Source organism: Accumulibacter sp. (assembly GCF_023806565.1).
Lineage (GTDB): Bacteria > Pseudomonadota > Gammaproteobacteria > Burkholderiales > Rhodocyclaceae > Accumulibacter.
The window spans coordinates 14,876-67,887 of the sequence record NZ_JAMTDV010000125.1; the positions used below are offsets into that span (position 1 = coordinate 14,876).

51 protein-coding genes and 2 tRNA genes are annotated in these 53,012 nt (G+C 64.9%); 22 read left to right on the forward strand and 31 right to left on the reverse strand.

Annotated features, from left to right (window positions below; genetic code table 11):
- Both NFV80_RS14595 and dtd read left to right on the forward strand, forming a co-directional pair.
- Positions 1-977, forward strand: a 977-nt coding sequence (locus NFV80_RS14595; protein ID WP_295329227.1) for a cation diffusion facilitator family transporter, incomplete at its 5' end; no start/stop codon positions are given.
- Positions 974-1,426, forward strand: a complete 453-nt coding sequence (gene dtd, locus NFV80_RS14600; RefSeq protein WP_295329229.1) for a D-aminoacyl-tRNA deacylase — start codon at positions 974-976, stop codon at positions 1,424-1,426. The genes NFV80_RS14595 and dtd, both read left to right, overlap by 4 nt.
- Positions 1,427-1,626: 200 nt before the next feature.
- Here the strand turns inward: dtd and NFV80_RS14605 are convergent.
- From NFV80_RS14605 to NFV80_RS14635, 7 genes are all read right to left on the reverse strand, one after another.
- Positions 1,627-1,702: transfer RNA gene (locus NFV80_RS14605), tRNA-Glu, on the reverse strand.
- 23 nt (positions 1,703-1,725) lie between these two features.
- Positions 1,726-1,801: transfer RNA gene (locus NFV80_RS14610), tRNA-Ala, on the reverse strand.
- 97 nt (positions 1,802-1,898) lie between these two features.
- A complete protein-coding gene (gene gltX, locus NFV80_RS14615; protein WP_295324346.1) occupies positions 1,899-3,317 on the reverse strand; it encodes a glutamate--tRNA ligase in 1,419 nt (472 codons plus the stop codon).
- A 94-nt stretch (positions 3,318-3,411) separates the two neighbouring features.
- On the reverse strand, positions 3,412-4,560 hold the full coding sequence (locus NFV80_RS14620; RefSeq protein ID WP_295324349.1) for a HupE/UreJ family protein: 1,149 nt from the start codon (positions 4,558-4,560) through the stop codon (positions 3,412-3,414).
- Entirely contained in the window at positions 4,557-5,738 is a 1,182-nt protein-coding gene (locus NFV80_RS14625; RefSeq protein ID WP_295324352.1) for a hypothetical protein, read from the reverse strand. The genes NFV80_RS14620 and NFV80_RS14625 overlap by 4 nt, the downstream gene beginning before the upstream one ends.
- Before the next feature lie 73 nt (positions 5,739-5,811).
- Positions 5,812-7,437: a DUF4331 domain-containing protein gene (locus NFV80_RS14630; protein WP_295324354.1), complete on the reverse strand. Its 1,626-nt coding sequence runs from the start codon at positions 7,435-7,437 to the stop codon at positions 5,812-5,814.
- Between the two features lie 2 nt (positions 7,438-7,439).
- Positions 7,440-8,207: a hypothetical protein gene (locus NFV80_RS14635; protein ID WP_295324357.1), complete on the reverse strand. Its 768-nt coding sequence runs from the start codon at positions 8,205-8,207 to the stop codon at positions 7,440-7,442.
- 357 nt (positions 8,208-8,564) lie between these two features.
- Between NFV80_RS14635 and NFV80_RS14640 the strand changes: the two genes are divergently transcribed.
- Entirely contained in the window at positions 8,565-9,104 is a 540-nt protein-coding gene (locus NFV80_RS14640) for a hypothetical protein (protein ID WP_296759144.1), read from the forward strand.
- A gap of 90 nt (positions 9,105-9,194) precedes the next feature.
- Here NFV80_RS14640 and NFV80_RS14645 read toward each other — a convergent pair whose 3' ends face one another.
- On the reverse strand, positions 9,195-9,983 hold the full coding sequence (locus NFV80_RS14645; protein WP_295324362.1) for a type II secretion system protein: 789 nt from the start codon (positions 9,981-9,983) through the stop codon (positions 9,195-9,197).
- 508 nt (positions 9,984-10,491) lie between these two features.
- On the opposite strand from NFV80_RS14645, the gene NFV80_RS14650 reads away from it, so the two are divergent.
- Positions 10,492-10,974 carry a phosphate-starvation-inducible PsiE family protein gene (locus NFV80_RS14650; RefSeq protein WP_295324365.1) on the forward strand — a complete coding sequence of 161 codons (483 nt, stop codon included), beginning with the start codon at positions 10,492-10,494 and terminating at the stop codon, positions 10,972-10,974.
- 149 nt (positions 10,975-11,123) lie between these two features.
- Here the strand turns inward: NFV80_RS14650 and NFV80_RS14655 are convergent, their stop codons facing one another.
- From NFV80_RS14655 to NFV80_RS14705, 11 genes are all read right to left on the reverse strand, one after another.
- Complete coding sequence (locus NFV80_RS14655) at positions 11,124-11,846, reverse strand: SDR family oxidoreductase (RefSeq protein ID WP_295324368.1); 723 nt, start codon at positions 11,844-11,846, stop codon at positions 11,124-11,126.
- Positions 11,847-11,856: 10 nt separating this feature from the next.
- A complete protein-coding gene (locus NFV80_RS14660) occupies positions 11,857-12,288 on the reverse strand; it encodes a thioesterase family protein (protein WP_295324459.1) in 432 nt (143 codons plus the stop codon).
- 22 nt (positions 12,289-12,310) lie between these two features.
- Positions 12,311-12,910 carry a TetR/AcrR family transcriptional regulator gene (locus NFV80_RS14665; protein ID WP_295324370.1) on the reverse strand — a complete coding sequence of 200 codons (600 nt, stop codon included), beginning with the start codon at positions 12,908-12,910 and terminating at the stop codon, positions 12,311-12,313.
- A 119-nt stretch (positions 12,911-13,029) separates the two neighbouring features.
- Positions 13,030-13,401, reverse strand: a complete 372-nt coding sequence (locus NFV80_RS14670) for a cytochrome c (RefSeq protein WP_295324373.1) — start codon at positions 13,399-13,401, stop codon at positions 13,030-13,032.
- A 221-nt stretch (positions 13,402-13,622) separates the two neighbouring features.
- Complete coding sequence (hybE, locus tag NFV80_RS14675; protein ID WP_295324376.1) at positions 13,623-14,186, reverse strand: [NiFe]-hydrogenase assembly chaperone HybE; 564 nt, start codon at positions 14,184-14,186, stop codon at positions 13,623-13,625.
- The gene (locus tag NFV80_RS14680; protein ID WP_366143437.1) at positions 14,183-14,509 is read right to left on the reverse strand and encodes a HypC/HybG/HupF family hydrogenase formation chaperone; all 327 of its coding nucleotides are present in this window, start codon (positions 14,507-14,509) and stop codon (positions 14,183-14,185) included. The genes hybE and NFV80_RS14680 overlap by 4 nt, the downstream gene beginning before the upstream one ends.
- Positions 14,478-14,963: a HyaD/HybD family hydrogenase maturation endopeptidase gene (locus tag NFV80_RS14685; RefSeq protein WP_295324381.1), complete on the reverse strand. Its 486-nt coding sequence runs from the start codon at positions 14,961-14,963 to the stop codon at positions 14,478-14,480. Before NFV80_RS14685 ends, NFV80_RS14680 begins: the two co-directional genes overlap by 32 nt.
- A 55-nt stretch (positions 14,964-15,018) precedes the next feature.
- Positions 15,019-16,722, reverse strand: coding sequence for a nickel-dependent hydrogenase large subunit (locus tag NFV80_RS14690; RefSeq protein WP_295324383.1), 1,704 nt, complete (start codon positions 16,720-16,722; stop codon positions 15,019-15,021).
- 21 nt (positions 16,723-16,743) lie between these two features.
- On the reverse strand, positions 16,744-17,919 hold the full coding sequence (gene hybB, locus NFV80_RS14695; RefSeq protein ID WP_295324386.1) for a Ni/Fe-hydrogenase cytochrome b subunit: 1,176 nt from the start codon (positions 17,917-17,919) through the stop codon (positions 16,744-16,746).
- Between the two features lies 1 nt (position 17,920).
- On the reverse strand, positions 17,921-18,925 hold the full coding sequence (gene hybA / locus NFV80_RS14700; RefSeq protein WP_295324388.1) for a hydrogenase 2 operon protein HybA: 1,005 nt from the start codon (positions 18,923-18,925) through the stop codon (positions 17,921-17,923).
- 3 nt (positions 18,926-18,928) lie between these two features.
- On the reverse strand, positions 18,929-20,092 hold the full coding sequence (locus NFV80_RS14705) for a hydrogenase small subunit (protein ID WP_295324391.1): 1,164 nt from the start codon (positions 20,090-20,092) through the stop codon (positions 18,929-18,931).
- Between the two features lie 177 nt (positions 20,093-20,269).
- Here NFV80_RS14705 and NFV80_RS14710 point away from each other — a divergent pair, with 177 nt between their 5' ends.
- From NFV80_RS14710 to NFV80_RS14770, 14 genes are all read left to right on the forward strand, one after another.
- Positions 20,270-21,445, forward strand: a complete 1,176-nt coding sequence (locus NFV80_RS14710; protein ID WP_295324393.1) for a nickel-dependent hydrogenase large subunit — start codon at positions 20,270-20,272, stop codon at positions 21,443-21,445.
- Positions 21,438-21,779: a hydrogenase maturation nickel metallochaperone HypA gene (gene hypA, locus NFV80_RS14715; protein WP_295324396.1), complete on the forward strand. Its 342-nt coding sequence runs from the start codon at positions 21,438-21,440 to the stop codon at positions 21,777-21,779. Before NFV80_RS14710 ends, hypA begins: the two co-directional genes overlap by 8 nt.
- 199 nt (positions 21,780-21,978) lie before the next feature.
- The gene (hypB, locus tag NFV80_RS14720; protein WP_295324398.1) at positions 21,979-23,034 is read left to right on the forward strand and encodes a hydrogenase nickel incorporation protein HypB; all 1,056 of its coding nucleotides are present in this window, start codon (positions 21,979-21,981) and stop codon (positions 23,032-23,034) included.
- Positions 23,035-23,044: 10 nt separating this feature from the next.
- Positions 23,045-25,405, forward strand: a complete 2,361-nt coding sequence (gene hypF, locus NFV80_RS14725) for a carbamoyltransferase HypF (RefSeq protein WP_295324401.1) — start codon at positions 23,045-23,047, stop codon at positions 25,403-25,405.
- Positions 25,396-25,632, forward strand: coding sequence for a HypC/HybG/HupF family hydrogenase formation chaperone (locus tag NFV80_RS14730; protein ID WP_295324404.1), 237 nt, complete (start codon positions 25,396-25,398; stop codon positions 25,630-25,632). The genes hypF and NFV80_RS14730 overlap by 10 nt, the downstream gene beginning before the upstream one ends.
- Complete coding sequence (hypD, locus tag NFV80_RS14735; RefSeq protein WP_295324406.1) at positions 25,629-26,771, forward strand: hydrogenase formation protein HypD; 1,143 nt, start codon at positions 25,629-25,631, stop codon at positions 26,769-26,771. Before NFV80_RS14730 ends, hypD begins: the two co-directional genes overlap by 4 nt.
- Positions 26,771-27,823, forward strand: coding sequence for a hydrogenase expression/formation protein HypE (gene hypE / locus NFV80_RS14740; RefSeq protein ID WP_295324409.1), 1,053 nt, complete (start codon positions 26,771-26,773; stop codon positions 27,821-27,823). Before hypD ends, hypE begins: the two co-directional genes overlap by 1 nt.
- Before the next feature lie 116 nt (positions 27,824-27,939).
- The gene (locus NFV80_RS14745; protein ID WP_296759154.1) at positions 27,940-29,673 is read left to right on the forward strand and encodes a hydrogenase maturation protein; all 1,734 of its coding nucleotides are present in this window, start codon (positions 27,940-27,942) and stop codon (positions 29,671-29,673) included.
- The gene (locus tag NFV80_RS14750) at positions 29,673-31,115 is read left to right on the forward strand and encodes a sigma-54 dependent transcriptional regulator (protein ID WP_295324411.1); all 1,443 of its coding nucleotides are present in this window, start codon (positions 29,673-29,675) and stop codon (positions 31,113-31,115) included. The genes NFV80_RS14745 and NFV80_RS14750 overlap by 1 nt, the downstream gene beginning before the upstream one ends.
- Before the next feature lie 410 nt (positions 31,116-31,525).
- Positions 31,526-33,220 (forward strand): LysR family transcriptional regulator, encoded by a 1,695-nt coding sequence (locus NFV80_RS14755; protein WP_295324414.1) that lies wholly within the window; start codon positions 31,526-31,528, stop codon positions 33,218-33,220.
- 135 nt (positions 33,221-33,355) lie between these two features.
- Positions 33,356-33,892, forward strand: coding sequence for an SPFH domain-containing protein (locus NFV80_RS14760; protein ID WP_366143438.1), 537 nt, complete (start codon positions 33,356-33,358; stop codon positions 33,890-33,892).
- 49 nt (positions 33,893-33,941) lie between these two features.
- Entirely contained in the window at positions 33,942-34,142 is a 201-nt protein-coding gene (locus NFV80_RS17485) for a hypothetical protein (RefSeq protein ID WP_366143439.1), read from the forward strand.
- 357 nt (positions 34,143-34,499) lie between these two features.
- Positions 34,500-35,132, forward strand: coding sequence for a DJ-1/PfpI family protein (locus NFV80_RS14765; protein WP_295324420.1), 633 nt, complete (start codon positions 34,500-34,502; stop codon positions 35,130-35,132).
- A gap of 683 nt (positions 35,133-35,815) precedes the next feature.
- Positions 35,816-38,290 (forward strand): SIR2 family protein, encoded by a 2,475-nt coding sequence (locus tag NFV80_RS14770; RefSeq protein ID WP_295324423.1) that lies wholly within the window; start codon positions 35,816-35,818, stop codon positions 38,288-38,290.
- A gap of 91 nt (positions 38,291-38,381) precedes the next feature.
- Here the strand turns inward: NFV80_RS14770 and NFV80_RS14775 are convergent, their stop codons facing one another.
- From NFV80_RS14775 to NFV80_RS14820, 10 genes are all read right to left on the reverse strand, one after another.
- Positions 38,382-38,837 carry a group II intron maturase-specific domain-containing protein gene (locus NFV80_RS14775; protein ID WP_295324425.1) on the reverse strand — a complete coding sequence of 152 codons (456 nt, stop codon included), beginning with the start codon at positions 38,835-38,837 and terminating at the stop codon, positions 38,382-38,384.
- A 157-nt stretch (positions 38,838-38,994) separates the two neighbouring features.
- Complete coding sequence (locus NFV80_RS14780) at positions 38,995-39,210, reverse strand: hypothetical protein (RefSeq protein ID WP_295324428.1); 216 nt, start codon at positions 39,208-39,210, stop codon at positions 38,995-38,997.
- Between the two features lie 169 nt (positions 39,211-39,379).
- On the reverse strand, positions 39,380-40,177 hold the full coding sequence (locus NFV80_RS14785; RefSeq protein ID WP_295324430.1) for a peptidyl-prolyl cis-trans isomerase: 798 nt from the start codon (positions 40,175-40,177) through the stop codon (positions 39,380-39,382).
- Positions 40,178-40,222: 45 nt separating this feature from the next.
- Complete coding sequence (locus NFV80_RS14790; protein ID WP_295324433.1) at positions 40,223-40,492, reverse strand: BolA family protein; 270 nt, start codon at positions 40,490-40,492, stop codon at positions 40,223-40,225.
- Between the two features lie 44 nt (positions 40,493-40,536).
- Positions 40,537-40,839, reverse strand: coding sequence for a YciI family protein (locus NFV80_RS14795; RefSeq protein WP_295324462.1), 303 nt, complete (start codon positions 40,837-40,839; stop codon positions 40,537-40,539).
- A complete protein-coding gene (locus tag NFV80_RS14800; RefSeq protein ID WP_295324436.1) occupies positions 40,839-41,372 on the reverse strand; it encodes a septation protein A in 534 nt (177 codons plus the stop codon). Before NFV80_RS14800 ends, NFV80_RS14795 begins: the two co-directional genes overlap by 1 nt.
- A gap of 264 nt (positions 41,373-41,636) precedes the next feature.
- Complete coding sequence (locus NFV80_RS14805; RefSeq protein ID WP_295324438.1) at positions 41,637-41,993, reverse strand: MTH938/NDUFAF3 family protein; 357 nt, start codon at positions 41,991-41,993, stop codon at positions 41,637-41,639.
- A 256-nt stretch (positions 41,994-42,249) separates the two neighbouring features.
- A complete protein-coding gene (locus NFV80_RS14810) occupies positions 42,250-42,756 on the reverse strand; it encodes a GtrA family protein (protein ID WP_296759160.1) in 507 nt (168 codons plus the stop codon).
- Positions 42,753-43,985 carry a glycosyltransferase family 9 protein gene (locus NFV80_RS14815; protein WP_296759163.1) on the reverse strand — a complete coding sequence of 411 codons (1,233 nt, stop codon included), beginning with the start codon at positions 43,983-43,985 and terminating at the stop codon, positions 42,753-42,755. The genes NFV80_RS14810 and NFV80_RS14815 overlap by 4 nt, the downstream gene beginning before the upstream one ends.
- On the reverse strand, positions 43,982-45,895 hold the full coding sequence (locus tag NFV80_RS14820) for a glycosyltransferase family 39 protein (protein WP_295324446.1): 1,914 nt from the start codon (positions 45,893-45,895) through the stop codon (positions 43,982-43,984). Before NFV80_RS14820 ends, NFV80_RS14815 begins: the two co-directional genes overlap by 4 nt.
- A 586-nt stretch (positions 45,896-46,481) precedes the next feature.
- Here NFV80_RS14820 and NFV80_RS14825 point away from each other — a divergent pair.
- Together NFV80_RS14825 and aroG are read left to right on the forward strand one after the other, a co-directional pair.
- Entirely contained in the window at positions 46,482-47,624 is a 1,143-nt protein-coding gene (locus tag NFV80_RS14825) for a two-component system response regulator (protein WP_295324448.1), read from the forward strand.
- A 55-nt stretch (positions 47,625-47,679) separates the two neighbouring features.
- Positions 47,680-48,759, forward strand: coding sequence for a 3-deoxy-7-phosphoheptulonate synthase AroG (gene aroG, locus NFV80_RS14830; RefSeq protein ID WP_295324451.1), 1,080 nt, complete (start codon positions 47,680-47,682; stop codon positions 48,757-48,759).
- Positions 48,760-48,814: 55 nt separating this feature from the next.
- Here the strand turns inward: aroG and rpmG are convergent, their stop codons facing one another.
- Together rpmG and rpmB are read right to left on the reverse strand one after the other, a co-directional pair.
- Complete coding sequence (gene rpmG / locus NFV80_RS14835; protein WP_015767232.1) at positions 48,815-48,970, reverse strand: 50S ribosomal protein L33; 156 nt, start codon at positions 48,968-48,970, stop codon at positions 48,815-48,817.
- 14 nt (positions 48,971-48,984) lie between these two features.
- On the reverse strand, positions 48,985-49,218 hold the full coding sequence (rpmB, locus tag NFV80_RS14840; protein WP_287460652.1) for a 50S ribosomal protein L28: 234 nt from the start codon (positions 49,216-49,218) through the stop codon (positions 48,985-48,987).
- Between the two features lie 254 nt (positions 49,219-49,472).
- Between rpmB and NFV80_RS14845 the strand changes: the two genes are divergently transcribed.
- Together NFV80_RS14845 and NFV80_RS14850 are read left to right on the forward strand one after the other, a co-directional pair.
- Positions 49,473-52,181 carry a cation-transporting P-type ATPase gene (locus NFV80_RS14845; RefSeq protein ID WP_295324455.1) on the forward strand — a complete coding sequence of 903 codons (2,709 nt, stop codon included), beginning with the start codon at positions 49,473-49,475 and terminating at the stop codon, positions 52,179-52,181.
- Positions 52,182-52,324: 143 nt separating this feature from the next.
- On the forward strand, positions 52,325-52,690 hold the full coding sequence (locus tag NFV80_RS14850) for an amine oxidase (RefSeq protein ID WP_295324458.1): 366 nt from the start codon (positions 52,325-52,327) through the stop codon (positions 52,688-52,690).
- The last annotated feature ends 322 nt before the right edge of the window (positions 52,691-53,012 follow it).

Genomic DNA, 53,012 nt, shown 5'->3' on the forward strand with positions numbered 1-53,012 from the left:
ACGAGCACGACGAGCACGACGAGCACGACGAGCACGACGAGCACGACGAGCACGATCACCACGATCACGCCGGGCACGCACACCATCACCATGCGGACGCCGGTCCGCGCCTGCTTTGGTCCCTGTTGCTGACTCTCGGCTTCGCCGGCGTCGAGGCGGCGGCCGGTTTCTGGTCCGGTTCGCTGGCACTGCTCGGCGACGCCGGGCACATGGTTACCGACAGCGCTTCGCTCGGACTGGCCGCGTTCGCCGCCTGGCTGTCGCAACGGCCGCCGACGCAGCGTCACACCTACGGCTATGGGCGCGTCGAGACGCTGGCGGCGCTGTTCAACGTGCTGTTCATGGTCGTCGTCGTCGTTGGCATCTCGGTCGCCGCGGTCGGCCGAATCCTGGAACCGGCGGCAGTGAACGGCGAGGCGGTCACGCTGGTCGCGGCGCTCGGCCTGCTGCTCAACATCGCCGTTGCCTGGCTGCTGATGGGCGGCGAGCAGACGCTGAATACCCGAGGCGCCCTGCTCCATGTCCTTGGCGATCTGCTCGGGTCGGTGGCTGCGCTGGTTTCCGGCGCGGTGGTGATGTGGACCGGCTGGACCACCGTCGACCCGCTGCTCTCGATGCTGATCTGCGCGCTGATGCTCGCATCGAGCCTGCGCCTGCTGCGCGAAGTCCTGCAGGCACTGATGGAGGGAGTTCCGCGCAGCCTGTCGACCGAACAGATCGGACGCGTGCTGGCCGGCGTTGCCGGCGTTGCCTCGGTGCACGACCTGCACATCTGGACGCTCTCGTCGAAACGCGTGGCGCTTTCGGCGCATCTGATCGTCGAATCCCTCGAACAGTGGCCGGGCGTGCTCGCCGCCAGCCGGCACACCCTCGCCGATCTCGGCATCACGCACGTGACGCTGCAGCCGGAGCCGCTGACGCAGCCGGTGCGCTGGTTGTCGCCAGCCGACAGGATCGGGCAGCAATCGCCGCGATGAGGGTGGTCGTGCAGCGCGTTGCCGCAGCGCGGGTCGAAGTCGGCGGCGAAGTGGTCGGTGCGATCGGAGCGGGTCTGCTGGTGCTCGCCGGTTTCGAAGCGAGCGACACCGACAGCGACCTCGCCTGGATGTCCGCCAAGCTGGTGAGGCTGCGCATCTTCGCCGATGCCGCCGGCGCGATGAACGACAGCATCCTCGAGGTCGGCGGCGAGATCCTCGCGGTCAGCCAGTTCACGCTCTTCGCGTCGACACGGAAGGGCAATCGGCCGTCGTGGAGCCGTGCGGCACGACCCGAAATCGCGCAACCACTTTTCCAGCGCTTCGTCGATCATCTCGAACGCGCACTTGGCCGACCCGTGCCAACGGGAGTCTTCGGCGCCGACATGCAACTGCACCTGGTGAACGACGGCCCGGTGACGATCAGCATCGATTCGCGCCAGCCGGAATGAATTACCGGAAAGTGGCGCCCGTGCCGGAAGGTGGCGCCCGGTCTTCGCAGAATCCTAGCGGCACCCGCCGCACACGCGGCCACAGGGGGCGCGACATCGGGAGAAATTGATCGGCCCGCGAATCGAAGGGAGTCGCTGCGATCCGCTTTTCCGCCCGGACGGCGTCAGTCGCCAGGTTTCCCGGCGAAGCGGCGGAAATCTGGCGTCCCCACGGGGATTCGAACCCCGGTACCTACCGTGAAAGGGTAGTGTCCTGGGCCTCTAGACGATGGGGACCCGGAAAATCTCTTTCGAAATGCTGGTGGAGGTACGCGGGATCGAACCGCGGACCTCTTGCATGCCATGCAAGCGCTCTCCCAGCTGAGCTATACCCCCGCCCGAAAGAAGCGGCGATTATAGGGAGTGAGCCCGCAACTGTAAAGCGCCGTGCGCCACCGAGCGGTGATCCGCGCCGGGGGTGCGACGAGGACAGCTACGAAGTGCCGGCCGCAGAGAGAGCGGCGTCGCGGCCCGCGGCGAGACGCCGGAGCACCGTCGCGCGCGGTAGCAGGGCGACCACGGCGTCGACCGACGGCGTCTGCTCCAGGCCCGTCAGCAGCACGCGTAGCGGCATCGCCAGCCGGGGCATCTTCAGGCCATGGCGGGTGACGCAATCCTTGATCAGCCCACCGATCGCGGCGGCTTCCCAGGCGACTTCCGGCAAGCGGTCGATGAACTCGCCGAGCACCGGCAGTGCTTCCGCCGTCAGATGCTTCGCCAGCAGTTCGGCCTTCGGATGCAGGTCGATATAGAACACTTCCGCCATGTCGGCGAGTTCGTTGAGGTTGCCTGCCCGCTCCTTGTAAAGATCGACGATCGCAGTAAGCGACGGTATGGTGCCGACGTTCACGCCACGCGCCTGCAGCCGCGGGCGCACCAGCTCGGCCAGCCGTGCTGTCCCGGCGCGCTTCAGGTAATGGGCATTGAGCCAGTTCAGCTTGTCGGTATTGAACTGTGCAGCCGACGCCGTGATGTGATCGAGGTCGAACCACTCGCAGAACTGCTGCAGCGAAAAGATTTCGTCGTCGCCGTGCGACCAGCCGAGGCGCGCGAGATAGTTGAGCACCGCTTCCGGCAGGTAGCCCTGTTCGTCGTACTGCATGACGCTGACCGCTCCGTGCCGCTTCGAGAGCTTCTGCCCGTCGTCGCCGAGGATCATCGACAGGTGCGCATAGAGCGGCACCTCGGCGCCGAGCGCCTGCAGGATGTTGATCTGGCGTGGCGTGTTGTTGACGTGGTCGTCACCGCGAATGACATGGGTGATGCCCATGTCCCAATCATCGACGACGACGCAGAAATTGTAGGTCGGCGCGCCGTCGGCGCGCGCAATCACCAGGTCGTCGAGCTCCGCATTGGCGATTTCGATCCGTCCCTTGACGAGATCGTCCCAGGCCACGACGCCGGCAGTCGGATTGCGGAAACGGACTACCGGCGCTCGTCCGGCCGGCGGCGGCGGCAAGGTCTTGCCCGGCTCCGGCCGCCAGCGGCCGTCGTAGCGCGGCTTGGCGCCGGCGGCACGCTGCTCCTCGCGCAAGTGGTCGAGTTCCTCGGGTGTCATGTAGCAATGGTATGCGCTGCCGGCGGCAAGCATCTGCTCGATCACCGCCCGGTAACGATCCATCCGCTGCGTCTGGTAGAACGGGCCCTCGTCGTGCTCCAGACCCAGCCACTGCATGCCGCCGAGAATCGCCTGCACCGCTTCCGGGGTTGAGCGAACGAGGTCGGTGTCCTCGATGCGGAGCAGGAATCTGCCGGCGTGGCGACGCGCGTACGCCCACGAGAAAAGGGCGGTACGCGCACCGCCGATATGCAGGAAGCCGGTGGGCGATGGAGCAAAGCGGGTGCGGATCATGGCGTCGGTCGCAGTCGGGAAAAGCGCCTATTCTAGTGGAAGCAACCGCCGGCAGCCGAACCCGGTCGGCGGCGATGATCCGCTTCACCCCGTTTCAGAGGGTCAGTTTCAGATCGAAGGCGCGCTCGACGAGCCAGACGCTGGCCAGCGCGATCACCAGCAGCGACCCGCCGGCCAGCGCTCCCTGCCGGTAGATCCACTGTCGGCGCAGCAGCCAGGCGAGCGGCAGGAATGCGGCGACGACGGCGAGCTGACCGACTTCGACGCCGACGTTGAAGGCGACGAGCGCAAGCAGCAGGGCATCGTGCGGCAGACCGAGGTCGGCGAGCACGCTGGCAAAGCCGAAGCCGTGGATCAGCCCGAAGGCGAAGGCAAACAGCCAGCGGCTGCCGCCGGCGACGACGAACAGGTTGTTCAGTGCAGCGAGAATCACGGACGCGGCGATCGCCGATTCGACCCATCGTGACGGTAACTGGACGACGTCGAGCGCCGCCAGCGACAGGGTGATCGAATGCGCCAGCGTGAAGGCGGTGACCACCTTGACCACGTCCCGGAACGCGTCGCCAAAGCGCTCGGCGCCCACCCAGGCGCGGTCGACACGGATCAGCACCGCAGGCAGGAGCAGCGACAGCAGGAAGAGCAGGTGGTCGAAGCCCAGCCAGATGTGCCAGACACCGTGCGCCGTGTAGTCGAGAAACTGTCGCATGCCGCCCGTCTCGGACGCGATGAATTGTTGCACCGGCAAGGTGTTGCTGAAAATCGCGGTGCGCGTCTGCCCGCCGCTCTCGAGGCGGAGCAGCCCCCGATGTTGCGGATCGAGATCGAAGAACAGCCGGTAGTTCACCCGCAGGACATCGCTGGTGCTGCCGCAGGCAGCCGCAAGGCGGAGCACGGCGTACGCGCCGTCACTGTGGTCATCGACCAGATGTTCGACGACGCGCAACGGGCAATCCCTGCCGCCGGCAGACACTGCGAGCCGGGCCAGCGCATAGGCGGCGATGTCGGCGTGGTGCGCACGCAACTCGCCCCAGGTGATGACACCATCCTGGTTATCATCTAGCCCGAGCGCGTAGTCCAGGTCGCGCAGGGCGATGTCCCACTGACCATCGAGTCCGGCTTCGCTCCACTGCAGCGTGAGATAGCTGTCGCTGGGCTTGTGCGCGCTCGCCGCCGGCGCGGCCAGCACGAGGCAGAGCAGCAGGAGTCCGTGTGTCAGGCGGCGGAGAAGTGCGAAATTGCTCATGGCAGCTCCTTGGGCAGCAGGCGCCCGATCACGACATCTTCGCTGCGCGACCGGGACAGCCATCGGCGCACGTCGGCGAGGCTTGCCGCGTCACCGGCGGCCAGCGACGCCTGCAGCAACAGGCGCAGGTCCGGCACTTCCTTCTGCACCGACCAGTTCTCCCGCGCCAGAGCCAATGCCTGCGGGTGATCGCCGAGCAAATCGAGCGTGAAGCGCGCTTCCTCGCGCAGATGGGCGCGGTCACCGCGCAGACGGCTGGCGGCGAAACGTGCACGCAGTTGCTCGATCTCGCCGCCAGCCAGCGGGGAATCGAGCGCCCGCAGCGCGAGCGCGTGACGCAGCAGCAGCGCATCGGTACGCTGCTGCGCTTCGAGCAGTCGCACCACTTCTGCCGGTCGCTGCTGGTCGAGCAGCCAGTCCGCGTAGGCCGTCAGCAGATAATGGTCTTCGCGATCGATCGCCAGCGCCGCGCGGAAATGCGCTTCGGCGGCATCGTTCATGCCGGCGCGCGCAGCCATCTCGGCGAGCATCGACAACACCCAGGCCTTGACCTCGGGTCTCGCGTCGGGCTGCCGGGCTAGCAAGGCAGCCAATGCCGCGTAACTCTCGCGCAACTGGCCGTTGCTGCCGGCGAGGCCGTAGGCGCAAGCCGCCCACACCACCTCCGAAGCGAGACGCCGCAACACCGCACATTCACTCGCCGCCGCCGTGTAGTCGCCCTGCACCTGCAGGATCGTCGCCCGCGACAGACGTGCCTGCCCGTCGCGTGGATTGCGCCGGATCAGTTCGTCGAGATCGGCCAGCGCGGCGGCGAAATCGTGGCTGCGCTGGCGCAGGGTCGCCCGCACCAGGAGAACTTCGGAAGGTGGCTCGGGCTGCTCCCACCAGTTCGCCAGCGCCGCCTGCGCGTAGCCGGTGAAGCGCGGATCGCCGCGCACGCGGCCAAGCTCGGTATAGCGACGCGCGAGCTGTACGGCGAGATCGAGCCGTCCGGGCTGGCTGGCGAGTTCCTGGCGCAGGATGCGCACTTCACGGGCGACGGGATCGCTCGGTGCGAGCGGCAGACGTTCGAGAATCTGATCGTCGGACTTCGGCAGGTAGGGCAAGGCCGACGCTCCGGTCGGCAGCAGCGACAGCGTAGCGGCCATTACCAGCCAGGGCAGGCACAAGTAATTCACGGGACATCCTCGCAGGCGAGAGAGAGAGGGCGAGCGGATGCCGGCTGGGGAATCCGCTCGTTGCCGTTGCCGATCAGTTGGTCGGGCAGGTCACCGACACGAAGGGAGAAGTCGGCGCCACGCAGCCAAGGTGTCCGGGGCCCTGATGGCGGCTGTCGCGGCCGCTGTTGGCGAAGGCGACGTACGGGAAGGTTTCCTGGTAGGGCACATCGTTGGTGTTCACGCCGTCGCCCAGGCGATTGTTCGGGAAGACGTTGAACTGCGGCCGGAGCACCCCGGCAACGACGCGCATGGCGATGTCGGTGACGTCGTCGGAGACGCGGCGGCCGTTCGGAAAGCCCGCCGGATCACCCGCGAGAACGCCCAGCCGTTTGCGACTGGCCTGCGCCGTCGGCGGCACACCGGTGTTCAGGCGAAGCAGATCGGCAACCGGTCCGGCCTGCGCCGGCGTGCAGCCGGGGCAGATCGGCGGCGCATAGGTGACCAGCGGCAGCAGGTCGTTGCGCGGTGGCGGCGGGATGGTGACGGCGCCGCCATAGGCCGCATTGATCACCCGCGCCAGCAGCGGGTCGAGCAGGTAGCCGGCAAACTGGCTGTCGTTCTTCGGCTCGGACATGCTGAACTTGTCCTTGTCGCCGGTCCCGATCAGCAACTCGTTGATCAGCGGATTGCCCATGCGCTGGATCTGCACGAAATTGGTCGACAGCGACGGCTTGCCGCCCGGAGCCGTCGGCTGTACCTTGATGCGTGGCCGCGAGGTGCTGGCATAGGTGCCGATCACCGCTTTCGCGTCGGTCGCCGGGTGCCGTGCACCGTCGCTGGTCAGCATGGTGATCGGCAGTTCGATGGCGATACTGTTGACGTTGTACCCGGCAACCGCGTCGGACGCGAAGTTGGCGTTATCGACCGCATCCTGCGCGTCGGTCAAGACCGCCGGCACGCCACTGCCGAAGGCGCCGGTGCGAAAGTTCAGCGTGTCGAAAGCGGCGCCGAGGTCGATGTAGAAGGGATCGTCGACGGTACCGGCGAATACCTTGATGCCGCTGCCAAGATCGTAGATGCCCTGGCGGGCGAGTCCCGGGTAATCCGGCATGGTGCGCGGGCCAACGTTGGCGGGAACCGCGTAGAGCTTCTGACTGCCGCTGCTGAACACCGTCTGCCAACTGCCACCGCTCTTTTTCTGGATGGTCACGGTGTAGCTCTGGCGCAGGCTGAGACCGGCGGAACCGGGCCCGTCGAGAGTGGCGATCGCCGGCGGCAGCAGCGCCGTCCCGGGCGCTACCGGCGCCGGCGAATTCGCTGGCGTAGCCACCCCGGACCCCACGCCGACGAAACCGGTAAACACGCCGGGCGCGCGGATCTCGGTCTGGAAGCGGAATACCACCTTGACATCCTCATCGCCGTCAAAGTTGTTATCCACCTTCATTTCGTACAGGACCTCGGGATCGAAGGGGTGATAGTTCGGCCCGTTTGCAGGCTCGAGCAGCGGGTCAACGTTGAGGATCATCGTCACCTTGCCGGGATCGTCATAACTGACGAAGGCGAACCAGTCGGTGATGTCGGCCTTGTGGTCGAATGCGGTCAAGGGTGCCTCGCGGTGATTGGCGGCAAACGCGCCGGATCCGGGCAAGACGAGGCATGAAGCCGCCAGCACCAGGGCGGCAAGGGAACTTTGGAGCGATGCGGCAGAGAGTTTCATGTTCATTCTCCGGTATTGGCTTGAGTCGACTGGGGGAAGCGAGAGGCTGCAACGGGCAGCGTCTTGCTGGATACGCGCGGGGCTCCACGGCGGATGCGCTGCCCGCCGAGCAGAGCCAGCGCGAACGGGAAGAGAGCACCGACACCCGGTTCGGGAATGGCCAGTGGCAGCGACGGATTGCTTGCCGATGCGAGCCGAATGATCGGCGCTCCCGGCGCGTAGTCCACGATCAGCAAGGCATCCTGAACCGGCACCGGGTCACTGGCAAAGTCGAGATCGCTATCGACCAGAGTGAAGTTGCTCGCCGGGTCGAGCAGCGACAGCGCCAGCCGGTCGGGAGCTCCGAATCCCGAGAAGTTGCCGGTGAAGCTCAGGTCGAGGGTCAGGCGGTCGCCCAGCGTCAGGTACTGCAGGAACTGACCGAAACCGCCGGCGTCATCGACCGTGAACGGCGGCCCTCCGCTGCAGCCGACGACACAGACGCTGTTGCCGAGAGGAACGTCGGCGACGATCGACGAAATGGTGATGGAATTGTTCGGCAGACCATCGCCGTCGATCAGCGAAAAATCGAGCACCGCGGGCGTGCCAGCGAGCGACGTCGTATCGAGATTGATGACGACGGCCGATGCCTCCTGCGGCGCGCCGCCGAGACAGAGGACGCCAAACAGCGTGGCGATGGCGGAAACGAGCCGGCAGCGCGCGCGTCGCAGGACCGCGGCGTGACGCTGGTCGACGGCGTTCTGCCTGCACTGGGTTTTCAAACGAATCATGGTGATACCTCCTCACAGGATGAACACTTCCCGGTTCGCCGCACAGTTCGTGCGTCACTGCCCCGGGTTCCCTTGCAGGCACAAGGAAGCGAAGTCAGCTCCCTTGCCGGCTATTACGCAGAAGCGCTGCCATTGGATGCAGGAACGTCTGTACGCCTATGAGAGTGCGAGGCGGACCGGATGCGGGGCCTCGTACTGATGCGGAAAGTCGGTCGGAACGCTCGTACAAGTCCTGGCCTGACAGCAGGCAGGCTTGTTTTTGCGAGCAAATCTTGCATAATGAATCGACCCGGCGTTTTCCCATTCTTGTGCGGCAGAGAAACGGGCGTCTCACCGCTTTCTTGGAAGGAGTCGAGAGTGAAACCAATAATCCGAACAACGATGACGACTGTCTTGCTCGCGTGCGCGGGCAGTGGCTTTGCGGCGGCTGGTGGTGTCAAGGGCCCGGTGTGCATCCCGGTGGATGGAACGGTGACGTCCATCCCGGATCTCTCCAGTTGCGGGGGAAATGGGTGTTCCCGCTTCTTTATCGAGGGGAAAGGCAAGGCGAAGTTCAAGGGAGTTTCCGACGTCACCTCCGTCCAAGTCTCCGACGTCAGTCAGACCGAGCTCACTACACCGCTGGCCTTTGTGGGTACACGCACCAACGTCAGCGTGTTGACCGCGAACAGCACTCTGACCGGCAAGCTGGTCACTGGTCGCAGCGGCACGCTGTACACGGAGGACACTATCACGGTCACTCCCATCGACGGACAACGGCAGCTAGTGGCGGAGATGCTCAAGATCACTGCTGGCACGGACGATTTTGACGGCGCGTCGGGAGTCATCGCCGTCGCCGGAGAAGAGATCGGAGGCGCCGCGTTCTACACCGGACAGATTTGCGTCACCGCGAAGTAGAACCGCCTGCCCCGGCGCATCGATGGCTTTCCGGCTGTCGTCGCTGGGAAGGCTAGCGGATTCCGACGCGGCTACGCGGGCAGTTGAAGCTCACGGCAACGACTGCCCCGCACCAGCGACCGGCGCCGGATTTTGCGCGGGAAACAGCGAGGAATCCGGTAGCATCGAAGGGAGCGGCGCCTGCGCCGGTGTGCTGCCGCGTGCTCCCGGTACCGCCCCCGCCGCTACCGGTACCGCCCCTCCCATTACCGGTACTGTTCCCGCGGCGGCCGGAATGACAGTGGCCACCGACGGCACGACGGCGAAGACCCATTCCGAATAGCGCGACTTCTCTTCGAACATACGATTCTCGGTTTCAAACTCGGCGATCTTGATCGGTGGCGCGTTCGAGAGGCTGTGGATCCCCATGATCCCGCCACCAGGCGCCAGATCCAGACCCCATTCGTTCTTGCCGGTGATCGGGTCCGGGTAAAGCTGCCGCAGATGTCGGCGAACGCCGGGATAGCGAGGGTCCTTGAGCAGATCGCCGAGCGCGGCGGGATAGCGGCGGTCGCCGGCCGGGCTGCTGTTCAGGTAACTGGCAATCGCCCGGCGGTACGCGTCACCGACCTCGAGCAGTCGCTGTTCTGCTTCCCGTCGCTGCGCGATGCTGCCGAGCGTCAGCGTCGCGCTGGTTGCCAGGGCGAGTACCGCGACCAGAATCATCAGCCCGAGGTAAGTGAAGCCCGTCTGCCTTGCGCCAGCACGAAACCCGAGCTCGTCCCAACGGCCAGCGGCATCGCCAAAGCCTGGACCGTGCCGGACGAGGGCAAGCGGATACGTGTCACCCCTTGGCCGCGCCGCCAACCCCATGTCGTCTCGTTCGCGTCCTGCGTCCATGTTTCCCTCCCTGGCGATTCCGGGCACCAGATTATCCGACTTTCCGCAACACCGGGTGGCCCGCGACGAAAACCGGTACAATTCACCTCCCGTCGTAGGGGACCGGCACCGCTCGAAAATCGTTCACCGTGGTCCGCGTCGAAGCGATCATTGGGACCTCCGCACTGCGTAAGACGATGACCCATGATCGGGCTAAAGAAATGGCCCGTCATCGCGGCCTGGCTGCCGCCGACGGCACGCGAAACCATTTCGCCGACCCCCGCCTGGCAACGGGGCAACAACGAAAATGCCAACGGCCTGATTCGAGAGGATCTGCCCCAAAGGCTCCAACCTATCCGTGGGCAGCCCGGCAAGGCCGGGCGACCACGGCACCAGCCTGTAGCCAAATCAGGAAACTTGTTCCGTCTGCGAGGCGTGCCGTCCGGAGCAGCACGAGCAGCGAAGGCGGGGCCACCATCCCCGGAGCCAAGGAGCACACGAGAGACATGTCCAGAGATTGGAACAGACGATGAATGAGCCGCACCCCGACCGGGATTCCCACTTCGACCACGATGCCGAATACCACTTTGTCCGCCGCTTGCACGCCATCATTCGCTATGCCGCGCGAGTTCTGGCAGTGCTCATGGTGCTGGTGATCTGGTGGGGTGTCGCCGACGTGATTTACGTCCTCTACACGCGGGCCAGGAGCCACCCGTTCCTGCTTCTCGACATCAGCGACATTCTCGCCACTTTCGGCGCCTTCATGGCAGTACTCATCGCCATCGAGGTCTTCGTGAATATCGTCAGCTATCTTCGTGACGAGGGCCTGCAACTCGACATCGTACTGGCGACCGCCTACATGGCCGTGCTGCGGAAGATCATCATTCTCGACTACAAGGAAATCAGTGCAGACTACGTGTACGCGACTGCCGCCCTCGCCGTCGCCCTCGCCGTTGGCTATTGGCTGACCCGTGCCGCGCATCGGCACACTCCCGTACCACCCATCCGTTGACGCAAAACGCAAGAAAGCGGGGAACAGCGGTCCGGATCAAATATTCGACGATAACTGCTGGCATCCTGCCGGCCGAGCGCAACGATGCCGGCGGGGAGCACCAGCACACCGGCAATCGACGGTGAGCGCCAATGCTTGCAGTCAGAGCATCACGGCCAGCCGCCTGTGAAGTCGATCACTTGTCCGGTAACGAATTGCGATTTTCCGGAAGCCATGAATCCGATCAATTCACCGATTTCCTCTGGCCTGCCCAACCTGCCCATGGGCACTTTGCCGGCGATTTCCGCCCTGCCCGCCGGATCGTCGATGAACCGAGCACGCGGATAGTAGGCTTCACTGTACAGGTAGTTGGGCGCCACGACATTGACCTGAATGCCGTCCGGTGCTGCCTCCCGGGCCAGCGATTGGGCAAATGCGGTCGTCGCCGCCCGGATCGTCGTCGCCACGGAGAAACCCGCCTCGGGCTGACGATAGCGAGCCGAGGTCACGAATACAAAGCGCCCCAGCTTCGCCGCTTTCATGCCGGGCAACAGTCGCTGCGTGAGTTCGATCGGAAAGAGAAGCAGGACGTCGACCGACTGTCGAAACATTTCGAGCGGGATCTGCTCGATCGGCACTGGCGTGTTGGGGTGTACGTCGTTGTGAATCACCGTTTCGATGGCGACTCCGAGCGCGCTCAGTTCGGCCACGAGCCCTTGCGGCGTCTGGGCGCGCAGGGCCACCGCGCCGGCATGGCTTGCTTCGTACTCCTCGGCTGCGCTCGTTTCGGCAAACGAGATGTCGTGGCAATAGACCGTGCCACGGTCACGCAGCAAGACAGGGATGCAACCCGGACCGGTGTATTGGCAGACATGCGTCATCAACAGGCTCACGGAAGTTTCCTCAGGCGGCACGAGGCATGAGCCGGACAAGTGTCTGCCTTGCCGAATCAGTCAATGGGTGAGAGCGACGACTTCCTTCGTCCATCTGCACGATGACGGTCCGGGCGGTCGCCACGCAGCAATCACCCTGGAACAGCCCCTGTTCGAGGGTCAGCGAGCTCTTTCCCACGGCGGATACGCGAGTGCCGATATCGATTTGCCCGGGCCAGGTGATTTCGCCGTGGAAGTCCAGATGCAGGCTGGCGATGACGAAGGCGCAACCCGCCGCCGACAACGAGGAATCAGGCGCATAGAGCAGCTCCACCCGGCCCGTCTCCAGCATTGTCGAGAAGACGGCATTGTTGATGTGCCCCTGCCGATCGGTATCGGCATAGCGAAGCTTTTCGTAGGTCTGCAGCGGATAGTTGGCAAGAAATGTTTCGATGGATGGCATGGCTTCGCTGGTCAATCTCCATTCAGTCTTGTTTGGTAACGGAGGCGATCCGACCCGCCGCATCACCGCAGGCGCGAAGGATTCGTGCTGAAAGCTCCTTGTCGGCAACTGCTCTGGACAAGGAGATGCCGCCCACGCACAGGGCCATCAGGGCAATCGCATCGTCCAGCCGGAGGTCGGTGGGCACCTGCTCCTCCTGCGCGCCGTTGCAGATGCCGTGCAAGGACTTGAGCAATTCCTCATCGAATGCTCGCCGGATAAGCTCGTCGCCGCGTCCGGCTTCCGTCGCCAGAGCAGCCAGGGCGCAGCCCTCCGCGGGACGATCACGATGGATCTGCGTCAGGTAGCGATGCGCCAGTCGTCGCAGACGTTGCTTCCACGTTTCGTCCTTTCGCTCGCCAACCCAACGCTCCCTGTTTTCGAGCAGGGCGTGTCGCAAAGCGGCGGCAGACAACTCGGACTTGTTCGCGAAATGCGCGTAGAAGGCACCATGCGTCAGCCCGGCATCCTTCATTACGTCCGAAATGCCGGCGCCGGCAAGGCCCTCGACGCGCAGACGCGTCCCTGCGGCCTGCAGTATTCGGTTCCGGGATTCAGCCTTCAGTTCAGCGCGAGTGGCCATGAGTTCACATGTTACCTATCATGCGGCGATTATTTCGCATGATCGTCATCATGTCAACTGCCGCACTGCTCGCGCCTTGCCGCCCTTTGCCTTCGCTCGCGGTGGCGGCCACTCGTCGACTACTCCAGCTTCTCCAGATGCCCCAGCGCGATCGCGCCGTCCGCGCGGCCCTTGAGGTAGGCGTAAAGGTTGTCGATGTTCTGGTCGACCTGCTTGATTCCCGCGAAGCGCGGCATCCCTCTGTCCTGTCGTCCATTCAGGACGGTAATCCTGAACTGCTCCTTGCTCAGGCGCTGCAGCCGGTCGACCAGAGGAATGGCCCCGTCCTGTTCCTCGCCATGGCATCGGGCACAGCCCATCGCGCGCCAAGTGCGCCAGCCCTCCAGCGTCCCGGCATCGACCCTGCGGCCGTCCTTGACGACATAGGGTGCATCCTTGTCGCCGGCGCCGGGCGTATGCATCGTGCCGGACAGCAGCAGGACGGCAAGCAAGTGCCTCTTCATTGCACGGCGGAGGTCAGGTGCGCAAGCAGGCCGGCCGCACTCAGACGCTGACGGGCGATACCGGCTGGAGTCGGCGCCAGCCGCTGTTGGCGCAACGGCTTGCGGGTATCGACGCGCCGGCTGACCTTCGCTCTGCAAAGGCTATCGAAGACCGATCGCCAGCGTCTGCTGCACGGAAACGGCGAGCCCCCTCGCGGTGGTGGCGCCGCTCAGTGACGCGTGCTCGGAAAGCGACCAAACAGGAAATCACGCCTGCTGCGATCTCTTGATTCGTCACGCGACTCCTTCGTGGCCGGGGCATCGATCTTCTCGGCCGTATCCGGGTCGACGAGCAAGGCCAGCGCCGCCTTGGCGATGCTCCGCGCCTCGTCCTGCGACGCGAAGCCCGCCATGGGAGAGAAGAGCGAGAAATAGTGATACTCGCCCACGCCCTCCTCCGTGCTGCCGAAAACCTCGTACGTCCCTGATGGCAACGACTGCCAGCGCTTGGCGCCGAGCAACATGTGCGTCCAGTGGGCGCCGCGCGCCGGCAGCAGCATGACGTTCATCGACCACGGCGTGACGAGAACGCCCAGCCAGCCATCGTCGGTGCGTCGAAAGCCGACTGCCTCCACCCGCAGCGCGTGGTTGCAGAGCGGCACATCCTGCATGCGATGCAGGTGGATGTTGCCAAACGCGCGCTCGAGAGTCGGGCCAGGGTCATCCTGAAACCCGAAATCGTCTGCCCGGACCGACGGCCCCTGGTGACGGAGAAAACGACCGGCCGTGGTCATGCGCCACGTCCCGTAGTGGCGCCGCCAAGCCTTTGCTCGCTGGCCGCCTCCGCTTCGATTGTTGTCAGGAACTGCTCCATGACGGACAGTACGTCGAGCGCGCGGTCACGGTCGATACGCTCGATGGCATGGCGTCCGGAACGAACCAGCACATAATCGCCCACCGCGATTGGCTCGCCCATGAGTGCGACGCTCACTTCGCGCTCGATGCCGAAACACTCGACGGTGACAGTCATGCCACACAACCGGGTCACCCGGGACGGAATCGCGACGCACACCCTGCCCGCTCCGTCAGGCTGCCGCGCGCAGCACCGGACGCACACCCTGCGCCTCGAGCTCGCGCACGACGCGCGCGACGATGGTCGGCACGATGGCCGCGACTCGCGGCGAGAGTTGCATCGCAAGATCGAGCGATCCCGGCTGCACGCCGATCAACAGGAGATTGGCCGGGCTCTCGTCCGTGAGCTTGAGTGCTGCCAGGACGTCGCACAGGCCAAGCTGGTGCGGCGACAGCTTGGCCGTGAAGAAGGCCGGGACGTCGTCGTCGCGCAGCTCGAGCAGAGTCGCCGGTGGCAGGTCCGCCTGCACCGCATCGACGACGATCACGTGGTCTGCTCGGGCGAGATCGTCCAGCATCTCCATACCCGAACAGCCACCGTCGATCACCGCGACTTCCGGCGGCAGGCGGTAGCGGCGTGCAAGTTCGTCCACCACCATTACCCCCACGCCTTCATCCGACAGGAGGATGTTCCCGATCCCGAGCACGACGATGCGCATCGACGCCGCGTCTCCCCTTGCGTGTGCTTGAATCGCCAACGAACCGCCAGTTGCCCTAGCGAACACTGACGCGCATGATCTCGCGGCGTCGCGGATCGACCATGTGGATCGCGCAGGCGAGGCACGGATCGAACGAGTGCACGGTGCGCAGCACTTCCAGGGGGCGCTCCGGATCCGCGATGGGCGTGCCCACCAGCGACGCCTCGTACGGTCCGGGCGCGTCCTTTTCGTTGCGCGGGGCCGCATTCCACGTCGTCGGCACCACGGCCTGATAGTTCTTGATCTTGCCATCGGCTATCACGACCCAGTGCGACAGGAGGCCGCGCGGCGCTTCGTGGATGCCGAATCCCTGCTGCTCGCCTTTCGGGAACACCGGCTTGTGGAAGGTCTTGAGATCGCCCCGGGCAAGGTTTTCCATCAGCATCGTCCACTGCGCGTCGAGGACATCCACATTGACCGCGCACATCACGGCCCGCGCCGCGTGGCGACCGATGGTCGAGTGCAGTGCGCTGGCGGGCACTTCGATCTTGCCGACCGTGGACACGATCTCGACGACGCGTTTCAGGTGCTTCGTGATCGGCTCGTGCTTGGCCGCCACGGCACACATCACCCGCGCCAAGGGACCGACTTGCGCCGGCTCGCCGGCGAAGGTGGGCGACTTCACCCACGAGTACTTGCCGTTCTCCTGCCAATCGGTGTAATCGGGAACCGTCTCGCCCTGGTAAGGATGCAAGGCGCCGCTGCCGCCCTTGTACCAGGAGTGCTTCACCGACTCTGCAACGTTGTCGCGCAGCAGCGCATCGCCGAACTGCGTGATCGGCTGGAAGCTGTCGAGGTTGCCAGCCTTGATGTAGCCACCTGGCGTCACGAACTGCGTCCCTCTGGGGTCCAGCGGAAAGTCCGGGGCGGCAAGATAGTTGGTAACTCCCGCACCGTATTTGGTCCAGTCTGGATAGAACGCGCCGATGGCACCGACATCGACCAGGTAGACGTTCTGAACGAAATCCCGGAGTTCGTCGATGTCGCTCTTGACGGCCAGTAGGCGCTCGATCGACAGTACGGATTGGCTGTCTACCGCAATCGGATTGGAAACGCCGCCCACCGCGACATTCTGGATGTGAGGTGTTTTCGAACCCAGAATGGCGACAATCTTGTTCGCCTTGCGCTGAACCTCCAGTGCCTGCAGGTAATGCGCGACGGCCAGCAGGTTCACCTCGGGTGGCAGCTTCATCGCCGGGTGGCCCCAGTAGCCGTTGGTGAAAATCCCCAACTGCCCGGTATTGACGAACCCCGCGAGCTTCTCCTTCACCTTGCGCATCTCGTACTTGCCGTTTCCCCGCCAGGTGGACAGACTCTCGGCCAGCGCCGCCGTCATGTCGGGGTCGGCCTGGAGCGCCGAAACGACGTCCACCCAGTCGAGCGCCGAAAGATGGTAGAAGTGCACGATCTCGTCATGGACTGCATGCGCGGCAATGACCATGTTCCGGATGTACTGCGCGTTGACCGGTATCTCCATGTTGAGCGCGTTTTCGACCGCGCGTACCGACGCGATCGCATGTACGGTCGTGCACACACCGCAGAATCGCTGCGTGATCGCCCACGCGTCGCGCGGGTCGTGACCGAGGAGGATGACTTCGATTCCGCGCCACATCTGGCCCGAAGCCCAGGCTTTCCTGACGCTGCCGCCGCCCACCTCGCAGTCGATGCGAAGATGCCCCTCGATACGAGTGATCGGATCGATAGTGATACGTTTCGACATTTCCTTGGTCTCCAAGTCGCACTAGCTCGCCGGAGCCGAATTCGGCGAAGGCTCTGGCGCGGGCAGCACGGGCAGCAGGCGCACAACGATGACGAAAGCGAGTATTTCCATGGCGATGAAGCCGAGAGACACCATCACTTCGGGCAGGGACGGGAAATAGTTCCACCCGTCGCCCGTGTCATAGGCGGTGTAGTAGCAGTTGATGCGGTAGATGATCCCCTGCAAGGCCATCGCGACCGCCGCGAGAAAAAGCTTCTGCGGACTGCCGCGCCAAGCTGGCGTCCACAGCAGGAAGAGCGGAATCGCCACCAGGATGTTCTCGATCCAGAACATGAGCGAACGGGCGCCCGGTACGAAGGCCGGATCGAGCGCCCCGCGCCAGACCAGATCAGCGAAACGTGCGATCAGCCAGGCGATCAGGAACCACTTCAGCACGAGACCGATGCTGCCGAGAATTTTCCTCTCCAGTGGTCGCCGGAAGCCCACCGAAGTCACGGACGCTTCGAAGATGACCATCGAGTAGCCCATGGCAAGACACGAAATCAGGAACAGCAGCGGCAGCAGCGGCGTCTGCCAGAGTGGATTGATCTGCGGACCGAAGATCACCAGCATCGAGCCGAGCGAACTCTGGTGCATCACCGGCAGCAGCACCCCGAGGCCGATGAAGACGTACAGCCATTTCTCGAATTTCCTCCGCAGGCCCTGCATTCCGAGTTTGTCCATGACCGTCGGCGTGAACTCGATCCACATCACCAGTATGTACGCGGTCATGCACACCGCGAGTTCGAAGATCACGGAGTTCGCCTGGGCGTAACGGGGCCAGAAGACATGCCAGAAGTTCCAGTAGCGTCCGAGGTCGAAGAAGAGCGAAGTCGCCGCCAGCGTGTAGCCGAAGGCCGATGCCAGCAACGCCGGTCGCACCAGCGAATGGTATTGCCCCTTGTTGAAGATGTAGACCATCAGCGCCATCGCGAGGCCGCCGCACGACAGTGCCGCGCCAATGACCAGGTCGAAGACCATCCAGATGCCCCACGGGTATCCGTCGTTGATGTTGGAGACGGCGCCGATACCGAAGATCAGCCGCTTCCCGATGAAGAACACGGCAATCAGCGCGAGCAGTCCGAGAAAGACCGTCCACGGCGTGATCAGCCTGCCGCCCATCGGCGCCGGCGCGGGATGAGCATCCGAGCCTGCCATGTCACTCTCCCTTGCGGTCATCGCCCGCGTCCGTGCCGCCCGCTTCGCCTTGTTCGCCGAGCGCCTTCGCGCTGCGCTTGGCGGCAAACACGAGTGCACCCAGGAAGGCAAGCGGAGCGATCATGCCGTGGTAGATCCGTCCCTGCAGCGACTCCGACACGTTCGCGGGAGCGACATCCGGAAGCGGCTTCTTGTCCAGCCTGTCAAAGGGAACGGCAGACAAATGCAGGACCTGAGTGCCGCCGATTTCCTTTTCGCCCCAGACGTGATCGACGTAGTTCGCAATCGGGGCAATGTGCGTGTCGCCGGATCCGATGTGCCCGCGGGGAAACTCCGTTTCCGTTCCCGGCGCGAGAGCCCTGCGCCGCGCGATTTCCTTCTTCAGCTCTTTCACCGGACCGTAAATGGTCGCCCCGGTCGGGCACACTTCCGCGCACGCCGCGAATTTCCCTTGCGCCATGCGGTGCCTGCAGAGCTGGCACTTGGCGATGTGCGGGAAGGTTTCGTCGTAGGTGAAGCGCGGCACGCCGAACGGGCAGGCCGCCACGCAATAGCGACAGCCGATGCAGGCTTCCTTGCTGTGGCTGACGATGCCGGTGACCGGGTCCTTCGTCATTGCCGCGACCGGACAGCACGAGACGCACGAGGCGTCGACGCAGTGGAAGCACGACAGTTTGGTGAAGGCGTAGCCGTCGAGGGTGTCCTTCCTGTCGCTGTCGCCGCCGACGTAGGCCTTGATGATGTTTATCGTCCGACCCGAGAGGTCTAGCGGTGCGTCCCAATAGGCGCTGCCTTCGATTTCGTTGAATTCGGGTGGGAGATCGTTTTCCGCCTTGCAGGCGGCCATGCACGCCCGGCAGCCGATGCACAGCGTGCCGTCGTACAGCAGTCCCACCGCGCCCTCCGGCATGGTTCTCGTTTCGCGGGCCTGGACGGAAGGTACGCAGCTTGCCGCGAGCGTTCCACCCGACGCAGCCTTCAGGAAGTTGCGCCGATCCATGCCCATCTCTCACCCTCCCCTCTGCTCGTCCGGCGCAGCGACGTCCGCCTTTGCCTCGGGCACGCTCTTGCCCAGGTTGCGCGCGAGCATCGCCGTACCGCCGGCAGCGGCACCGGCAATCGCGGCGAGCGCGGCTGCCGCGGCGAAGGTCACGCCCGTGCCGCGCTCTTCCGCAGGACGCGCGAAGAAGATCGGCGGCGTGACCGTCTTGAGTTCGGCCAGCGCGTGGATCGGCTTGGTGAAAACGATGCCCTTTTCGGTGCAGCCGATACAGGGGTGACCCGTGCCCACCGGCCAGGACGCGTTCGAGACGTCACCAAAGAGTACCGCCGGGCAGTTGGCGTGCGTTTCCGGGCCCTTGCAGCCGAGCTTGTACAGGCACCAGCCCTGACGATGGCCTTCGTCGCCGAATTCCCCGGCGAAGCGCCCGGCGTCGAAGTGCGCACGGCGCTCGCAGTTCTCGTGAATGAGACGTCCGTAGGCGAACTTCGGTCTGCCCTTGGCATCCAGCTCCGGCAGCTTGTTGAAGGTGAGATAGTGGACCACTGTGGATATCAGGTTGTACGGGTTCGGTGGACAGCCGGGAAGGTTCACCACCTTTGCGCCGAGCACTTCGCCCGCGCCCTCGGATCCGGTAGGGTTCGGCTTCGTCGACGGCACGCCACCCCACGAGGCGCAGGAGCCAATGGCGACCACCGCCGCCGCGTCGGTTGCGCACTCCTTCAGCAGATCGACCGCCGTCTGCCCGCCGATCCTGCAGTAGATGCCCTTGTCCTTGGTGGGGATGGCGCCCTCGACCACCAGCAGATACTTGCCCTTGTTGTCCGCCATCGCCTGCCGGCGCGCCGCCTCGGCCTGGTGCCCGGCAGCCGCGAACAGCGTTTCGTGATAATCGAGCGAGATGATGTCAAGAATCAGCCGCTCGAGCGTCGGGTGGTTCGCGCGCAGAAGACTTTCCGTACAGCCGGTGCATTCCTGGAAGTGCAGCCAGATGACCGACGGCCGCCTTGCGCTTTCCACTGCTTTCGCGATCGCTGCGTCGGCGCCGGCCGGAAGGCCCATGGTGCTCGCCAGCCCGGTGCAGAACTTGAGAAAATCACGACGCGACAGGCCCAGTCGGCCTTCTATTGCGTCGAAATCCAGCGAGCATTCCTCTTCGCTATGCGCAAGCATCGAAGTCCCCCTCCGCAGTGTGGCCGCCGTCGCATCACAGTGGACGGTCATTTGAAATCTCTTGGACGCAAACTGCGCAAATTCCGTGCCGGCCGCCGACGCCATCCATTCTCACCATTAGATTATGGACTTAAGGACGCGGCGCAGCATCCGCACAACCCCACGCTGATCACGGGCTTGACAAATCGCCTGCAGAAATGGAATCTCGCTTTCCACTTGCAACCTGTTTCCGAATCGCGCGATGTGGAGATCGAAGGCAGCCTGCGGATAAGCGTCGACTGGGATGGCGAGCGCATCTGCGGGGTCCGCGTGTTCTCCTCGCGCCCGGATGTCACCCGGGCTCTGGTTGGCGGGCGGCGAGCAGCCGAAGTACAGGCACTGCTGCCGCGAATTTTCTCGATCTGCAAGCGCGCGCAGGCCGCGGCCGTGGAGGCGGCGCTGGATGCCGCCCGCGGTGCCCCGCCAGCGGCTGCCCGGCACCGCGAGATGGAGGTGCTCGCGGAAGTCGCTGTCGAGTACCTGTGGCGGCTGCGGATCGACCTGCCCGGGCTGCTCGGGCTGCCGCAGCGGCCGGCCGCCGTCGCTCGTCTCAAGCACGAGCTGGAGCGCAATCGTGGTACCGGCGAAGACTGGTCGCGTTTCCTCGTCGCGCTGCAAGCGGCAATCGAGGAAGAGTGCGGCGGCGAGCCATTCGCTCAAGGCGACCCGGAGGCGCTCCGCGAATGGCAAGCCGCATGCGACGCGCCCTTCGCGCAAATCCTGCGGGCGCTGCACCTGGCTGCCCTGGGGCACGGCGAGAAGCCGCCGTACCTGCCGTGTCTGAGCGACGCAGGCTTGCGGCAGATCGGCGATGCGCTGGAGCGCGACGTCAATTTCGCGAAACTTCCCCTGCACCAGGGCGCGCCGGCCGAATGCGGGGCGCGTGCGCGGCTGATCGGGCATCCTCTCTGGCAGGCCCTGCCGTCCGGCACCAGTCGCGCGTATCAGCGCGTCCTGGCACGCTGGATCGAACTGGCCGAGATTCCGCCACAACTCAGCAGACTGCTGGCAGGGGAAACGCCACGTTGCCGCATCCTGGGCGTCACGCTCGCACCGGGACACGGCATCGCCGGGGTGGAGACGGCGCGAGGACTGCTGGTGCATGCGGCCGAGCTGGTAGGCGAGCGTGTGGCCCGCTATCGCATCGTCGCTCCGACCGAGTGGAACTTCCACCCCGAGGGAGCACTGCCGGCGGACCTGATCGGACTACCCGCACGGGCGCCGCGAGAACTTGCGCAGCGCGTGGATCTCGCCATACAGTCGCTCGACCCGTGCTTGCGCCATGACGTCGAGCTTGTGCAGTTCCATGCATGAGATGTCGATCGCGGAGAGCATCGTAGAGATCGCCGAGGAAGCAGCGAGACGCGAAGGCGCGTTCCGCGTGCGCACGGTCTTTGCCGAGATCGGCGAGCTGGCCGGGGTCGAGATCGAGGCCTTGCGTTTCTGCTGGGAAGCGGTGACGCGCGAGGGCCCGGCGGCAGGAGCTGGCCTGGACATCACGCGAATTCCGGGTCAGGCATGGTGCCTGCACTGCAGCGAAACGATCGCCCTGTGTTCTTCGTTCGCGCCGTGCCCACGCTGCGGCGGTGATCAGCTCGCGATCACGGGCGGAACGGAGATGCGGGTGCGTGAGATTGAGGTCGAATGAGCCCCCCGGCGAGCTTGCTGGGAAATCCTGCAGGCCACGGTGCGAACCACCGTGAAGAGGCCACGGAGAGTAACGAAGCAAGCTGTGTCGGGTCGTCCCCAGCCTTCTCATTGATGTGGATCAACATGGACGCCCCGGTTTGCTCCGAAAATGGGCGGAAATAAAAAAATCCGACCCGACAATGGCGAGGAGGGGACCGATGTGTACGACCTGTGGCTGCGGCGCGGGTGAAACGCGCCCCGAAGAGCACGCTTCTCACGAGCAGGAGCACCGGCACGCCGACGCGACGGTGCGCAGTCATTCCCCTGGCCACACCGGCGACGCGCCGGAATCCGCTTACCGCGCAGCCGAAGCCGGCCACGCGCACTTCCACCGGCACGCCGATGGCAGCATACACAGCCACACGCATGTGCACGCGGGGAAACACGTACCCACCCAGCGCGCAACGGCAGGCACCAACGACCTGCACTTCGGACTTGGACCGGCGGGTGCACACGCACCGGGCATCAGCCAGGCGCGGATGGTACAGATCGAAGAGGACATCCTCGCCAAGAATGACCGTCTCGCCGCCCGAAACCGCAAGGTCTTTGCCGACCGCGGAGTGCTCGCGCTGAACCTGGTGTCGAGCCCAGGATCAGGCAAGACCACTCTTCTCGTGCGGACCATCGAGGCACTCGCCGGCAGACTTCCGACGGCGGTCGTCGAAGGCGATCAGCAGACGAGCGTCGACGCCGATCGCATCCGCGCCACCGGCGCACCCGCCGTGCAGATCAACACTGGCAAGGGCTGTCACCTTGACGCCGGCATGGTCGGCAGCGCGCTGGATCGCCTCGCCCTCGCCGACGATGGCATTCTGTTCATCGAAAACGTCGGCAACCTCGTCTGCCCGGCCAGCTTCGACCTCGGCGAAGCGGCGAAGGTGGTCGTGCTGTCAGTGACCGAAGGCGAGGACAAGCCGCTAAAATACCCCGACATGTTCCGTGCGGCACAACTGATGCTGCTCAACAAGATTGACCTGCTGCCATACGTGAACTTCGACGTCGAACGCTGCGCTGGCCATGCACGCCGCGTCCATCCGGCGATCACGGTGATCTGCATTTCGTCCACGACTGGCGCAGGTTTCCCGGATTGGCTGCGTTGGCTCGAAACGCACGCCGCAGACGCACGGGCACGACGACGGGAGAGTGTGGCAGCGCTGCGCCAGCGAGTGGCGGAACTCGAAGCCCGACTCGCGGCGACGACCCCGCAGCCATAGCGAGCGCAAGTTGGGTCAGCCGGACGACCTGCCTGCCACGTTGCGATCCGCCGCGACGGCACGCCTGCACCTGCGTGTTCGCGGGCAGGTACAGGGCGTCGGCTTCCGACCCTACGTCTACCGGCTGGCGAACGAACTCGCACTGTCCGGTTCGGTGCGTAACGACGGTGCCGGCGTCGCGATCGACGTGCAGGGCAGCAGCGCCGCGCTGGACAATTTCTGCCAGCGGCTGGAGCAGGAGGCGCCACCGCTCACGCGCATCGATTCGCTGGCGAGCGGAATCGCGGCGCTTGTACACGGGGAGAGCAGCTTCGTCATCGCTGGGAGTCTGGGCGGACGCAGCCGGACGGCGATCACGCCGGACACCGCCGTCTGCCACGCCTGCCTGGAGGAGCTGCTTTCCCCGTCGAACCCACGCTACCGTTACCCGCTCATCAATTGCACCGATTGCGGGCCGCGTTACACCATCACCCGGGCACTGCCCTACGATCGCCCGAACACGAGCATGGCAGCCTTCGGCCTGTGCCCGGCATGCCGCGCCGAGTATGAAGATCCGGGCGCACGGCGCTTTCACGCACAGGCTACCGCCTGTGCGCGCTGCGGACCGCGGATCGCGCTCCTTCGCCCGGACCGCTCGGCAGTGGACGGCGACGCCTGCGCCCAGGCACTGGCGCGTATCGAGCGCGGGCAGATCATCGCGGTGAAGGGACTCGGTGGCTTCCACCTCGTGTGCGATGCGCGCAACGCACAGGCGGTGGCCGAGTTGAGGCGGCGCAAGCAGCGCGAAGAGAAGCCGTTCGCAGTGATGGTCGCCGGCGTCGCCTCGCTGGCGCCGCTCGTCGACTTCGACGAGCACGCAGTGCGACTGCTCACCGCAGCGCAGCGGCCGATTCTCCTGCTGCGCAAGCGCGACGCATGCGACACGCTGCTCGCAGGGGTGGCGCCGGGACTGGCTTGGCTCGGCGTGATGCTGCCTTACACCCCGCTGCACTACCTGCTCTGGAACGAGGCGGCCGGCCGACCAGAGGGGACGACCTGGCTGGAAACGCCGCAGCCGCTGGTGCTGGTCATGACCAGCGCGAATCCGCACGACGAGCCGCTGGTCATCGACGACAACGAGGCGTTCGACCGCCTCGCCGGCATCGCCGACGCCTATCTCCTCCATGATCGGGAGATCGTCGTGCGCTGCGACGACTCGGTCGCACGCCAGGGCGAGGGCGCGGGCGAGCTTAGGCTCATGCGCCGGGCGCGCGGCTACACGCCGCAGGCGATTCGCCTCGATCGCGCCTATCCGCCGACGCTTGCACTCGGCGCGCTGCTCAAGAATACGATCTGCGTCGTACGCGACGATCAGGCGTTTCTCTCCGAGCACCTGGGCGATCTCGACAGCGCCAAGACCTGCGCCGCATTCGAGCGCACGGTCAGCCACCTGCTGCGCGTACTCGAAGTGGAGCCCACCATCGTCGCCCACGACCTGCACCCGGATTTCCCTTCCTCCCGCCACGCACTGCGGATTGCCACGGAACGTGCGCTTCCCAGCCTGGCGGTGCAACACCATCACGCACACATTGCGGCGGTGGTCGCCGAGCATCGCGTCGACGGTCCCGTGCTCGGGCTGGCGCTCGACGGTGTCGGTCTCGGCCCCGATGGCGGCATCTGGGGCGGCGAACTGCTGCGCGTCGACGGAGCGCACTGCGAGCGGATCGGGCACGTCGTCGAGCTCAGGCTGCCGGGCGGCGATGCGGCGGCGCGCCAACCGTGGCGCATGGCCGCAGCGGCGCTGCATGCGATCGGTCGTGGCGACGAAATCCGGCGGCGTTTCCCCGGGCATGCCGGCGAGGCAGTGCGCGAAATGCTGGACAAGGGGGTGTGCAGTCCGGCGGCGTCGAGCATGGGGCGCTGGTTCGATGCCGTGGCGGGGTGGTACGGCATCAGGGCCAGAGCCGCCTTCGAGGGGCAGGCGGCAATGCTGCTCGAAGGACTGGCGGAACAGCATGGTGCGGCGGATACACTGAGCGATGCGGTCGCGGTGACCGCGGACAACCTCCTCGACCTCAGGCCGCTGTTCGCGCGCCTGCTCGACATCGCCGATCCGGCGCGAGGCGCCGCCATCTTCCACGCCACGCTCGCGGCCGCCCTGGCGGAGTGGGCCGGGCGCGCGGCAGACGACCAGGGCATTCGCCGGATCGCCCTGGGTGGCGGCTGCTTCCTGAACCACCTGCTCTGCCGCACGCTGCGGACCCGGCTGGCTGCGCTCGGTTTCGAGGTGCTCGAAGCGCGACACGCCCCGCCCAACGACGGAGGCATTGCGCTCGGTCAGGCCTGGATCGCGGCCAGGGCCGCGCTCGCAGAGTTCGCAGCATGTGCCTAGCAATTCCAGTGCAGGTCGTGGAACTGGGCCCCGGCGAGATGGCCATCGTCGACGCGGGTGGCGTGCGGAAAGAGATCTCGCTGGCGTTGGTGGAGGATGTCGCGGTCGGCGACTACGTCATCCTGCACGTCGGTTATGCGCTGCAGAAGCTCGACGAGGACGAGGCGAGGCGCACGCTCGAACTCTTCGCCCAGTTTGGCGGCCTGGGAGCGCCGGCAGCGCCATGAAATACGTCGACGAGTTCCGCGACGGCAAACTCGCACGCGGCCTCACGCGCGCGCTGCACGCTGCCGTCCGACCCGATCGCCACTACCGCTTCATGGAGTTCTGCGGTGGCCATACGCACGCGATCGCGCGCTACGGCATCGAAGGATTGCTGCCCGAGAACCTGCACCTGATCCATGGTCCCGGCTGCCCCGTGTGCGTGCTGCCGATCGGCCGCATTGATTCGGCGCTCGAGCTTGCCCTCGAACGTCGCGTCACGCTCTGTACCTACGCCGATGTGATGCGCGTGCCGGCCTCGGGTCGGATGAGCCTGCTGCAGGCCAGGGCGCACGGGGCCGACGTGCGCATGGTGTACTCGACGCTGGACGCGCTGCGCATCGCCCGCGCCGAAGCGGAACGTGAGGTCGTATTCCTCGCCATCGGCTTCGAGACCACGACCCCGCCGACGGCGGCGGCAATCAGGCAGGCCGCGGCGCTCGGTCTGGAGAACTTCTCGGTCTTCTGCAATCACGTCCTTACCCCGGCAGCCATCGCAAGCATCCTGGAGTCTCCCGAGGTGCGCAAGCTCGGCACCGTCCCCCTCGACGGCTTCATCGGGCCGGCCCATGTGTCCACCGTGATCGGGTCACAGCCGTACGAGTTCTTCGCGGAGGAGTACCGGAAACCGGTCGTCATCGCCGGCTTCGAACCGCTCGACGTGATGCAGGCGATCCTGATGCTGGTGCAACAGGTGAACGAGGGGCGGTCCGAGGTGGAGAACGAGTTTTCACGAGCCGTCACCGTGACCGGCAATGAAAAAGCGAAGGCACTGGTGGCGGAGGTGTTCGAGCTGCGCCGCAGCTTCGACTGGCGCGGTCTGGGCACGCTCCCCTACAGCGCGCTGCGGATCAAGCAGGCCTACCGCGCCTTCGACGCGGAGACCCGCTTCGCTCTCGGCTATTGCCCGGTTCCCGACGCCAGGGGCTGTGAATGCGGCGCAATCCTGCGCGGGGTCAGGCGGCCGACCGAGTGCAGACTGTTCGGCACGGTCTGCACCCCGGAGAACCCGATCGGTTCCTGCATGGTGTCCGCCGAAGGCGCGTGCGCCGCCCACTACACCTACAGCCGCGGCGACGCGCGCAGGGAACGCCGGGTGAGCTGATGGACGGCGCCACGAAAACCGCCTACCTGCGCCCTCTCGACGTACGGCACGGTCGCGTCGACCTTTCACACGGCAGCGGCGGACGCGCGATGGCGCAGCTCATCGAGCAGATGTTCGTGCGTGCGTTCGACAACGAGTGGCTGCGGCAAGGGAACGACGGCGCGTGTTTTCCGCTGCCAGTGGGGCGCGTCGTCATGGCAACCGACAGCCATGTCGTCTCGCCGCTCTTCTTCCCCGGCGGCGACATCGGCTGCCTTTCGGTGCACGGCACGATCAACGACGTCGCCATGGCGGGAGCGCAGCCACTCTATCTCTCGGCGAGCTTCATCCTCGAGGAGGGTTTTCCGCTCGGCGATCTGCAGCGCATCGTCGAGTCGATGGCGTGCGCGGCACGCGAAGCGGGCGTGGCGATCGTGACCGGCGACACGAAGGTGGTCCAGCAGGGCAAGGGCGACGGCGTGTTCATCACGACCACCGGTCTCGGCGTCGTGCCAGAGGGAGTGCAGGTGGCCGGAGATCGCGCGCGCCGCGGCGATGCCATCCTCCTCTCGGGACCGGTCGGCGATCACGGGGTGACCGTCCTGTCAATGCGCGCCAATCTTGGCTTCACCACGTCCCTCCTTTCCGATACGGCTCCGCTGCATCGGCTGGTCGCGGAGATACTCAGCGTGGCACCGGACATTCACTGCCTGCGCGATCCGACTCGCGGCGGGCTGGCGACGACGCTCAACGAGATTGCACTGCAGTCCGGCGTCGGCATGGTGCTGCGGGAAGATGCGATCCCCGTCCGCCGTGAAGTGGCCGCGGCCTGCGAGCTGCTCGGTCTCGATCCCCTGTACGTCGCGAACGAGGGCAAGCTGGTGTGCATCTGCCCGGCAGAAAGGGCGGCCGCAGTGCTGCACGCGATGCAGGCGAATCCCTTGGGCAGCGGTGCCGCCATCATCGGCGAGGTGGTCGAGGACGCGCGCTGCTTCGTGCAGATGGAAACCGCCTTCGGCGGCCGCCGCATGGTCGATTGGCTCAGCGGCGAACAGTTGCCGCGGATCTGCTGAAGGCGAAACGTGAACATGAGCGATCGCGCGACACAGAAGAAACGGTGCCCGTCGGCAGCGCACGCCCTTCGCTCCTGCACCCCATGCCCCTCACCGCGCGCGCCTCGCTGAGTCCGATGCGAATCCTGCTGCTTGCACACTCGTTCAACAGCCTGACGCAGCGGCTCTTTGCCGAGCTCGCGGCACGTGGCCACGATCTCTCGGTGGAATTCGACATTGCCGACAGCGTGACCGAGGAGGCCGTCTCGCTGTTCCGGCCCGACGTCGTTCTCGCGCCATACCTCAAACGTGCCATCCCCGAAGCGGTGTGGCGCCAGGTAGTATGCCTCGTCGTGCACCCCGGCATCGAGGGCGACCGCGGACCTTCCGCGCTCGACTGGGCGATCAGCAAGGGAGAAGTTTCGTGGGGGGTCACCGTGCTGCAGGCGAATGCGGAGATGGACGCCGGCGACGTCTGGGCGAGCGTCGAATTTCCGATGCGGGCAGCACGCAAGAGCAGCCTCTACCGCTTCGAGGTGACCGAGGCAGCCCTGAGAGCCGTACTGCTCGCGCTCGACCGACTGTTCCTGCCGGGCTTCCGACCGCAACCGCTCGACTACGGCCGTCGCGACCTGCGCGGCCGACCGCAACCGCCGATGCGCCAGGCCGACCGTCGCATCGACTGGGAACGCGACGACATGGCCACGGTGATCGCGAAGATCCGGGCGGCGGACGGCGACCCCGGCTTGCTCGACGAGGTGGAGGGCCTGCCCTGCTACCTCTACGACGCCCATCCCGAAGCGACGCTGCGCGGCGTCGCGCCGGGTTCTCTCATCGCCCGGCGGGCGGGTGCGATCCTGCGCGCGACCCGCGACGGCGCGGTGTGGATCACGCACCTGCGACTGGCCGGGGGTCCCGGCCCCGGCCGCTGCAAGCTGCCGGCGACGATGGTGCTCGGCGCGCGCGCCGACGAACTGCCCGAAGCGCCTGTCGATGATTTCTCGCCTGCCGACTGCAGTACCTGGCATGACCTCTGGTACGAGGAAGACGGCACGGTCGCTTACCTTCACTTCGATTTCTACAATGGCGCGATGTCCACCGGACAGTGCGAACGCCTGCGCCACGCCTTCGCGCAGGCCACGCGGCGTCCGACGCGGGTGATCGTGCTGATGGGCGGGCAGGACTTCTGGTCGAACGGGATCGATCTCAACGTCATCGAGGCTGCCGAAAGCCCGGCGGACGAGTCATGGCGCAACATCAACGCCATCGACGACGTCGCGCTCGCCCTGCTCACCTGTGGCAGTCATCTGACCGTAGCGGCACTGCAGGGGAACACCGCAGCCGGGGGCGTCTTTCTCGCACTCGCCGCCGACCAGGTCTGGGCGCGCGACGGCGCGGTGCTCAACCCGCACTACAAGAACATGGGAAACCTCTACGGCTCGGAATACTGGAGCTATTCGCTGCCGCGGCGGCTCGGCTGGGAAGCTGGCCAGAGGATCATGCAGCGCCGCTTTCCCCTGCTTGCCCGCGAAGCAGCGAAGGTCGGCCTGATCGATGCGTGCCTGGGAACGGAAGGCAGCTTCGTCGACGAGGTGCGGGCACGCGCGCGCGCACTCGCGGCGGACCCCGGTCTCGCTGCCTTGCTCGCCGACAAGAGCGAGCGACGAGCGAGCGACGAACGGCTGCGGCCGCTCGCCGCCCACCGCGCCGAAGAATTGGCACGCATGCAGCGCAATTTCTACGGCTTCGACTCGAGTTACCACATCGCCCGCTACAACTTCGTCAACAAGATACCCCACTCGTGGACGCCTCGCCATCTGGCGGTACATCGCAGCGGCAACCGTTTTGCTTCGCCGGAGGCTGCCGCGTAATGAGCGCACTGCCGGCAGTCCTGGTCGTCGAGCACGAAGTCCACTCGCGGGAAACACTGCGACGCACCCTCGAGGAGGAATTCGAGGTGTTGACCGCGGAAAGCGCGGAGGATGCGTTCGCGATCATGACGCGAGAAGTGGTGCACGTGATTCTGTGCGACCAGCGCATTCCGGGGACGAACGGCGTCGAGTTCCTGAAGCAGGTGCGCGAGCAGTGGCCCGAGGTCGTGCGCATCATAGTCTCCGGCAACACCGACTCGGACGACCTCATCAGCAGCATCAACGAGGCCGGCATCTACCAGTTCGTGCTGAAGCCGTGGCAACCGGACCGGCTGCTGTGCACGCTGCGCAACGCCGCCGAGCTTTATGCCATGCAAATCCAGGAGCAGCGGCTGCACCTGGAACTGCGCACCGCTCAGCCGGTCCTGCGGCGGCGCGTGGCGGTACAGCGCGCGGCCGTGCGCAGCGCGAACCACTTCGACCGCATCACGCGCGCACCCGGCAGCCCGCTCAACGAAGTCGTCGACACGGCATGCAAGGTGGCGGCCTACGACATCCCGGTGCTGATCACCGGCGAGTCCGGTTCGGGCAAGGAACTCGTGGCGCGCGCCATCCACTACGGCAGCAGTCGGGGCGAGGGCAGCTTCGTCGTCGAGAACTGCGGTGCCGTCCCGGACGAGTTGCTGGAGAGCGAGCTCTTCGGCCACAAGCGCGGCGCTTTCACCGGCGCTTACTCCGAGCACATCGGCCTCTTCCAGCAGGCGGACGGCGGCACCATCTTTCTCGACGAGGTCGGCGAGACTTCGCGCTCGTTTCAGGTGAAACTGCTGCGAGTACTGCAGGAAGGCGAGGTGCGCTCCGTGGGGACGACGCGCTCGCGGCGCGTCGACGTGCGCGTCATCTCGGCCACCAACTCCAACCTCGAGGACGACATCCAGCGCGGCCGCTTCCGCAAGGATCTCTACTACCGGCTCTCGGCGATCACCATACACATCCCGCCGCTGCGCGAACGGCCGATGGATATCCCGCTCATCGCGCAGAAACTGCTGGAGCGCGCCATCTCGGCGCTCGGCAAGCACGTCGAAGGCTTCTCCGACGAGGCTCTTGCCTGTATGCGCGCCTATCACTGGCCCGGCAATGTGCGCGAGCTGCAGAACGAAGTACTGCGCATGCTCGCGCTGGGAGCCGACGCCGTGCTCGGCGCCGAGCTCCTCAGCCGACGGGTGCTGCGCAAGGGTTCGCATGCCGAGAGCGCGCCGGTCGAACCGACGAACGGCATCGACGGCAGCCTCAAGAGCCGCCTGGATGCATTAGAGGCGCGACTGATCAAGGAAACGCTGGTTCGCCATCACTGGAACAAGTCGCGCGCCGCAATCGAACTGGGACTTTCCCGCGTCGGCCTGCGCAGCAAGCTCGTACGCTACGGTCTGGGAGGAGACTGAGGTGGAACCGACGTTGAATCCGAATCGGTCGTGGCTGCCAACGGGAAGCGGCCGCGTGATGGCGCACTTCGCCACCCCATCAACGCGGCTTTTCGAGCGATATCCGACCGTCGGCATCGCGGTGAGCCGGCACCCGTCGCTCTCGGCAGTGCCTGGGGCCGAATCCCACCGCACTCGCTGCGGGCTAGCGCGGATGCTTCTGCCGTTACTTGTCAATCGCCGCCCGGCCCCATGTCGCAACCAGGAATCCCAGTGCCCCATACACGGCCACCAAATAGAACGCGACCTTCATGATTGCTCAACCTCCGGCTTATCCAAGAATCATCGATTTCATATTGGCAATATAGGGCCGATGCTGCGGCGCAGCAAATGATCAATTCTCACCCGATGGATGAATTGATTTCACCCATATGACCTACCGGTCTCTTCCCCTGAACGGCTTGCGCGCGTTCGAGGCGGCTGCCCGTCATGGCAGCTTCAAGCAGGCGGCAGACAAGCTCTTCGTCACACCGACTGCGGTGAGTCACCAGATCAAGGCGCTGGAAGACAGTCTCGGGGTGCAACTCTTCCACCGCCTGACCCGCGCCTTGGCCTTGACCGCCGATGGGGAGACACTCCTGCCGAAGGTGAGCGAGGGACTTAAGTGCCTGAAGGCCGCGGTCGATCTCAGGCGCGCCGCACCGGAGGTCACCATCCTGTCGGTAACTGCGCCGCCGACCTTCGCCGCACGCTGGCTGGTGCCGCGGCTGACTGCTTTCAATCAGGCGCATCCGGAAGTGGAGCTGCACCTTTCGAGCAGCTTCAAGATGATCGATGTCGCGAAACGCAGCCCTCGCTCCCCGGTCGATGTCGTCGAGACCGACGGCGGCACCAGCATCGCCGTTCGCTTTGGCTATGGGCACTACAAGGATTGCCGAGTCGACCGCATCTTCGCTGCCGACTACTTTCCGATGTGCAGTCCGTCGCTGCTGCGCTCGAAAAGGCCGCTGCGCGTACCGCAGGACTTGCGCTGGCACGTGCTGCTCCACGACGAGACGATCCCCGACGAAGCAATCCGGCCGACCTGGGAGAACTGGTTCAAGGTCGCCGGCGTGACCGGAGTGAAGCCGCACCACGGACCGCGTTTCCGCGATGTATCGCTGGCGCTGGAAGCGGCGTGCGACGGACAGGGACTCGTGCTGGCCATGGAGCCTGTGGCGCGCAGGGAAATCGAGGCCGGGCGGCTCGTCATCCCGTTTTGCCACGCCCCTGCGCGCGCACCTCGCCTTCTATCTCGTGGCTCCCATGGCCGTCGCCGAACAGTTGGCTGTCGTCGCTTTCCGCGAATGGTTGCTCGACGAAGCGGCAAAGGAGGCGAGTCGCGTGGCAGCCAGCGAAATCGCCGCGTCGTAGGAACTGCCCCGCTCTCTGCCCGGTTGCGGCGCAGGTATCCGAACCGTGCGCCGTGCCCGCGTGTTGACCCCGCCGGTGAGCCGCCTACAATCTCCAGATGCAGCGCCGTCGAGGCGCTTCGGTCCAGGGGCGTCGATCCGCGGCGGAAGCGCCGGCGCCGGGAGCGGACGTTTCCGTCGCGACTGAACAACCCTGGTCCTACGCTTGCAGAAGGAGCAATCATGACCGATCACGAACTCGCGCAGCGGGCGCTCGAAGTGCTTGCCGGCCCGCCGTACTTCAACGTCGCCACCGAAAGCGATGGGCAACCCTGGAACAGTCCGGTGTGGGCAGCCCGGGACGATGACTTGAATCTCTACTGGTCTTCGTGGATCAAGGCGGTCCATTCGCTGAACCTGGCGAGCAATCCGAGAGCCTTCCTGACGATTTTTGACTCGACAAGAAGGCGTGGCACCAACAACCGGCGATGCCTCTACCTGCAATGCACGGCGGTGGAGGTCAGCGATCCGGCCGAGGCGAGCAAGGCCTTTGCCCTGCTGTATCCGGACGAGCCAGCGGATCTGACCGACTTTCTCGGCCCTGGTCAGAAGCGCTTCTACCGCGCGACGCCACTGAAAGCCTGGCTCAACTGTCTGTCGGAGCGAGAGCTCACCCCCTCCACGGTGAAAATGCGTGAAGAGGTATCGCTTGCTCTGCTGAAGGCGGCCACCTGACTTCTCGCGCGCGGCGGCCCGCTGCGGCGGGCGCCGCTCTGCCCTGGGCCAGCACTTCTGGCACAACAAGCCGGCAAACGCGAGTCTTCGGGTATAAGATGAAGGCATGAGCTTCTCGACCTTCGGAGGCATCGCGTGGGCATTCCGGAAATTGTCGCAATTGTCCTGGTGATCGTGCTGTTGACGGGGCTGCGCATCGCGCAGGAGTACGAACGTGGCGTGGTATTCCGCTTGGGCCGCTACGTCGCCCTGCGCGGACCGGGCCTGTACTGGATCATCCCCTTGGGCCTCGAAAGGGCGGTGACGATCGACATCCGTACGCGCACGGTGTCCGCCGAGCAGCAGGAGACGATCACGCGCGACAGCGTGACGGTGAAGCTCAATGCGGTCCTCTGGTATCGCATCACCGATGCCGCCAAATCGGTCATCCGCGTCGCCGATGCCCCTGCCGCGGTGTATCAGCTGGCACTGACCAGCCTGCGCAATTCGATCGGCCAGCACGATCTCGACGAGGTCCTGCAGGAGCGCGACAAGATCAACAGCCTGTTGCGCGCGAACATCGCCGAATCGACCGGCGCCTGGGGGGTCGAAGTGGAGCGATTCGAAATGAAGGACGTCGAATTGCCCGTGGCCATGCAGGAGGTCATGGCGATGCAGGCAGGCGATTCGTGAGAAGCGCGCGCGCATCATCAAGGCGGAAGCAGAACGCGAAGCCTCGACCATGCTCGCGGAGGCAGCGCTGCTGATGGCGAACAATCCGGTGGCGGTCGAACTGCGACGCATGCAGATGGTGACCGAAGTCGGGGCGGAGAACAACAGCACGACGGTGATGATGATTCCGTCGGACTTCGTTTCGATGGCCAAGAGCCTTGGCGAATATCTGCGCGAGCGGACCTCGGACAACGCGTCCGCCGAATCGTGAACCTGCCCTCCCCCGCTGCGGCAAGGCGCCTGACCACCGCGGCGCCCGCGAACTGCCTTCTGTTGCCAACGTCTCGCGCCGATCGCTCGGCTGATTTTTCCCGGTGACGTCATCGATTGCGATGGCCCCTGCGGTTCCTCGAGACCGGCAGGGTCGCGCGCTGGACATTCCGCCGCCGGGCAAGCGTGCTGAAAGCGGGCGTGGCTGCGGGCGAACGGGGAGAGAAAGCCCGTCTCGCCCGGATGCCGGAGCTGCCGGATTGAACTGTCACGCCAATGGGCCGGCGACGGTTCGCCTCCGCGTGAGGCCGTGTATTCCCGGCGCGACGGACCGAAACTCTTCCTCTGGAGGAATCCAATGAACCGCAAGCGGCTCGGCATCGTCCTCTTCGATGACATCGAAGTTCTCGATTTCTGTGGTCCCTTTGAAGTCTTTTCAGTTACGCGCGAAAACGAGGAGCGTCGCCGCGAGGAGACGTCCCCTTTCGAGACATGGCTCGTCTCCCAGTTCGAGCGACCGGTCACGACCACCGGCGGCATGAAGGTGATCCCCGACATCACCTTTGCTGCCTGCCCGCCACTCGACATCCTGGTCGTTCCGGGTGGCTGGGGAACCCGCAGCGAAATGCACAACGACGCGATGCTCGCCTTCGTCCGCGCGCAAGCGGCGCAGGTCGAAACCCTGGCGTCCGTCTGTACGGGCGCCTTGATTCTCGGCAAGGCCGGTCTGCTCGACGGCTTGCGGGCGACGACGCATTGGCGTTCGCTGCAACTGATGCAGGAACTGTTCCCCCGAGTCACGGTGGATCACACTTCTCGCGTCGTCCAGCAGGAAAAAATCATCACTTCGGCCGGCATTTCGGCAGGAATCGACATGGCCTTGCAGATTGTCGCCAACCATCTCGGCGAAGACATCGCGCGGGCAACGGCCCGTCACATGGAATACCCGTTTCCCGAAACCGATGAGCGTCGTATCGGCCTGGAACCTTGATGTGAAAGAACCCGGTCTCCAGACACGCGGGTACCTGACCGCGGTCTCTCTACCGCATCGGCCGGCTCCTTGGCCATGTGGTCCTCGGTCGACCACCGCGCGCTATCTGCGTCTGGCGCCATCGAAGCTGACGGGCAACCCCTCTTTTCTGGAACTGCTCGCCCCGCTCGCCTGAGTCCTCGCCAGTGACGCTGGCCGAGGTCTTCCGCCGGCACGGACCGGCGTACCTCGCCAAGCACGTCCTGTCTTCCGCAAAGGCCAGGGTGCGGCGGGCGATCGCCGCCTGTCGCAGCGTTGAGAACGGCTGAACCAAGGCGAGAAGCCTCGGGGGACGCCGGGTGACGCCTGGCGGTCGAGGCTGTCGGGGGTTGACGCGCCGACGAGACGCCGAAGTCAGCATCCCGACCCGAGTTTGCCCCAACCCGACGGCCCGCTTGACTCGGGTGATGCTCCCGCGACAACGCGAGATGCCCTCGCACCCCGCCAGCGCGTCTGAACGCTGCCCACGGCTTGACCCCCGCTGCGGGACGCTTACAATCTCCATGAGTACTGCCATCAAGGCGCTTCAGTCCAACGAGATTTGTCTGCCGCGGAAGCGCCAGAGCTTGGACCAGGTGCTTTCGGCGCGGCAGATAGACGCCGCCATTTGTTAGGCGCCAGTCGCGCTTACGGAATCATCAAGAGTGACACCTGCTATAAAGCACGCGATCGAGAACGGGAAGCTTGTACTTCTCCTTGGGGCTGGTGCGTCTGCCGATAGCCTAAATCGGGATGGCAAAAAGCTGCGAACTTCGGATGAGTTGGCAGAGCACTTGGCTGCTAAGGCAGGTTTCACCTACTCAGGCGAGTCACTTCCAGTAGTGTACGCAGCCGTCAAGGCACGATTGGGTGATTCCACGTGGCCTCTGCTGGAGGAATGTTTTGGCCACTGCCGTCCCTCCAAAGCCTACAACATAATCGCGAGTTTTCCCTGGCCTCGTGTCTACACCCTCAACATCGATGATGCCCTTGAGGCTGCACTCCGGAGCGCATCTCCCCAGCGTCTTAACATTCGATACAGATTTGATCGAGTGAAGGATAGGCATCCTCTCTATGAGGAGATGGAGTACGTCAAACTCAACGGTTGCGTCCACAGACAGGCAGACGGTGTGATCTTTTCACCTCAGGAGTATGGGGCCGCCTCGGCCTTTCCTCCACTCTGGTACCAGGAGCTCGCAGAAGATTACTTCCGCTACGTATTCCTGTTCATTGGCACGCGGTTGAACGAACCGATCTTTTTTCACCAGATCGAGCGCCACAGAGCTTCGGTTGGCGCTATGGAAGGAACCGGCTACGTAATCACACGCGAGGCGACCGAGATCGAGAAGCAGAGCTTAGAGTCACTGCGGCTTCAGCACATCTCGGGGACTGTAAGCGACTTCGCCGAGTGGTTGAACAAGGAATTTCCGAAGCACCCGACACCGTGGGATTTCGCGACCACTTCTCTACCTCAATTGAAAGCGATGGTCGCCAAGCCAGACCAGGCGCGATACGCGGCACTGTTCGAGCAGGTATTACCTGTACGTAGGGAACTGCTCGCACCGACCGACAGAGCGCAAGTGCAACCAGGACAGATACGCGATTTTTATCGAGGTTTCAAGCCGACCTGGCAGGATTTGATCGATGGCGTACCCGCGGAACTGGATGCTTACCATCCCTTGAGACAGTGGATCCTCAGTGCGGCACCCGAGAAAAGGATGTTCCTGATCACGGGTCCAGCTGGATCGGGAAAGACGACTGCGCTGATGGCGTTGGGGCTATGGCTGTGCGACCGCACAGCGGATCCTGTCTACTTCCTACTGTCCCCGACTGACGACCTCGGCGAAGCGTTGGAGGCCCTGGAAGCCTCCAACGAGGGACGCTTCTTCTTTCTCGTAGACCGCATTTCGCAGGTGACAGATGAAATCAAGGATCTGCTCACCCGTGAGAGACTGAAGAAGTGTGTGCTTGTTTGCACTGAACGGCAGAATGTTTGGGTAAGCCGCATCAAAGGTGAGATGGGTCGTTTCTGTGCCCAGGAGTTTCGCCTCTCGACTATCAATGAGGCCGAGGCCAAACGCATTCTCGAGAAGCTCGAGCAGTTTGGTCCTTGGACGAGACTCGGGCAGATGCCACAGAAAAAGCGCGTCGACGAGTTGCTGCAGAAGGCCAAGCGGCAACTGCTTATTGGTCTCTTGGAAGCGACGTCCGGCGTGGGCTTCGAAAGCATTATCGCAAACGACTACGAAACTCTACCGGACGACGCTCAGAAAGGCTTCGTGTTACTGGTCGGCTTGGGCACGATTCATCGTGTGGCGATTCCAGAGGTTATCGTGTCCCGTGCCTCTCGCCACCTCGGAATACCTGAAGGCATCGACTCACTTCTCACTAAGCTGTCGGGTGTCGTGCACCGCTTGGGAGACGCGCTCGTAGTCCGCCATCCCGTCTACGTCGAGCACCTGTTCGAGACCACCATCGGGTCAGAAGACAAGCAGCGTGCAATACACGCGCTGTTGGCCGCCTATACCGTATACCCGAGCCCAATCCGTCGATATGTGACACGCGGAGCCGGGCAGGTTTTCAAGTTCACGTTGAATCACCGGTTCCTTAAGAACACATTCGACGGCGATGAGAGCATGGTATTGGGTGTATATAAGGCATTTCAGAAGAACTTCGAGAACGACGGTCTCTTCTGGCTGCAGTTCGGCCTTGCCCTTAGAGACCAAGGAATGCACTTGGAGGCGATGGAGAAGCTTAAGACCGCGGTTCAGGCTTATCGGATTAGCCACACGGAGCACGCATATGCGCAGCAACTCCTGATCCTCGCCGTCGAGTCGGAGAGTCGGACCAGAGCGAACTCGCTCGTTGCAGAAGCGAAAGAGATACTCCTGCGATTGGATGCAACCGAGGCAGAGATCGGAAACGCCTATCCGATAGTTACGCTCTCCGAACTCCATACAGCAGCGGTCAGAAGACACGATGGCGAGCAGAAGGGGTGCATGCTTGCCAACCAGTATGTTGAGGAATTGAAGCAGCGGCTGAGAAAACACCCAGAGTATGAGCGGATCAAGAAGGCCAAAGACGCTCTCACCAAGTATGCAGCGACCGGCGTGTGGGAAGTTCCCAGCGATCAGGACTGAGCGTCGATCGGGATTGGCACCTAATCGCGTAGTCGGAGGTTTCTCTCCCCCGGCCCCCCATCACCCACCGTACGGGTCCGCAGTAGGCGGTTCAACGATTTGGCACGCTCGACGAAATGACTTGAGCCGAGTAAGCCCGGGCCTTGCACCACAGGGCCTTGACGCTGAGGAGACCTCGCGCCGCCAGCCAGGCATTCGACAGAAGCGGCAGTACCGCCGCGGTGCGCGCCCTGTGCCAGCAGCTTTTGCTTCTGACGCCATGCGGGATCGCCGTCTTCCGACGGACGCCCAAAGCCTCCAGGTGGCCGATCTTCGTTGGCAGCCAGCGCCACTGTTCCCCGTAATACATACGCACGCGGCGGCGCAGCCACTCGCCCCGCTCCGGAATCGGCCGGTAATACTCGCTGATGCCAAAGTATCCGAACCAAGCCCGCAGGAAGTTCCCCAGTTTGTTCAGCCGATTGGTCGTGGAAATCCCCCAAGTACGCCCCCTCGATGCCCTGACCCGGTGCTCGAAGTTCGCCAGCGCCTTGTCGCTCCAGCACATCTTCGCGCCGCGGTGGGGAATCCGAGGAAACGGCGGTCACTCTTTGGCGCCACCTTGCTCCTGGCAGGATCGTCCCTGCACTTGAGGCGGGTCTCCAGGTACCCCCGGATATTCTGCATCACGCGCTCCCCGGCCCGCTGGCAAACAATCCCCTCACCTACCCCCGCGATTTTCCGTCGGCCGACGAGCCTGCCTGCGGCAGAGTGGCGTCGGGTGGCTCTGCCGATGGCCGGTCCGTGCAGTGCGGTGTCGGTCGGGAATCGGCATCGGCTTCGTCTTCCCCGAAGTAGCCGGGAAACTCGTGCGCGTAACAGGGCGGTGACGAGTATTCGACCGGCAGCGCGTCGTCTGCGGCGACACAATCCTTCTTCATCACCCCTCCCGAAGTTCGGGTGAGCACCCCGTTGCCGACCGCAGCGGGCGCTTTGCACGCGGCCTGCCGCGACGGATGTCGTCGCCGCGGAAGGCCCCCCTGCCGGCGACGCCGCCGGGCGCTGCCGCCCTTCGCCGGCGTGCCGAAGCCTTGCGGCGCAGGAAGGCGATTACTGGACCTTCGCCTTCGCGCGCAGTTCGCTGACGTACTTCTGGAGCTGCTCCTGCTGCAGGCGCTGCGCCAGTTGCGGCTTGACCTGGTCGAAGGGCGGGACGGTCAGCGGGCGGCTGTCCTCGAGCAGGATCACGTGGTAGCCGAAGTCGGTCTTGACCGGAGTCTCCGTATACTTGCCCTTGCTCAGGCCGGCGACTGCGTCGGCGAAGGGCTTCACGTAACCCGCCGTGGGACCCCAGCCGAGGTCGCCACCCTTGTCCTTCGACCCCGGGTCCTTGGATTGCTTGGCGAGATCCTCGAACTTGGCGCCCTTCTTGAGGTTGGCGATGATCAGCTTGGCGTCATCCTCCTGTTCGACCAGAATGTGACGAATCTTGTACTCGGTGTTGCCCATCTGGCTCTTCATCCTGTCGTAGGCGGCCTTGAGTTCCTGCTCACTGACCGGATGCTTCTTGACGAAATCCTGAACGAAAGCACGGATGTAGATCGCCTGCCGCGCCAGGTCCGCCTGCGCCGCAACGTCGGGCTGCTTGTCGAGACCGAGTTTTTTCGCCTCCTGCACCAGCAGCTCGCGGCGGATCAGTTCCTCCCGCACCGCGTTCTTCAGTTCGGGGCTATCGGGAGCGCCTTGCGCCTTCTGCTCGGCGACGAAGGCATTGGCCACGGATTGGGGAATCGCCACCCCGTTCACGGTGGCGACGGCCCCGCCCGCAGCCTTGTCGGCGGCGAGTACCGGGACCGAGAGAAGCGAGCCGAGCAGCAGCGCACTGGCGAGTCTGGAGAGCTTGTACATTTCTGGTATTCCTTCTGTGGGGGTGGTTGGGGTGAAGCGGGGGAATCAGGAAGCGATCGACGACACAGACGAGACTTCCGCAGGGGTCAGCGCCTGAATGCTCAAGGCATGAATGCGGCTGCGCAGCAGCTCGTCGAGCGCAGCGTGCACCAGGCGGTGGCGTGCGAGACGCGATTTGCCGAGGAAGGCGGCCGAGACGATCAACAGGCGGTAGTGGCCACCGCCGCCGCGGGCGCCCGCGTGCCCGGCGTGGCGGGCCGAATCGTCGATCACTTCGAGGCGGAGCGGCGCCAGCACCGCGAGTTCGCGGCGCATGGCCGTTGCCACGTCGACCTCGTCGGCAGAGGTCCGACCGAAATTCACGCGGGCAGAACCTTCTTGAAGGGCTTGACGACGACTGCCGCGTACACGCCGGCGGCGACGTAGGGATCGGCATCCGCCCAGTTTCTGGCGGCCTCGAGCGATGCGAACTCGGCGATGATCAGGCTGCCCGAGAAACCGGCCGGTCCCGGATCGGGCGAGTCGATGGCAGGAAACGGGCCGGCGACGAGCAGGCGGCCTTCGTCCTGCAGTGCCTGCAGGCGCTCGAGATGCGCCGGCCGCGCAGCGAGACGGTCGGCCAGCGAATCTGGGCGATCTTCGCCGATGATGGCGTAGAGCATCATTTGTTCTCCTCGATGTACTTCGACAGCAGCAGCCCCTGCGCGAGCACGAAAACCAGCATCAGCCCGATGCCGCCGAACAGTTTGAAGTTGACCCAGTCGTCGGTCGAAAAATTGAACGCGACGAAGAGGTTGGCGACCCCCATGAAGACAAAGAAGCCAATCCACGACCAGTTGAGTTTCGTCCACGCGACCTCCGGCAGATCCATCTGTCCGGCGAGCAGCGTACGCATCAGGTTCTTCTTCAGGAATAGCGTACCGCCGAGCAGCGTCACGGCAAACGCCCAGTAGAGTACCGTCGGTTTCCACTTGATGAAGGTTTCGTCCTGCAGGATCAGGGTCATGCCGCCGAAAACCATGATGATGACCAGGCTCACCCAGAGCATGCTGTCGATCGGGCGACCCCTGAACCACAACCAGGCGATCTGCGCGATTGTCGCCGCCATCGCCACACCGGTTGCAAGGTAGATTCCGCCAAACTTGTATGCGACGAAGAAGAGAATGACGGGGAAGAGGTCGAAAAGGAACTTCATGGCAGATACGGTGGACGGATTTTTCGATTATGGCCGATTTGCCGAGCCACTGTCCATGAATATGGCGGTCTGCCGGCAATCCGAGCGGTCGCCCCACTTGCTCGTGCGGCGCGCGGGGACGGCGGCGCGCAGCGTGTGGCGACGCTCTCGTGGCAGTCTATCGGGATCTTTTCAGGCCAGGGTGTTCCGAGCTAGATCGCAGCCCGACACCGGATTCTCGCCGCGGGCAGGGCGCTCCCCTGCCGGGCGACCGCGCCCGTGCGCTCAGCAGGTGACGTGGAACAGGCCGACGGTGCCACTTTCGGCGCGGTTGTAGGTGCGGATCGCTTCGCGCGTCGGCTGCAGGATCACGCGGCAGTGGTGCTCGGCGAAGAATGCCTCGGCTTCGGACGAGAGCTGGACGTTGCCGTAATGCCCGGCGCCCAGGACGAGTGTCTCGCAACCCGGCTCATAGATGAATTCGGCCTCGTCACGTGAAATGGTGTGCGAGCTGCCGTAGTATTGTTTGGAGAGTTTCTTCTTGCGTTTCTCGACCTCGCCCGACAGGCGAATCAAGACGTCGTGCGCATAGGTGATACCTCCGATGCAGATGCTGCCAAACTCCGTAGAATCGATCTTCATGACTGTCCTCCAGTTACCCGGGCATCGAGTGCCGCTTCCCCGGGAATCCAGACGCGCATTCTCGCGCTGCGCCGGTTAACGCGCCGTGGCGCGGCTCGCCGACAGCCGGCTCGGTGTCGGCCTCGCGCCCGGGGAGCCTTACAGTATGAACCGATCCGACTTGCGCGTGAATAGGAAATGCGCTGCTTCCGGGAATTCGGCCAACTCAGGCGCCGCCCGGCGGTCAGCAGGCGGCGGGCGGTTGCCCGCACGGCGTCTACTCGCGGGGCTGCGTACCGTGTCGGCCGTGACGCCAGCGGTGGATCAGCATGCGCAGACGGCCGAAGGTCCAGTGGTCGTTCACGACGAAATTGGCGACGCTCGCGAGGATGATCGCCAGCACGTTCGCCAGCAGATAGTGCATGCGACTGGCGAAGGCGTGGGTCAACGCGAACTGCAGCGCGATGCCGAGCCAGCACGCGATCGCGTACTGGCCGAACTGCACCAGCAGCGGCGTGTGCACGTGTTGGCGCCGGTCGAGCCAGGTCCACGCGCGGTTGAACAGGAAATTGTTGATCGTCGCGATGAAGATCGCGACGGCGAGCGAGACGTTGAGGCGCAGCGACGCCGGCTCGATGGCGCGGAAGATGAATTCCTGCGCCAGGTAGAGCACCGCCACATTGACCACCGTCCCGGAAGCGCCGACCACGCCGAACTTGATGAAGCGGTGGCGCAACAGGCGGCCGACGAGCGGCAGGTGATGAAGACGCTCGAGCAGCATCATGCCGAATCCGGCGCCACGCGCGGACGCGCACGGGCGACGACGACGCGCGCCTCGGCCAGTACCTGCTCGGCAGTGATCCGCTGCAGGCACTGGTTGTCGCCGTCGCACGGCGAATTGCGGTGGTTGTACGCGGTCAGGCACGGCGAGCAGGCAAGCGCGAGGTGCAGGCAGCTTGCGTGTTCGCCGAGCGGCCCGTAGAGCAGCGGTGTTTCCGGCCCGAACAGCGCCACGGTCGGTACTGCGGTGAGCGACGAGAACTGCGCCGGTCCGCCGTCGTTGGTAACCAGCAGCGCGGCCTGGCCGAGCAGCGCGACGAGCTCGCGCACCGAGCGCGTATAGCCCGTGAGATCGGTGCAGTCGGCCTGTGCGACGGCGTCGGCGAGCGCCCGCCCGAGTGGCTTGTCGGCGGGAAGGCCGATGATCGCTACCGCGTAGTCCTCGGCGAGCAGGCCGGCGACGACCTGTTGCCAGTTGCCCATGGGCCAGGCGCGAATCGGCAGGATGCCGCCACTGGGATAGACCAGCGCCAACCGCCGTCCCGCCAGCCGTGGAAAGTCCCGTGTCAGACGCGCGTGGAAAGCCTCGACCTCGCCCGGGGCGAACACCGGCAGCGGCAGCGGCAGCGGCAGGTGCTCGAAGCCTTCCTTGTCGAGCGGATGCGTGCGCGACTCGAGCGCACGCGCCAGCGTCAGGAACTGCAACGACAGGTGGCGATAGGGGTTGTAGAGCACCGGTCGGTTGATGAAGGAACCTCGGTACAGACCTTCCTGCGTATGCCGATGGAAACCGACGCGCAGCGGCGCTCCCGACAGCCACGACAGCAGGCTGCTGATGCGCGCGAAGAGCTCGCAGTCGAGCACGGCATCCGCGCGCAGCCGGCGGACCCTGCGCACCGCGGCAAGGAGCGTCCGCAACAGGCCGCCGAGCGAGCGATCGTCGATGGCGATGACGTTTTCCGGGGGAACGCTGGCCATCAGGTCGAGCACGTCGCGATTCCTGCCGAACAACATGACGTGCAGTTCGGCGCCCGGGTAGCGCGCGCGCAGCAGGGCGAACATCGGTTGCGCAAGCACCAGACTGCCCATCTCCGAGAGCAGGATCACGACGATCCGCCGCGGCGGGAATTGCGGCATCGCGCAGCGAGAGCGCAGCCGGTCGAGCAGCGAGGCGAGGGCGCACAGCGGTACGCCCAGGTAGCGATCGATCGCGCGTTGCAGCTTCAGGTTCATTTCAGCCACGCCGGCGGGCGATAGCCATAGACGACCCGCGCATAGTAGGTTCCCACCGCCACACCGCCCTTCGTCGCGACGAGTTCCTGCACCGGACCGAGACGGGTGGCGGCGGTAGTGACTCGCTGGTCTTCGAGGTCGTCGCGCGAACGCGAGACGACGATCAGATCGCGGCCGGTGAAGGTCGTGGGTGGGAACCAGTATTCATACATCACCGCGCCCGCATTGTCGAACAGGTGGCGGCTCGCAGTATCGCGCGCGCCGTCGCCACGCGGGTCGTAGAACGCCATCTCGTCGGCCGTGTTGTGCTTGTCGAGTCCGACTACCGAAGGGCGCCGTCCGGTTTCCGCCAGCACTGCGTCCTCGATGTCCTGCACCTGCGCGCGCAGGTCGCGCCAGCCCATCTCGAGGTAATGGTGATGCGCGCGCAAGCCGGCCAGCCCCCAGACCGGATAGTAGAACAGACCGTAGGCGTAGAGCAGGATCAGCACCTGCAGCAGCGGCACCCAGCTGCGCGCGAGCAGGCGATCGAGCCGGCCGTCGCCCAGGCCCGGTCGCGTCATCGTCGCTGCCAGCACCGGCAGGAGCGCCAGCCAGATCGGCCCGGTCCAGTGGAACTTGGTCTCCGCGCGCAGGCTCGACAGCGCGAAAACGAGCAGCGGCAGCAGCGTGAAGACCAGCAGGAACAGGCGCCGCCGCCCTGCCAGCAGGGCGGCGGCGTCACTTTCCGGCGCCGTCGGCGCCCCCGCCGACCGGCCACCGCCTGGATGCAACAGGCGCCACAGGGCGAGTGCCCCAGGCGGTGTCAGCAGCACAAGGGCGTAGGCGAGGAAGACATGCAGACTGAACTGCGGCGCATCTGCGGCCAGCCGTCGCGAGCCCTGGAAGCTGAACGACGCCCAGTCGTGCTGCAGGTTCCAGGCGATCACCGGCGAGAAGGTCAGCAGCGCGATCAGCACGCCACCCCACGCCCAGGGTGAGAGGAGCGCGCGGCGCGAACCGGCGTCGACCAGCATGAAAACGAAGGCGGCGGCTGGCAGCAGCACCATCGAGTACTTGGCGAGCATGCCAATGCCGATCGCCACGCCGGCTCCGAGCCAGGCCGCCCGGCGGCCGCCGAGCAGCGCGCGCTGCAGAAAGAACAGTGCCGCTGCCCAGGCTGCGGCAAGCGGAGCATCGGGTGTGATCATCACGCCGATGCCGAAGAAGAAAGGCAGGGTTGCCAACAGCAGGGCACTGCGTAGCGCAGCGCCGCGGCCCGCCAGGTCGCGCACGAAAGCGACGGCGAAAACGAGCATCACGGTCCACGCAAGCACCGCCGGCAGACGGACGAAGAACTCGCCATCGCCGAAGGCAAGCGTTGCGGCAATCAGCCACGCCACCAGCGGCGGATGATCCAGGTAACCGATGTCGAGATGCTGCGCGTAATTCCAGTAGTACGCCTCCTGTGGCGCCAGTTCGATCTGCCCCAGGTAGACGAGGCGCAGCAGCAGCAGGTAGATGATCGCCAGTGGTACCGCGACGGTGAAGTCGGGCTGCCTGTCGCCGGCCAGCATTGAGCCACCGAGCAGCAGGGCCAAGCCGCCTGCCAGCGCCGCGGGAACAATGGCCAGCGGCAAAGAAAACTGCGCGGCGAGCAGCGAAAGCACGCCGGCCCGCAGGGGATAGGCAATCGCCACGACAAACAGCGAAGTCGCCAGCCGGTCGCGCCCGAGTGCGCCGCGCAGCAGCACTGCGGCCACCAGCATCGCCAAGGCGAAAGCGCCGGCCTGGGCAAATTCGAGTGACACGCCCGAGACGTGCAAGACGACGCAGGCAGGGACGTCAACCAGCACGGCGACACCGGCGGCGAGGCGCCAACGTCGCGACGGAGAAATGTTGGCAGGCGCCGGTGCGGCGAGTGAACTCATGCCATTCGCCGCGGCAAGTACTTGACCAGCGCACTTCGGCGAAACGTGAAGGACGACGGGAAGAGCATGCGGTCGGCGCAATCGCAGGCCGCGAACGAAGTCCGTTGGTGGGCCGGCTCGCTGCCGTGGGCGGACGCCGTTCGCCTGCGGAACATGCGCAGCGCACGGCATTTTGTCTGCTCTTCCAATGGACGTTTCCCTGCCCGGCGTTTCGGTGGCCACTCCACCCGTCACGGCAAACCCCGCGACCGGACGGAAGAGCGCAATGATTTCCATAGCATGGACAGGGCCTGCTGGGCACTTGCCACACGAGGGCAGAAATGTACCCAAAAGCGCGGCACAAGACAACCCGAAGCGGTTCGATCGGCGCCGCGGGCCCGCCCCGGTCGATGATCGGCGGCGTCGTTTCGCCACCCTGCCACGCCCCGCTCCGGCCGGGGCCGCGGGCGCAGGCCGGCGACGACGGCGGCGGCGCCATCGCGAGCGTCGCACGTCAGGAATGCCTGCGATTGACGAAGCGTTCGTTCGATTGCCGCGAGCCTTGGAAGAGGTAATAATGCGACCCTGCTTCCGCGCTGGGACACCCATGGCAACCATTCTGATCGTCGACGATGCAAGCGAAACCCGGGCGATCCTGAGTGGCCTGCTCAAACCCCTGCACCAGGTGCGCATGGCCACTTCCGGGAGGCAGGCCCTGCAGGTAGCGACCAGCGAGCCACGGCCCGACCTCATCCTGCTCGACGTGGTGATGCCAGGCCTTGACGGCCACGAAGTGATCGTCCGCTTGCGCTCCCGCCCGGACACTGCCGACATTCCGGTCATTTTCGTCACCGGGCTGGATCGGGGCGACGATGAGGAACACTGCTTCGCGCTGGGGGCCGTGGACTACATCACCAAGCCGATCAGGCCGGCAATCGTCTTGGCGCGGGTGAGAACCCACCTCGAACTGAAGGCCGCCCGCGACCAACTGCAAAGCCGCAATCACAATCTCGAAGCCGAAATCGCGCGACGGATGTCCGACAACCTGCAGATCCAGGATGTCGGCATCCGCGCACTGGCCCGCCTGGCCGAAATCCGCGACCCGGAAACCGGCAATCACCTGCGCCGCACGCAGGGCTACGTGCGCACATTGGCCGAGGAGCTGCGATCGCACCCGCGATTTGCCGACTTCCTCGATCCGGAGCAGGTCGAGTTGCTGGTCAAGTCCGCGCCCTTGCACGACATCGGCAAAGTCGGCATTCCCGACACCATCCTGCTCAAACGGGGCAGATTGACTGCGGAAGAATGGACGATCATGAAGACGCACAGCCAGCTCGGCTTTCAGGCGCTCGAACAGGCCGAGCGGGACGCCGAACAGCCGCTGGATTTCCTTCGCATGGCCAAGGACATCGCACGTTACCATCACGAGCGATGGGATGGCTCCGGCTACCCGGAAGGGCTGGCCGGTGACGCAATTCCAGTTGCCGCGCGTCTCATGGCGCTGGCCGATGTCTTCGACGCGCTGATCACGCAGCGCGCATACAAACGGGCGTTTCCGCTCGAAAGCGCCCTGCACGTCATTCGCGAAGGGCGCGGCAGCCACTTCGATCCGGACGTCGTCGATGCCTTTGTCGCGCGTCTGGGGGAATTCATCGCGATCGCCGCCAGACACGCCGACGGCGAGGCAGGCATGACCGGCGAAGCTGGCAGCTTGACCTCGGGCTGTACCGCCCTCCCCTGTACCGGCTAGTCGCCAGAGAGCGGAAGCCACTGGCACAGTCACGCCGGAAGTCAGGAGAAAACGCATGACCTTGCAAAGCAAGCCCAATACCGACGACGTAAGGATCAGGGAAATCAAGGAACTGGTCCCGCCCGCGCATGTTTTCCGGGAGTTTCCGGTCGGGGTGCGGTCGGCAACGACGACCTACAACGCGCGCCAGGCGATCCATCGCATCCTGCACGGCGCCGACAACCGCTTGCTGGTGGTAATCGGACCCTGCTCGATTCACGACGTCGATTCGGCGGTGGAATACGCGACGCGTCTGCATCGCGAAGTTCCCCGTTTCGAGAGCGATCTGCTCATCGTGATGCGTGTGTATTTCGAAAAGCCGCGCACGACAGTCGGCTGGAAGGGCCTGATCAACGACCCCCGTCTCGACAACAGCTTCCGCATCAACGAAGGGCTGCGGCTGGCGCGCGGCCTGCTCCTCGAAATCAACGACATGGGTCTGCCCTGCGCGACCGAGTTCCTCGATACGATCACACCCCAATACACGGCCGATCTGATCGCCTGGGGCGCGATCGGGGCGCGCACCACCGAATCGCAGGTACATCGGGAACTGGCATCGGGCCTGTCGTGCCCGGTCGGCTTCAAGAACGGCACCGATGGCAACATCCGCATCGCCATCGACGCCCTGAGGGCGGCGCAGTCGCCGCACCATTTCCTCTCGGTGACCAAGGCGGGCCACTCGGCAATCGTGTCCACGGGCGGCAACGAGGACTGCCACGTGATCCTGCGCGGCGGCAAGGAACCGAACTACGACGCCGCGCACGTCGACGCCGCGTGCAGGGAAATTGCCGCGGCCGGCCTCGCGGCCCGGCTGATGATCGATGCCTCCCACGCCAACAGCAACAAGCGCTTCAAGCAGCAGATCGAGGTTGCCAGGAATACCGCCAGCCAACTCGCCGCCGGCGACGAACGGATCATCGGGGTGATGATCGAATCACACCTCGTCGAAGGACGTCAGGACCTGATTCCGGGCCAGCCGCTGGAATACGGCAAGAGCATCACCGATGCCTGCCTGGGTTGGGACGACTCGCTGGAGGTACTGGAAATCCTCGCCAAGGGCGTCCGCGAACGCCGCCTCATAGAGGCGGCGCAATGAGACGCACAAACGGGAACAACGGCCGCCGCCCTTGCGGCGGCGCCCGCATTCCGCCCTAGCGGAGCTTGATTTCCTTGTAGATCACGTGCTTGCGGGCCTTGGGATCGTATTTCTTGATCTCCATCTTGCCGGGCATCGTTTTCTTGTTCTTGGTGGTGGTGTAGAAGTGGCCGGTTCCGGCGGTCGACTCCAGCTTGATCTTGTCACGCATGGCTGCTCTCCTGGTCAGATCTCGCCACGGGCGCGCAATTCGGCGAGCACGACGTCGATACCATTCTTGTCGATCGTGCGCAGACCCGCGTTCGATACGCGCAGGCGCACCCAGCGGTTCTCGCTCTCGATCCAGAAGCGGCGATACTGCAGATTCGGCAGGAAGCGGCGCTTCGTTCTATTGTTGGCATGGGAAACATTGTTCCCTGCCATCGGGCCCTTGCCCGTCACCTGGCAAACACGCGCCATGACTGTTGCTCCAATTGTTCTTGGGAAGAAAGCCAGCGATTCTAGCCGATTCGAGTGCGTGGGTTCAAGCGATTTCAGGGATTTCCAGCTTGCCGTGATGGTTCCGGCACTGGTCCCGGCAATGGCCGCGATTGACAGCAGTCGCGTGGATCCCGGATACTCGCCGCGGAGTCGTCGGCGAATCCGGTGAGTCCGGTTCTTCCGGTCGGCTGCCGCCCTGACCACTGCGGCGGCCAGAGTGCCTCGGGCCAGCCATGAAAATCCACCAGTTCCCGGTCAGTGAAGCGCTTGCAAGCGTGCGCAGTTCGCCGCAGGGTCTGGCGTCGGCGGAAGCGGCGACAAGGCTGCTCGAATACGGCGCCAACCGCGTCGAGCGTCTGGCGCACGAACACTGGGCACTGCGACTGCTCAAGGAGTTCACCCACCTCTTCTCGATCATCCTGTGGGTTGCGGCGGGGCTCGCGTTTCTCGCCGACTGGTACGATCCCGGACAGGGGATGGCGCGCGTCGGCGTGGCGGTGATCGTCGTCATCCTGCTCTCCGGCCTGTTCTCCTTCTGGCAGGAAGCGCGTGTCGAACGTACACTCGCCGCGCTGCAGGAACTGCTGCCGAGTCAGGTCGAGGTCCTGCGCGACGGCGCGGTGATCACCGTCGCCGCCGAAGGACTGGTGCCGGGCGACGTGATCCTGCTTGCACAAGGCGACAACGTACCCGCCGACTGCCGGGTCATCGAAGCTTTCGGACTGCGCATCAACCGCGCCACGGTGACTGGTGAGTCGCGCCCGCGCGCGAGCGATGCGGTGCCTTCCGACGAAGAGCAGACACTCGACGCGCATAACATCCTGCTCGCGGGAACTTCGGTCGTCGGTGGACAGGGACGGGCAGTGGTCTTCGCCACCGGTGCCCATACCGAATTCGGACGCATTGCCCACCTGACCCAATCCGGCGCCGGCGAAAACTCGCCGCTGCGCCGCGAAATCGCCCTTCTCAGCCGGCGCATCGCCTATCTGGCACTCGGGATCGGCGCCTTCTTCTTCGCGCTCGGCAGTCTGGTCGGCGTGCCCTTCTGGCGCGACCTGATTCTGACGCTCGGGATCATCGTCGCCCTGGTTCCCGAGGGACTGCTGCCGACGCTGACCCTGTCGCTGGTCCTCGCCGCACAGCGCATGGCTCGCCGCAAGGTGCTGATCCGCCACCTGCCGTCGGTCGAGACGCTGGGTTCGGTCACCGTGATCTGCACCGACAAGACGGGCACATTGACCGAGAATCGGATGCGCGTGCGTGAGGTGTTCCTCGATCTCCGCCGGTGCGACGTCGAGACTCTCGCCAGCGAACGCGAGGCGGTTGGGGCTCGCGACTTCCTCCGCGTCGCCCGCTATTGCCAGGATCTCGCCGAGACCCGCGCCAACGGACGGATCGAGCTGAGCGGTGATCCACTCGAAGTGGCGCTGGTGGAACTCGCCGATCGCATCGCGCCACTGCCGCCCCCGACGCAGCGCAGCGACGAATGGCCTTTCGACTCCGAGCGCATGCGTCAGTCGGTGCTCTATCCCGACAACGACGGTCAGACGCTGTACTGCAAAGGCGCGCTGGAGAGTGTGCTGCCGCTCTGCGAAACGATCTTGTTCGCCGGCAGCGTGCAGCCGCTCGACGACAGCCGGCGCAACGCCATCGTGCGCGCCCAGGAGGAAATGGCCGCCAAGGGCCTGCGCGTGATCGCGCTGGCCAGCCGCCGCCTGCCCACTGCCTGTCCGCGCGAGGCACAGGAACAGGCTCTGTCTTTCTGCGGCCTGGCCGGCATCGAAGACCCGCCACGTGCCGAGGTCGACACGGCGATCGCCACCTGTCACCGCGCTGGAATCAAGGTGATCATGGTCACCGGCGACCATCCGGGCACGGCCCTCGCCATCGCCCGCCAGATCGGACTGGTGCAGAGCGACGAGGCACGGGTGATCACCGGCAACCAGTTGCGCAAGCTCCTTCCATCGCAGTTGCAGCTCGCGCTGGATGCGCCCGAAATCCTCTTTGCCCGGGTCGCCGCCGATCAAAAGATGCGCATCGTCGAGGCGCTCAAGGCAAAGGGCCAGATCGTCGCAGTGACCGGCGACGGAGTGAACGACGCCCCTGCCCTGCGCGCCGGCCACATCGGCATCGCCATGGGCGTCACCGGCACCGACGTGGCCAAGGAAGCCGCCGACATGGTGCTGCTCGACGATCACTTCGCGAGCATCGTCAGCGCGATCGAGGAAGGCCGCGCGGTATTCCAGAACATCCGCAAGTTCCTAACCTACGTGCTGGTACATAACGTCGCCGAACTGATTCCGAACCTGGCTTTCGCGCTGTTCCGCATTCCCCTGCCGCTGACGCCGGTGCAGGCGCTGGCGATCGACATGGGGACCGATTCACTGACCGCGCTCGGGCTGGGAGTCGAACGGGGAGACCCGGTGATGATGCGACGCCCGCCGCGTTCGCGCAGCCAGCGCCTGCTCAACGCGGCAGTGGCCATGCGCGCCTATTTCTTCCTCGGTCTCTACGAGGCCGCCGCGGCAATGGCGGTGTTTTTTTACGTGCTGAGCGCCGGCGGCTGGAGCTACGGCATGGACCTGCACTCCAGCGATCTGCTGTACCGGCAGGCAACCACTGCCTGCCTGTCGGCGATCGTTCTGCTGCAGATCGTCAATGTATTCCTCTGCCGCAGCGCGCTCCGCTCGGTGATCACCACCGGCATCGGCGGCAACCGCCTGATCCTTTACGGCGTCGCCCTCGAAGTCGCGTTGATCCTGCTCATCGACTACACGCCCATCGGCAACGAGCTCCTCGGTACCGCGCCGATTCCGCTCGACGCCTGGCTCTTCCTGCTGCCCTGGGCAGCGGGCATGCTGCTGCTCGAAGAACTCCGGAAATACTGCGCCCGCCGCCGCCTGGCCCGGGCCGGCACGGAACAGGCGCAAGCAGCGCCGTGACTGCTTTCGCGGACGTGACAGAGCGATACATGACCTTACACTTGTACTGACATCCTCCGGGGGGTGGGTCGCGTTGTTCGGCCCAAGGCGCTGCAATGTCGCAGTACCTGAAAACCAGACCCAGACACTCAAGGAGATGCAAGATGATGAAGACCGTGATCGCCCTGCTGGTTGCCGCCGGCTTTGCCACCACCTCGTTCGCCCAGGGGAACGCTCCTGCTGCCGCTCCCGCGACGACGCCGGCGACGAAGGTGACCGCGCCGGCTCCCGCCGACAAGAAGGTGGAAGCGCCGAAAGCGGCCGAGCCAGTCAAAGCGGACACCGCCAAGGCGACTTCGCCGGTGACCACCGACAGCACCAAGACCACTCCGGCAGCGACGAGCGAAGCCGCCAAGAGCGGGACCAAGGGCACGGCGCAGGCGAGCAAGACCAAGAAGCCGGCGAACAAGCCCGCCAAGACCGACACTGCGCCGAAGACCGACGCGGCGACACCGGCAACGACCAAGTAAGCCCGCTTCGGGCTTCTCCGAAACCCCCAGAGTCTCGCCCTGGGGGTTTTTGCTTGTCCTGCAGAAAGCCGCATGGCTGGGGGCATACTGTCGACACGCCAACTCCATTTCACCACCCGACAATATCCACGCCCCTCGTTCGTCTACCCTGGCATGGATACATCGCTTTCCCTACCATCGACTTACGAAGAGCCACTCTTTATGTCCGAGCGCAACCGGCGCCTGAGGGAAGCCGTTGCCCGCGAAAGAGGGCTGTTGGGAAGCCTCATCGTCAGCGCGTGCCCGATCCGGGAGAGGCGGAAAACGTCCTGCAGGATGTCTT

Excerpts from the sequence above, each read along its gene's own strand:
- dtd (WP_295329229.1), top strand. The coding sequence starts at position 974 with ATGAGGGTGGTCGTGCAGCGCGTTGCCGCAGCGCGGGTCGAAGTCGGC.
- gltX (WP_295324346.1), bottom strand. The coding sequence starts at position 3,317 with ATGATCCGCACCCGCTTTGCTCCATCGCCCACCGGCTTCCTGCATATC.
- NFV80_RS14620 (WP_295324349.1), bottom strand. The coding sequence starts at position 4,560 with ATGAGCAATTTCGCACTTCTCCGCCGCCTGACACACGGACTCCTGCTG.
- NFV80_RS14630 (WP_295324354.1), bottom strand. The coding sequence starts at position 7,437 with ATGAAACTCTCTGCCGCATCGCTCCAAAGTTCCCTTGCCGCCCTGGTG.
- NFV80_RS14635 (WP_295324357.1), bottom strand. The coding sequence starts at position 8,207 with ATGATTCGTTTGAAAACCCAGTGCAGGCAGAACGCCGTCGACCAGCGT.
- NFV80_RS14645 (WP_295324362.1), bottom strand. The coding sequence starts at position 9,983 with ATGGACGCAGGACGCGAACGAGACGACATGGGGTTGGCGGCGCGGCCA.
- NFV80_RS14650 (WP_295324365.1), top strand. The coding sequence starts at position 10,492 with ATGAATGAGCCGCACCCCGACCGGGATTCCCACTTCGACCACGATGCC.
- NFV80_RS14660 (WP_295324459.1), bottom strand. The coding sequence starts at position 12,288 with ATGCCATCCATCGAAACATTTCTTGCCAACTATCCGCTGCAGACCTAC.
- NFV80_RS14665 (WP_295324370.1), bottom strand. The coding sequence starts at position 12,910 with ATGGCCACTCGCGCTGAACTGAAGGCTGAATCCCGGAACCGAATACTG.
- hybE (WP_295324376.1), bottom strand. The coding sequence starts at position 14,186 with ATGACCACGGCCGGTCGTTTTCTCCGTCACCAGGGGCCGTCGGTCCGG.
- NFV80_RS14685 (WP_295324381.1), bottom strand. The coding sequence starts at position 14,963 with ATGCGCATCGTCGTGCTCGGGATCGGGAACATCCTCCTGTCGGATGAA.
- NFV80_RS14690 (WP_295324383.1), bottom strand. The coding sequence starts at position 16,722 with ATGTCGAAACGTATCACTATCGATCCGATCACTCGTATCGAGGGGCAT.
- hybB (WP_295324386.1), bottom strand. The coding sequence starts at position 17,919 with ATGGCAGGCTCGGATGCTCATCCCGCGCCGGCGCCGATGGGCGGCAGG.
- hybA (WP_295324388.1), bottom strand. The coding sequence starts at position 18,925 with ATGGGCATGGATCGGCGCAACTTCCTGAAGGCTGCGTCGGGTGGAACG.
- NFV80_RS14705 (WP_295324391.1), bottom strand. The coding sequence starts at position 20,092 with ATGCTTGCGCATAGCGAAGAGGAATGCTCGCTGGATTTCGACGCAATA.
- hypA (WP_295324396.1), top strand. The coding sequence starts at position 21,438 with ATGCATGAGATGTCGATCGCGGAGAGCATCGTAGAGATCGCCGAGGAA.
- hypB (WP_295324398.1), top strand. The coding sequence starts at position 21,979 with ATGTGTACGACCTGTGGCTGCGGCGCGGGTGAAACGCGCCCCGAAGAG.
- NFV80_RS14730 (WP_295324404.1), top strand. The coding sequence starts at position 25,396 with ATGTGCCTAGCAATTCCAGTGCAGGTCGTGGAACTGGGCCCCGGCGAG.
- hypD (WP_295324406.1), top strand. The coding sequence starts at position 25,629 with ATGAAATACGTCGACGAGTTCCGCGACGGCAAACTCGCACGCGGCCTC.
- hypE (WP_295324409.1), top strand. The coding sequence starts at position 26,771 with ATGGACGGCGCCACGAAAACCGCCTACCTGCGCCCTCTCGACGTACGG.
- NFV80_RS14745 (WP_296759154.1), top strand. The coding sequence starts at position 27,940 with ATGCGAATCCTGCTGCTTGCACACTCGTTCAACAGCCTGACGCAGCGG.
- NFV80_RS14750 (WP_295324411.1), top strand. The coding sequence starts at position 29,673 with ATGAGCGCACTGCCGGCAGTCCTGGTCGTCGAGCACGAAGTCCACTCG.
- NFV80_RS14755 (WP_295324414.1), top strand. The coding sequence starts at position 31,526 with ATGACCTACCGGTCTCTTCCCCTGAACGGCTTGCGCGCGTTCGAGGCG.
- NFV80_RS17485 (WP_366143439.1), top strand. The coding sequence starts at position 33,942 with ATGCTCGCGGAGGCAGCGCTGCTGATGGCGAACAATCCGGTGGCGGTC.
- NFV80_RS14765 (WP_295324420.1), top strand. The coding sequence starts at position 34,500 with ATGAACCGCAAGCGGCTCGGCATCGTCCTCTTCGATGACATCGAAGTT.
- NFV80_RS14775 (WP_295324425.1), bottom strand. The coding sequence starts at position 38,837 with ATGTGCTGGAGCGACAAGGCGCTGGCGAACTTCGAGCACCGGGTCAGG.
- NFV80_RS14780 (WP_295324428.1), bottom strand. The coding sequence starts at position 39,210 with ATGAAGAAGGATTGTGTCGCCGCAGACGACGCGCTGCCGGTCGAATAC.
- NFV80_RS14785 (WP_295324430.1), bottom strand. The coding sequence starts at position 40,177 with ATGTACAAGCTCTCCAGACTCGCCAGTGCGCTGCTGCTCGGCTCGCTT.
- NFV80_RS14790 (WP_295324433.1), bottom strand. The coding sequence starts at position 40,492 with ATGCGCCGCGAACTCGCGGTGCTGGCGCCGCTCCGCCTCGAAGTGATC.
- NFV80_RS14795 (WP_295324462.1), bottom strand. The coding sequence starts at position 40,839 with ATGCTCTACGCCATCATCGGCGAAGATCGCCCAGATTCGCTGGCCGAC.
- NFV80_RS14800 (WP_295324436.1), bottom strand. The coding sequence starts at position 41,372 with ATGAAGTTCCTTTTCGACCTCTTCCCCGTCATTCTCTTCTTCGTCGCA.
- NFV80_RS14805 (WP_295324438.1), bottom strand. The coding sequence starts at position 41,993 with ATGAAGATCGATTCTACGGAGTTTGGCAGCATCTGCATCGGAGGTATC.
- NFV80_RS14810 (WP_296759160.1), bottom strand. The coding sequence starts at position 42,756 with ATGATGCTGCTCGAGCGTCTTCATCACCTGCCGCTCGTCGGCCGCCTG.
- NFV80_RS14815 (WP_296759163.1), bottom strand. The coding sequence starts at position 43,985 with ATGAACCTGAAGCTGCAACGCGCGATCGATCGCTACCTGGGCGTACCG.
- NFV80_RS14820 (WP_295324446.1), bottom strand. The coding sequence starts at position 45,895 with ATGAGTTCACTCGCCGCACCGGCGCCTGCCAACATTTCTCCGTCGCGA.
- NFV80_RS14825 (WP_295324448.1), top strand. The coding sequence starts at position 46,482 with ATGGCAACCATTCTGATCGTCGACGATGCAAGCGAAACCCGGGCGATC.
- aroG (WP_295324451.1), top strand. The coding sequence starts at position 47,680 with ATGACCTTGCAAAGCAAGCCCAATACCGACGACGTAAGGATCAGGGAA.
- rpmG (WP_015767232.1), bottom strand. The coding sequence starts at position 48,970 with ATGCGTGACAAGATCAAGCTGGAGTCGACCGCCGGAACCGGCCACTTC.
- rpmB (WP_287460652.1), bottom strand. The coding sequence starts at position 49,218 with ATGGCGCGTGTTTGCCAGGTGACGGGCAAGGGCCCGATGGCAGGGAAC.
- NFV80_RS14845 (WP_295324455.1), top strand. The coding sequence starts at position 49,473 with ATGAAAATCCACCAGTTCCCGGTCAGTGAAGCGCTTGCAAGCGTGCGC.
- NFV80_RS14850 (WP_295324458.1), top strand. The coding sequence starts at position 52,325 with ATGATGAAGACCGTGATCGCCCTGCTGGTTGCCGCCGGCTTTGCCACC.